Below are 57,671 nucleotides of genomic sequence, written 5' to 3' on the forward strand. Positions count from 1 at the left end.
TTGCCTGGCTCAACAAATTCAAACGTGTTCTCACTCGTTGGGACCGTTGCGCTGATCGATATACAGGCTTTGTTCATCTGGCTTTCTCTATGATTCTACTTCGAAGATATTTATGAAATGAGTTCTAGTACTTAATTCATACTAAATAAATGCGGACTGCCAGCGAGCAACGTCTTAGTTAAACTGTGAAAAGTCCGGCTTACGTTTCTGGAAAAAGGCTGTGAAGGCTTCTTTTGCTTCCGGTGCATTCAACATGGCAGAAAAATGCTGATTCTCTTCCATCATTTTCACTTTGACAGCTTCTGGCTGCGCGGCTTTCATCAACCGCTTGGTGACGCGAATGGACGCTGCAGGCAAAGCGACCAGCTTGGCAGCAACTTGCTGCGCATAAGGTAACAGCTCATCCAATGGTAAAACTTTATTCACAAAGCCCATTTCATAGGCTTCCTGCGCACTGAAAGGCTCGCCCAACATCAGTTTTTCAGCCGCACGCTGATAGCCGACAATTTGCTGAAAGACCATACTGGAGGCAAATTCAGGGCATAAACCAAGCTGTGTAAAAGGCATCGACAATTTGGCATTGTCAGCCAGATAAATCAAATCGCAATGCATCAGCAAGGTCGTACCGATACCAACTGCAGCACCGGATACGGCTGCAATCACTGGCTTGCTCGAGGTACTCAGTGCCTGCATAAATTGATACACCGGAGGCAGTACATCTGGGGATGCGAGACTACGGGCATTCTTCATAAAATCTTCGAGATCATTTCCTGCAGTGAAAATCTCTGGTTTTCCGGTCAACAAAATCGCGCGGACACTGACATCCGTTTCGCCATCGCGCAATGCATCAGCCATGGATTGGTACATTGCAGCAGTAATCGCATTTTTCTTTTCAGGACGATTAAAATTAATCGTCAGAATGCCATTGTCTTTGTGGGTCTGAATATCCATAGTCTTAGTCTCTTATGTTTTAAATGCACTACATGTTGTGCGTGTTAAGTTGATGATTGATGATGAAATATATGCCTGCACAGTTGTTACGGATACTACATGAGCAGTGCCGACTGCGGCGGTGTCTGCTGCACTGACTGATGCTGTGACAACCATTGTAAAGCCTGTTGCCAAAGACTGTCGCGGAACTCGCTACGGAAAAAGCCGAAATGCCCTATCCGTTTCGCATCGACATCCTGAGGACGAATATAACGGCGCTCAACGGGAGCGTGACAGAAATAATCATGCAGGCTGTCGATGTTTTTTCGTCCCATCATTTCATCATCAGTAAAACTCATGCTCAGCACCGGAGCACGCATCTGGTGATGATAGGTCTGCATTGCCTGGCCGGATTTATCGACGAAATAACGATGGTCGCGGCACCAGCGTGCCCATTGATAAATCACGCCCTTCGGCAGGTTACCGACCTTGCGCAGTTTTTTACCGGGAAAGTAACCGCAAATCGATGTGTAAAACGGCACCAGAAAATACCACAATAGCCATACGTAACGCTTCAGTTGCGGCGCGTTATCACGCCAGTAGCCTGTTCCACAGCCAACCGTCAGCAAGCCATCGATCAGGTGATTGTCCGGCGTCAGACCTGCCAGTTGTCCACCCAGTGAATGACCGACTACTAACAGAGGTACGTTCGGTTGCCAGGCACGCGCAGTCAGTAACGCGGCGTTATAGTCGAGTTCTGCCCAGTCGTTCAGTGTTGCCTGAAATCCGCGCAAAGATTTCTGATATTCTGCGGGCAGGGATTCGCCCATCCCACGGTAATCAAAACTCAGTACCGCCATCCCATGCTCGCACAGAAATTCCGCAAACGGCGTATAAAATTGCTGCTTCACCCCCATCGCCGCCGGAATCAACACGACTGCCGTTGCCGCCGTAGCGGGGGTATATTTTTTAGCGGTCAATACTTTCTGATCTGTCGTCAGAATCTGTATCGTCTCCATATGATCTCCTAAAAAAAACCGCACAAATCAGATTTGTGCGGTTTTGCTTTACACCAACTGAATATCACGGAATATCACGGAATATCACGAAACATCAGCTGAATACGACGATCAGCAACGTTCAAAAATACCTGCTGCGCCCATACCGGTACCAACGCACATCGTGACCATACCGTATTTCAGGTTGTTACGATGCAATGCATGGATCGTGGTTGCGGAACGGATTGCACCGGTTGCACCGAGTGGATGACCCAATGCAATCGCGCCGCCCATAGGGTTGACTTTAGCAGGATCAAGGCCAAGGTCTTGCACCACCGCCAACGATTGTGCTGCAAACGCTTCGTTCAGTTCGAACCAGTCGATCTGATCTTGCGTGATGCCAGCGGCGCGGCAAGCAGCCGGGATCGCTTCTTTCGGGCCGATACCCATGATTTCCGGTGGTACGCCACGTACTGCGAAAGACGCAAAACGTGCCAGCGGTGTCAGGTTGAATTGCTTCAGGATTTTTTCACTAACGATCAGTAATGCGCCAGCGCCATCGGAAGTCTGCGAGCTGTTACCGGCAGTCACGCTGCCTTTGGCGGCGAACACAGCTTTCAGTTTTGCCAGACCTTCCATTGATGTATCAGGGCGCGCACCTTCATCGCGTGTCACAGTGCGGGTTTTGAGTTCGATTTCGCCAGTCGCCAGATTCGGCACACGATCAATAATGTCAACGGATGTTGTTTCTGCATCGAAGTAACCCGCGTTCTGTGCAGCGATCGCACGTTGATGCGATTGCAATGCAAACGCATCCTGCGCTTCACGGGAGACTTTCCATTGCTGTGCGACTTTTTCCGCAGTCAGACCCATGCCATAAGCGATACCAGCATTTTCATCTTTCAGGATGGCCATGTTCATGGATGGATTGCTGCCCATCATAGGTACCATGGACATCGATTCGACACCCGCTGCAATCATCACGTCTGCCTGACCAACGCGGATACGATCAGCAGCCATCGCTACTGCGGTAATACCAGATGCGCAGTAACGGTTAATCGTGACGCCACCGATGGTGTTAGGCAAACCTGCCAGCAACACACCCATACGCGCCAGATTCAAGCCCTGCGCACCTTCTGGAAACGAGCAGCCGACAATCGCGTCTTCTACCAGTTTAGGATCCAGATTCGGCACTTGCGCCAATGCTGATTGCATGACTCTTACCAGCAAATCATCTGGACGTGTGTTGCGGAACATACCACGACCAGATTTACCGATTGGGGTACGGGTCGCAGAGACGATGTAAGCGTCTTGAAGTTGTTTAGTCATTTTGAGTACTCCTTTTGAGTAAGATCAATTTGCATCGGGAAGGAGAGCAAGGCGCGCGATCGAAGACAGTACTTTAGTACGGCAAGATCGCGCAACGAAGCTATCGTTCCTGATGCGAGTTGATTAGTTGCGGACTGGTTTGCCAGTTTGCATCATGCCCATGATACGTTCCTGTGTTTTTGGATGATTCAGCAATTCCATAAACGCTTTACGTTCCATGTCGAGCAACCACTGTTCGCTGACCAGACTACCGTTGTCGATATCACCACCGCAGACGATCTCAGCGATCATGCGGCCCAATTTGTAATCATGTGCAGAGATAAAACCACCGTCACGCATATTGATCAATTGTGCAGAGATCGTCGCGATACCATGACGACCTGTTACAGGTACCAGTTTTTTCATTGGTGCACGGTAACCGGCGTCGAACATCGCGCGGGCTTCTACTTTTGCCACATGCAACAATTCGTATGGATTAAAGACGACCACGTCGTTCTCAGACAGGTAACCCATTTTCTTCGCTTCCAGCGCAGATTTGGAGACGGCTGCCGTCGCTGCATTCGTGAAGTAGTTCTTCAGGAATTGCAATAAATCGGTGCCTTTGGCATCTGCGGCAGCACGCACTGCGGCTTCTTTCAGACCACCGCCAGCAGGAATCAAGCCCACCCCAACTTCAACCAACCCGATATACGACTCAATGGAGACAACGCGTTTTGCCGCATGCATCATTAATTCACAACCACCACCCAGCGCCAGACCGGAGACCGCTGCAACGACCGGAATATTGGCGTACTTCAATCCCTGATGTGCCTGTTGCAAACGAGCGATAGCGGGTTCGATTGCTTTGACGCCACCGGACATGAACAATGGCAGCATCGCTTGCAGATCAGCACCAGCAGAGAACGCACCACCGTCAGCTGCATCGGCGCTCCAGATCACCAGACCTTTGAAGTTTTTCTCGGCTTCGGCAATGGCTTTTTCCATACCTTCGATGACGCCTGGGCCAATCACGTGCATCTTGGTTTTGATCGACAGAATCAACACATCGTCACGTTGCGCTTCAGTTCCCTGATGCCAGATACGGACGGACTCGTCTTCAAAGAATGTAGTACCGGCTGTTGCGCCAGTCGCAGCACCAGTGCCGAGTACAGGTGCGCGGAACGCCTGACGGTCATACACAGCCAGTTTGGAACGCGGTACATAAGTGCTGCTTGCTGGCGACCATGAGCCTTCGGCTGTGTGTACGCCAGTGCGGCCATCAAATACCCAGGCTGGCAACGGTGCATTGCACAATGCCTTACCAGCATCGATATCTTCCTTAACCCAGCCAGCCACTTCCTGCCAACCGGATGCCTGCCATGTTTCGAACGGACCCACATTCCAGCCGAATCCCCAGCGCATCGCGAAGTCGATATCACGTGCATTGTCTGCAATCGTTGCGCTATGCACGGCGATGTAGTGGAACGCATCGCGGAAAATCGCCCACAGGAACTGCGCCTGTACGTTGGTCGATTCACGCAGGGTCTTCATTTTCTTGACCGGATCTTTTTCTTTCAGAATACGGGCAACAACGTCGTCAGCTTTCGCACCGCCAGTAACATATTGTGCTGTGGCGAAATCGAGGCGTTGAATGTCTTTACCTACTTTTTTGTAGAAACCAGCGCCGCTCTTGGAACCCAGTGCGCCAGCAGCCACCAGCTTTGCCAGTACCTCCGGCGTTTTATACACTGGGAAGAAAGGATCATCTGCCAGATTATCTTGCATGGTTTTGATGACGTGGCCCATCGTGTCCAGGCCAACCACGTCAGCAGTACGGAATGTGCCAGAAGAAGCGCGACCCAGTTTTTTACCGGTCAGATCATCGACAACATCCACTGTCAGACCAAATTTTTCGGCTTCGTACATCGTCGCCAGCATGCCGAAAATACCGACGCGGTTCGCGATGAAGTTTGGTGTGTCTTTCGCGCGGACAACGCCTTTACCCAACGAAGTCGTCAGGAAGCCTTCGAGTTGATCGATGATTTCTGGGCGTGTCGCCACAGTTGGAATCAACTCAACCAAGTGCATGTAGCGTGGTGGGTTAAAGAAGTGGACGCCGCAGAAGCGTGCTTTCAGTTCTGCCTCAAAGCCTTCGGACAAAGCAGTGATTGACAAGCCTGACGTGTTCGAAGCAAAAATCGCGTTTGGCGCAATGTGTGGAGCAACCTTTTTGTACAGGTCATGTTTCCAGTCCATGCGCTCAGCAATCGCTTCGATGATCAGATCACAGCCAGCCAGCACGTCGAGGTTGTCTTCGTAGTTAGCGACTTCGATCAGAGCAGCATCGTCTTTATTACCAAACGGTGCAGGATTGAGTTTTTTCAGATTCTCGATGGCACGCAGAACGATGCCGTTTTTTGGGCCTTCTTTGGCCGGCAGATCGAATAAGACAACAGGTACTTTGGCATTGATGCAGTGTGCCGCGATTTGGGCACCCATCACGCCAGCGCCGAGAACGGCGACTTTTTTAACGATGAAATTGGTCATTTTTAACCTCGGTTAAATTCTTAAAGCAACGAAAAGCAACGTAGAGCAACGAAAAGCAAATGATCTTCGAACTCCCACTCTCTTGAACAAACATGCAAGAAAGCGGGACGGAGTGATATGCCTGCTGCTGTCATGCCTCTGGTATGCATCCTGTACACCAGGAAAACCAGAAACACTGCGTGAAACTTGACAGCAGCAGTGCGCAAGCGCACCCGAAGACGATTTACATCAGAACAAATCTGCTTCGAGCGACAACAGATTGGCGGAGCCAGAACGTGCCTGACGTGTCAGCATCGCTGTTTCTGGATACAGACGAGCAAAGTAGAAACGGATGGTCGCCAGTTTCGCTTTATAGAAGGTGTCACCGGAGGCTTCTTTTTCCAGTGCGATTTTTGCCATTTGTGCGAAGAAGTAGCTGTACACCATATGACCGACTACGCGCAGGTAAGGTACCGCTGCTGCGCCGACTTCATCTGGATTCTGGAACGCTTTCATGCCGATTTCCATGGTCAGTTTGGTGACTTTATCGCCCAGTTCTGCCAACGGAGTAATGAACTCAGACATCGCTTCATTCGTACCATTCGCTTCTACAAATGCCTGTACTTTAGCGCCGAATTTGCGCAATTTTGCGCCGTTGTCCATCAGCACTTTACGTCCCAGCAAATCAAGTGACTGTACGGTGTTGGTACCTTCATAGATCATGTTGATGCGTGAATCACGAACATACTGCTCCATACCCCATTCTGAGATAAAGCCGTGACCGCCGTAGACCTGCATACATTCAGAGGTGGCTGTCCATGCGTTGTCGGTGATGAAGGACTTGATGATCGGCGTCAGCAGTGCGACTTCGTCAGCGCAATCTTTACGTACTTGTTCATCAGGATGATTCAGTTCTTTATCCAGTTGCAAAGCAACGTAGGAACTGAAAGCGCGCGCGCCTTCAGCGTAAGCTTTTGCGGTCAACAGCATGCGACGTACGTCAGCGTGAACGATGATAGGATCAGCTGCCTTGTCCGGTGCTTTTACGCCGGACAGACTACGCATCTGGATACGGTCTTTTGCATAGACCAGCGCGTTTTGGTAAGCGACTTCGGTCAGACCCAGACCTTGCATGCCCACGCCTAAACGTGCAGCGTTCATGAACACGAACATCGCGTTCAGACCTTTGTGCGGACCACCAATCAACCAGCCAGTCGCGCCATCCAGATTCATCTGGCAAGTGGAGTTCGCGTGGATGCCCATTTTTTCTTCGATCGCGCCGCAGAAAATCGGGTTACGTGCACCGTTGGAACCATCTGCGTTCGGCAGAAACTTCGGAACGATGAACAGGGAAATACCTTTGGAACCTTCAGGTGCGCCTGGCAAACGTGCCAGCACCAGATGAACGATGTTTTTGGACATGTCGTGTTCACCTGCGGAGATGAAAATTTTCGCGCCGCTGATTTTGTAAGAGCCGTCGTCTTGTGGTTCTGCTTTGGAGCGCAGCAGACCCAGATCCGTACCGCAATGCGGCTCAGTCAGACACATAGTGCCTGTCCATTCACCGGAAATCAGCTTAGGCAGATACAGCGCTTTTTGTTCTGCGGTACCGTGTTCATGAATGCACTCGTAAGCACCGTGGGACAGACCCGGATACATGGTCCATGCCTGGTTTGCTGAGTTCAGCATTTCGTAGAAAGAATTGTTGACGACCAGCGGCAAGCCCTGACCACCGTATTCCGGATCGCAGGACAGTGCAGGCCAGCCCGCTGTCACATACTGATCGTAGGCTTCTTTAAAGCCTTTTGGTGTGGTGACAGTATGATTGGTTTTATCGTGGTGGCAGCCTTCGCGATCACCGGAGTGATTCAGCGGGAACAGCACTTCAGAGGTAAATTTGCCGCCCTCTTCCAGAATTTGGTTAATGATGTCAGCATCGACTTCAGCGTGGGCTGGCAATTGCTTGAGCTCGGACTCAACATTCAATAATTCGTGCAACACAAACTGCATATCACGCAATGGAGCGATATATTGACCCATAATTTTCTCCTGACGGCAAAGTTAAAACGTTAGATTTAGAAACAGATACTTCAAACTGACTGCGGGGATGACGTCGGTGCCTTATTCGTATCGGCTACCGGCGCGTAATATTCGATCATTCGTTCAAAACCGACTTCTGCTCTTTCAACACTCCCCGGTTTGCGTAAAAAACGCGCATCGTGGTGCAATGCCAGTATCAAGCCGTACATTTCATACACAATCTGATCTGCGTCGACATCGGATCGCAGATGTCCCAGTTCTATCGCCTGGAGCGCAGCTCTGTGCAACGCTCCCTGCCACGCATGTACCATGCCGACCAGTTCATCCCTGATCAGACCAGGACGGTCATCGTATTCGGCTGCGCCACTGATATAGATACAACCAGAGGCAATCTCCACCGTGACACGCTTGACCCATAACGCAAACATCGACTGCAAACGCGGCAAACCGCGTGCTTCTTTCATGCTGGGATAAAACACTTCCTGCTCAAAGTGATGGTGATACAGTTTCAACACTTCGATCTGTAAATCTTCGCGTGAGCCAAAGTGCGCAAACACGCCGGATTTACTCATGTTCATCTTGTCGGCCAATAAACCGATAGTGAGGCCTTCAATACCGTCGCGGCTGGCGGCATCAAGCGCCACGTCCAGGATGGCAGCGCGGGTGAGTTCCCCTTTACGCATGAATTTCGATGTCATATTCATATTACATTGTTTATATTGAAATGATTCATGTTCACATCAAAGCTTATTTGATACAAACAAGTGAATTAATCGAACGCTCGTACTATTAAGCACAGCGCATGAAAAGTCAAACCAGATTCGGTCTTTAGAGGAGAGTATCTATTTGCAGAACCCTCCTGAATGAGGCCATAAGTGAAGCAGTAACGGTATTTTCATCGGTCGTTTCTTATCCTGATTGAAGGGGCAGTGAACATCATCTGCGCCAGCAGTTTAACCATACAATTGAGTGATTGCTTGGCATCCTCCAACCGGCGCTGACATTCTTATATGCCCGGGACTACCGCAGCCGCCCCCAGCGACGTTTGGCTCTTGGCCACACAAGCCCGCAGCCCATACTGCCTGCGTCTCCGCGCATTGCCATGCCTTGCTGGGACAATTTTGCATCCGTCCTGATTTTGATGTTGTTATATTGCTGGCTGCTCCGTGTTTGTTCGTGTTGATGTTTTCTGCTCTCTGCTGAGGTCTGCTGAACCTGATCGTCTTCATCCGTCTTCATCCGTCTTCATTCGTCTTCATTTAACTACGTGTGAAATCAATCAGGCGACGATCCCGCTTGGTAGGACGACCAGTCAGCTGCGCACTCGGTTCACGATAGTATTTTTTAGACTCTGCAACTTGTTCCCGCAACGCTTTACTTGCGGCAGTTTCTTCGTACATGGTCTGGGCAATACTGGCAGAACCTCGTTTATCAAGAATACGCTGTACGCGTACCGTCCAGACTTGTTCTGCCAGATGCACTTCGATCATGTCACCCGCTTTGACATTGTGTGCCGGTTTAACTCTTTGTTCATTTTGGAGCACACGCCCCAGTTCAATGGCATGCGTTGCCAGGCTGCGGGTTTTAAAAAAACGGGCGGCCCATAACCATTTATCGATCCGTGTACTTTCCATCGTATTGCTGATTGTGTTCATGTTCTGCTTTTTACTGATGACATTACTGATGACATTGCTGATGACTGTGATTCACGGCATCCCACGATTGCCTGCCGATACAGAGCGTCTGTGATACATACCGTTACAAGTTGCGATGCACCTGCCAAAATGCGGCGCAACACAGGGATTTATCACCAGTCGTACTATTTTTAAGCAATGTATTGCAGGAGCATCGCAATGACAAGGCATTTAGTCTGTTTGTGGCAGAGAATGAATGCTGCATTGCGATTGTTGCAGTGCGCATAGACATTAAACTGAACGACCGTACAATTCCACGTCATATTATGTCATCTTGACATCACGATCTGATCGCAGCATGGATGAGAACGGATGGCGACAAATCGGGGCGGACTATATTCAACGGTATCTGACAATATCCAGCGTTATCCGGCAGATGTCATGACCAGAAACCAAGCAGCAAAGCGGGTGGTGCTGATCGTGCAGGTCGGTCTCACTGCTATTCTCAAGCGAATGACTGACTTACCTATATAGGCACTGTATGAGTTCTGTCGATGACCTGAGCGGCAAGAAGCGGGCAATTCTGATTGCAGCAGAAAAATGCTTTGCGTCCCAAAGTTATGAGGGCGTTTCTATCCGGGATATTGCTCACGAGGCCGGGGTGCCTATCGCGCTGATCGGGTATTACTTTGGGGCAAAAAACGAGTTGTATCACGCGATCTTTGAGTATCACAGCAGCTATATTTCTGAACGTCTGGCGGCATTGCGTCAGGCTCGTCAACATAGCGATCCTGCCACCGCATTAAGCAACATCGTTAATGTGTATATCCTGCCAACGCTGAAGCTGAAAGACGATGAAGAAGGGAATTATTTTTCGCGGATGGTGATGCGTGGCGTGATTGATCAGCATGAAGCCAGTGAGCGGATCAGCAAGGAATTTTATGATCCGATGGCAAGGGAGTTCATGGCAGCCCTGCAAGAGGCACTACCGCATGCCAGCCCGGAAAGTATTCACTGGAGCTATCAGTTCGCACTCGGTGCGCTGTTGCATCATGTGCTCGATACACGCACCGAACGCTTGTCGGCAGGTCTGTGTCCGGCACATCAGGGTGATCTTGCGGCACCGTATCTGGTGAACTTCATCATCGCCGGAATACGCTCTGCAACCAGTGGCAATCTCGCATGAAAACGCTCAACAATACGATACTCCCCCCCTTAATTTTATAAAAACCACCGTTACACAGCATAAACAAAGGCGCTCAAAATATACTCCCCTCAGTATTATTTAAGCATGGTACCGACGATCCAGCCCTCAAGGGCGTCAAAGGCGGGCAAACCATACCGCTGATCACGCCGCTGCCAGGCCCACGCCGCCAGCATCATACACAGCACCGCATCCAGCCAATCGCCACTGCCATCGTCCAGCACCGTCTCGCGCCACTCACCAAACGCCACCGGAATTTCCCAGGGAGTCGCTCCGCTTTCCAGTGCTTGCAGGATGCTGCTGCGTGCCTCGCGCCGCTCGGCGGTCTGCCGGGCTTTATCATCGCTTTTGTAGGAAGCACGGGTGATACTGCGCGCCACCATTCCCGGATAGGCTTCCAGCGCAATCCGCTGCGGATCGGCATCATGCATACCGGGAATAGTCACGCCAGCATCCAGCAAACGCGGCATTCCGGCATGTAACATATACGCCACAGGAGGATTTACCCATTTCATGGACGGCGAAGAACCAGCAGGAATATCCGTTGCTCTGTGAGCAAACTTCCCCCCGACAGGACGGGCATCGCAAAAATGGCGGAAATGGTGGCGCAGATCGGCGCGTGACAGGCTTTGCAAATGCCGGATGAGGGCGGGTAACTGCTGTGGCCAGCCCAGCGTTTCTATTAATTCCCGAGGCAGGGAGAAAGGCAGATCAACGCCAGCAATCCACGGGCCATCCTGCATGAGCCATTGCTCAAATGCTGGCAAATCCGGCAAACCCCGCAACTGCCGCAACTGCAGCACACCAGCGCACATCTCACCGCTCGCCACCGTAATCGGCTTGCGGCGGCTGGGGGACGACGTAAAATCGATACCATGCAGCGATGGAAGTGGCAAATCAAATGGCTGATCTGATTGCATAGATTGATACTTATCCGTGATTGATTCGTTGTTGATTCGTGATTGATTCGTGCGTAATCCATTACATTTTGCGCGGAGCGTCTCGCTGCACATACTGCCTGCATGACATCGCCATCAATAACCACCCCAGGTCACGATCCTCATCACAGCGCGATACACCAGATAGGCCGTGCCATACCAGGCGCGTTTGTACCAGGGATGGCGATCCTCATCCTGACTGAAAATCTCGACACCATCCGCCATTCCCTGCTCCAGATGCGTCAGCAAGCGCGATGCAAAGCCAGCGTCCCGTATGACCACATTCGCTTCATGATTCACGAACAGACTCAGCCCATCGCAATTACTGGAGCCAACGGTCGCCCAGTCGGCATCAATCACCGCCACCTTGGCATGCAACTGGGTCTTGCGGTATTCGATAATCCGCACACCTGCCTGCAGCAACTTCGGATAAAACGAGTGCGTGACCGCATCCTGCAATGCAAATTGCCCGACGCCGATGAGGAGGCAGACATCCACGCCACGCGAGGCTGCCGAGATCAACGCGCGCCGGAATTTTCTGCCCGGCGCAAAATAAGGTGTCGCCAGCACCGCACGTTGGCGTGCCACTCCCAACGCTTGCAGATAGGCTTTTTGTATCGTGGCACGATTACGCAAATTATCCCGCACCAGAAAAGCCGCCGCCGTCATCTGCGTTCGCGCTGTTTTGGCATCTGTCTGCAAATGGCGCATGAGGGCAAAACGCGTCAGTAATTTCAGGCGCCCCAGCTTGCGCCATTGCGCCTGTGCTTCCAGATGAATCTGCGCCACCAGCGGCCCGGTCAAACGTACCGCAAAATCCCATCGGGGAAAATGCAACACCTGCCGGCTTCCATCATCAGCGATCAGATCATCATTGATATTCAGGCCGCCAACAAAAGCAATTTGCTGATCGATCACCGCAATTTTTCGGTGCGTACGCGCCAGCCCCCGATGAAACCAGGGATTAAAACAACGACAATCAACACCGGCAGCCACCAACTCCTGCGCCAATGCCTGCGCAGCTTGTCTGCCACTTCCCAGCCAATCAATCACGACCCGTACCACAACGCCGCGGGCAGCAGCCTGCATCAGGGTCGCCGCGACTTCGTCAGCAACACTGTCAGCAGAAAAAATATAGGTTTCGAGATAAATTTCATGCTGTGCCTCATTCACCGCTGTCATCAGCGCCGGAAAATAATCCGTGCCGCCATGCAGCAGTTGCACATCATTGCCTTCAATAAAATCAAGCCTGCTCATGGCTTGTTACAGGTATATCCGTCGATATGGCATCGGGATATTCCAATGTTGCGGTGATCGGTACGTGATCCGATAACTGATTCCACGGGGCGCCGCTCAGCACTTCGGCAGCACTGACGCGGCAGCCGCGCAGGTACACGCGGTCCAGACACAGCCAGGGTAAGCCTGCCGGAAACGTTCTGGCATGACGATTCCGCTTGCCGCTCAATAATTGCTTCATTCCCTTGACCGAAAACCGGGAAGCACCATGGTGGGCATCGACATCAAATGCTTCAAATACGCCAAGTTGCTGATACAGCGTGTGGCTTAATCGCTGGCTCCAGTCGTTAAAATCACCAGCGATAATCAGAGGTGCATCCGGTGGCAAATCACGCTGTATCGTCTGTATCAAGGCCTGTATCTGACGCCGCCGACTCGCAGCAAATAAACCAAGATGAATCACAAAGCAATGCACTTCCTGCGTTCCGGTATGTACTACTGCATGCAAAATACCACGCTGCTCGTAGGCGTGATCGGAAACATCGTGATTCACTGAAGAAGTAATAGGATAGCGACTTAACAAGGCATTGCCGTGATGGCCATGGTCATAAACGGCGTTCATGCCATAAGCAGAATGATGTGATTCTCCTGCCAGAAATTCATGCTGCCCGACTTGCGGCCAATGTGCGTGTTGCTCGGCATGATGATCATGCTGACCTTGTACTTCCTGCAAAAATACCAGATCGGCATCAAGCAGATCTATCGCTTCCTTGATGCCGTGTATCTTCGCCTTACGCCCGAAAGCACTGACACCTTTATGAATATTGTACGTCGCGATACGTAGCTTCATGCCAGCCTTATAACTGAGGGACTTCAGTGGTGGGGAGGGTCTGCAACAAATGAGGTAACTGTAATATTGCTTCGGCATTTGAAGCAGAAAAACAGCGATCAGCGGCAACGCGCCACGGCAGCCATTCATATTGCAGATGTTCACGCGGCGCCAGATGCACACTCGTTCCACGCGGCACGCACAAGCCAAACACATGCTCGGTATTGCGTGTCACTCCGGGTGCGTAGCGATGGCGCCAGACCGGATAAATTTCATAGACATTCGACAATTGCCAGTCGCTCAGACTGACATCATCAGCATCGGCATTGATACCCGTCTCTTCTGCCACTTCGCGAATCGCCGTCGTGATGAGAGGTTCATCAGGCGTATCTTTGGAACCAGTCACAGACTGCCAGAATCCAGGTTTGTCGGCGCGCTCCATCAGTAACACATCGAGTTCAGGCGTATAAATCACCACAAGAACAGATTCGGGAATTTTAAAAGAAGGCATGGTGCTGATGTTGTCCGTACTCAAGTTCATTGAGCTGACTATTCTAACGCGTTTGCCGCCTCACCGCGCACCTGCCTGAAGCGAAGACAGCATGGCATCATGCTTGTACCCCTGCTGAAAACCAGCCATGTCGTGCTTATGCATATCGATGTGTCGTACGTGCATCGTCCATGCTCGCAGATGCTGCGCTGATGCCTCACCTGTATAAAGATGAAGTCTGGTGTATGCATATGCCTGGTGCTATATGCTATATGCTATGTGCCATATGGATATGGAGCAGCCTGCTCCATATCGAATCAATACCTCGCGTACACAATGTTCATGCCACGTTGACGACCCCAGCGATGTTCTGGTGCGCCATCAATATGACATGCATCAATAGCGAAATTGCGTAGATTACTTCTTAAAATACGTTCCCACGCAGACCACCGTATCACCAGCTCCGCGTTCACAGTACGAGCGCTTCAACTCGTACGCCTGCGTCGCCGGGTTATTAAATTTATAGGGACCATACCACCCTTTGGAAGATGTTTTGACCATCTCTATCATGCCTTTAATAAAGGCATTGCCATCAACATCCTTCATCGTAATCAGGTTCTTACCGACCATTTTAGGATTCGCGCCCTGCGCCAGACAGTTACCGTCAAAGTCATACACGAAGACGTACAAATCTTTTTCCTTGAATGCACCATCAGGATGTTCCGTGAACGCCTTATAGGCTTTTTCTACGCCACCGGATTTAATCAGGGCAACGCCCTTTTTTACCATCTCTTGCGCTTCTGCTTCACTACCATGTTCGCCCGCCGCGTGCGCCAACGGAGCCAATGGCAACAGCAATGACAGACTCAGGGCAGTAAAGGATGCCGATGCGAATTTACGACCTGGAAATGTGTTTTTCATATGTTCTCCGCTTCTTTGAATATAGTTGGCAACTACCGCCATTTCAGTATCAGACAAGTACACTTGCACATACTGATCAGCATCAATGCATCAAGAAAACAGCGCAGATACGTCAACACAAGCAGCACACAAGAGGTACACTTCTCATTTATAGCACTGTGGCAACTCCGTAAAACGGCAAGATACAAGAATTCACATTGTCGGTCACAGTCAAAAAAACAATTCTTCGCTGATCGGCGTTCTTCTACTTTCATCAGGCATAAAAAAGGCTTGCCGCAGCAAGCCTTTTTGTTCAACACGATGATTATTCATCGCCAATACATCTACTTTTTGACAGGAACTGCAGGCGGCAATTCTTTACTTTGCAGTTGCTGCACTTGCGTGACCAGCTTGTTATGCGCATCCAGAAATGCCGCCACAATTACTTTTGCTTCATTGGTATTACTCCACCCTGCACCAAAGCCACCACCGTTGGCACCGATACTCAGTCCGCCCATACCAAGATCAGTCGTTTTGGCCGCACCAGTGGATGCAGCAATCTGTTCGGTCGTTTCATTGTCCGTCAATAACAAGGCGACCTGTGCCTCTTTCAGACTGACTTTTTCAGCATAACCCGTGAAGTTTTTTAAGATGGGAATCATCCCCATGATGGCGCTGATGCCACCGCCCGCTTTACTTTCAGAAAAAGTCAGGCTGGGTGTCATGGTGTATTGCGCTTCGTAGCCTTTCCCTTTTTGTACAGTCGTATTTTTGCGGATAATGCCTTGCGACTGTAAATCCTGCTCCTGAATAACCGCCTTCAGACCTGAAGCACGATCCACCACGCGAAAGCACCCGCTTTGCTGTGCCAGCAAACGGATCAATGGTACTGGTGAGCTAGGCAAATTATAGGAGCTTTGCAGCGTGTAACCATTCGGATTTTCGACTAAAGCCAGTGTCGCAACAGGAGCAGCACAACGCACCAGTGTTTTGCTTGCTGCCTTGGCACCCGCAGGACCGGCAGACCCAGTCACCTCCGATGAACCCTGCCCAAGTTCGGTTTTCTTTTCACCGCAAGCACTTAATAATAAGGTGGCAGACGCCGCCATCGCAAACAATAAGGGGCGCGCCAACACTGTCAATTGCGTCAACTGACATGAAGAAAAACGGAAATTTGTGGACAAAGAAGAATCAGACATAGATGAACTATTTGCAATAAAAAATAATTGCAATAATCTACACTATTTCAACAATCTGGATGAAAGAAAGATGTAACCATGGTTACAACTCTGGTGAGACGCATCGCATAGTCGTTATGCGGCGTATTGAAGCTGATTGCTGCTGATTGCTGCGCATCAATGGATTTCAAATCATTTTAATAAAAGTCGCGCAAAATGCGTTCCAGACTGCATGCTGACGAAGGCAGTAGTGCTTTGACGGAACTTGCACAACAAGCAGCGATAAAGCTGCTATGGCGCTGTTGCGTCAATCCTGCTCAAGAAACCATCCGGCGAACATGAAGCGTCATCAGAAATAAAAAACGCGAAGCAAAGCTTCGCGTTTTTCAAATGACTGATTCAGATACTAATTCTGATGATTACGCCTTGATTGCAGGCTCTGTCGCACGCAAACGGATGTGTAATTCGCGCAATTGCTTCTCATCGACTTCCGACGGTGCCTGTGTCAACAGACATTGTGCCCGCTGTGTTTTCGGGAAAGCGATCACATCACGAATCGATTCAGCACCGGTCATCATCGTGACGATACGATCCAGACCGAAAGCCAGACCACCATGCGGAGGCGCGCCGTATTGCAATGCGTCCAGCAGGAAGCCGAATTTCAATTGTGCTTCTGCATCGTCGATCTTCAATGCGCGGAATACTTTGCTTTGTACATCAGCACGGTGAATACGGACTGAGCCACCACCGAGTTCCCAACCGTTCAAGACCATATCGTAGGCTTTAGCGATACATTTGCCCGGATCGGTTTCCATCAGGTCTTCATGGCCGTCTTTTGGCGCAGTGAATGGATGGTGTGTTGCTGTCCAGCGGTCATTTTCTTCGTCATGCTCAAACATCGGGAAATCAATCACCCACAATGGTTTCCAGACATCTTCAAACAAGCCATTAGCTTTACCGAATTCGCTGTGACCGATCTTGACGCGCAAGGCACCGATCGCGTCATTAACAACTTTGGCTTTGTCCGCGCCGAAGAAAATCAGATCGCCGTCCTGTGCGCCAGTACGCGCCAGAATTTCTGTCAATGCTGCATCGTGGATATTTTTGACGATAGGCGATTGCAGACCGTCACGGCCTTTTGCCAGTTCGTTGACCTTGATGTACGCCAGACCTTTAGCACCGTAGATCGCGACAAACTGAGTGTACGCATCAATCTCGGAACGTGGCATATTGGAACCACCTGGCACACGCAGCCCTACTACACGGCCATTGACCATGTTAGCAGCGCCGGAGAACACTTTGAAATCGACATCCTTCATCACGTCAGTCAATTCAGTGAATTGCAGCTTGACGCGCATGTCTGGTTTATCGGAACCGTACAAGCCCATCGCTTCAGCAAAATCCATCACTGGGAATGGATCAGGCAAGTCGATATCCAGCGTGTTTTTAAAGACCAGACGAATCATGCCTTCAAACATGTCACGAATTTCCTGTTCATTCATGAACGATGTTTCGCAATCGATCTGAGTGAATTCTGGCTGACGATCAGCGCGCAGATCTTCATCACGGAAGCATTTGGTGATCTGGTAGTAGCGGTCAAAGTTAGCCACCATCAGCAATTGTTTGAACAACTGCGGCGACTGTGGCAACGCAAAGAAGTTACCCGCATTCACACGAGACGGCACCAGATAGTCGCGCGCGCCTTCCGGTGTGGACTTGGTCAGCATTGGTGTTTCGATATCGATGAAGCCATTGGCATCGAGGAATTTACGCACTTCCATCGCGACTTTGTAACGCAGACGCAGATTGTTTTGCATTTGCGGACGACGCAGATCGAGTACGCGGTGGGTCAGACGTGTGGTTTCAGACAGATTGTCGTCATCCAGCTGGAACGGTGGCGTGACGGAAGCGTTCAGAATTTCTACGTTATGCGCCAACACTTCGATTTTGCCGGACTTCAGGTTCGCATTACCTGTGCCTTCAGGGCGTGCGCGCACCAAACCGGTAATACGCAGGCAGAACTCGTTACGAACGGTTTCTGCAGCAGAAAAAACATCCGCACGGTCAGGATCGCACACAACCTGCACCAGACCTTCACGGTCACGCAGATCGATAAAAATCACACCGCCGTGATCGCGACGACGATGCACCCAGCCGCACAGGCTGACGGTTTGGCCGAGTAATTCCTCAGTAGTGAGGCCGCAGTAATGGGTACGCATGGACATAGTTTCTTACCTGTCTGTATTCAAAAATTAATCATCATGAGATCTGAAAAATCGCTTGTGGCGCTCAGATCGTAATTTCTCTTGCAGATTCAGCGATCTGCAGCCACAGTCAATGCCAGGCTGCAAAACGCAGATTCTGCCTTATTTCTTTTCGGTGGGAAGATGCTCGGGAGCCACCACGCCCATGGATACAATATATTTGAGTGCAGCATCAACACTCATATCCAGTTCAATTGCCTCAGATTTTGGCACCATCAGAAAAAACCCTGAAGTCGGGTTAGGCGTCGTCGGCACATACACGCTGACAAACTCACCTTTAAGATGATTAACAACATCGCCACCCGGAACACCGGTCAGAAAGCCGATACTCCAGCATCCCTGACGAGGATATTCAATCAATACTGCTTTACGAAAAGCATTACCCGAAGACGAAAACAAGGTATCGGAGACTTGCTTCACGCTGGAATAAATCGAATTCACAATAGGAATGCGTTGCAACAATGCTTCCCACAGTCTGACGACGTATTTACCGATAAAATTCTGAGCCAGCAAGCCGGTCACAAAAATAGTCAGCAAAGTCAGTATGGTTCCGATACCCAATACCTGAAAACCAACCAATTTCTCTGGCCGCCATTCAACAGGCAACAGCAGCAGTGACTGATCCAGTGTACTGATGATGGCGTGCAATACCCACAGCGTAATCGCAAGAGGTACCAGAATCAGCAGGCCGGTAATAAAGTATTTACGCATGGTGATCAATTCGTTGGTGAGCAGATCGTCAAAATTCGGAATATGCTGGTTTCAGCTTGCTTTACCAGCGTCAGAAGTTGGAGCTGCTGTTGCGGTTGTTGCAGAAGCTGCAGCGCTTGTCGGCGCTGACTCTGCGGCGGGACTGCCGCCAGCATCTGTTGCCACCGCTGGCGCAGATGTTCCCGCACCACCACCAGAACCCCGGAAATCAGTAACATACCAGCCTGAGCCTTTTAACTGAAAGCCGGCCGCAGTCACCTGCTTTTTAAATGCAGACTTCCCACAGGAAGGACAGTCAGTCAGCGGTGCATCAGACATTTTCTGCAATACATCTTTGGCAAAACCACACTCGTCACAACGGTAAGCGTAAATCGGCATACTCTCGCCCTAAAAAAACTGATAAAACCCTGAATTATAAAGGTTTTCAGCCAAAATTTGCGCATTGCATCAAGAACGGTTCATTCTGCCATGACATGACGATGAATTTGTGGCAACAAAGACCCCATAATCATTCCCACCATACTCATCAGCACACCAACCAGTTGTGGCGGCCATAATCCGTCAGGCGCCCCTATTTCAAACGCTACCCAGGCACCAACACCGGACAAGATGGAGAGTAAGCCCCCCTGCGCAGTAGCTCGCTTCCAGTACAGTCCAAAGGCGAGCGGTACAAAAGCTGCGACCAGCGTTACTTTGTAGGCATTCTCTACCATTTTATAAATGCTGGATTCGGTATTCATGGCAAACATCGTCACAATCGCCGTGAATACCAGTACCACAATACGCATCATCAGCAAAAACTGCTTGTCACTTTGCTGCGGGAAAAACGGCTTCAGAATGTTTTCAGAAAATGTAACTGACGGCGCCAGCAACGTTGCACTGGCACAACTCTTGATTGCCGATAACAAAGCGCCAAAAAACATCACCTGCGCCAGCATCGGTACCTTGGTCATGATCAGTGTCGGCAAGATTAATTGCGAATCCTTGTCAATCAGACTGGCAACCATACCTGGATCAATCAAGGTCGCCGAATAGGCAAGAAACATGGGAATAAAAGCAAAACAAAAATACAGAATCCCGCCAAGAACCGAGGCGCTGCCAGCAATGCGCTCATTCTTTGACGATGCCACACGCTGAAAGACGTCCTGTTGCGGAATTGACCCCAGCATCATCGTGATCCAGGCCGCAAAAAACCAGAGCATCTCCTTTGCGGTCGGCGCGGGCCAGAATTCAAATTTACCGGCATTTGCTGCGTGAGCAATCACCGTTTTGGCACCGCCCACCATATCAGACACTTCCCAGCCGATATACAGCATACCCACCACAATAATGATCATTTGCAGAAAATCCGTAATCGCCACCGACCACATTCCGCCCATCAGGGTATAAATCAACACGCTCGCGGCACCAATGATCATGCCCGTGTCCATAGAAATAAAACCGCCGGACACCACATTAAACACCAGTCCCAGCGCCTTGATCTGCGCCGCTACCCAACCCAGATAGGAAATCACGATACAGACCGTGACCAGCACCTCGACAATACGGCCAAACTTGTTACGGTAATAGTCACCGATAGTCATCAGGTTCATACGATACAAGGGGCGGGCAAAAAACAATCCAACCAGCACCAGACAAAGAGATGAACCAAACGGATCAGCAATCACCCCTTTCAGTCCTTCCTTGACGAACGTCGATGAAATACCGAGCACTGCCTCAGACCCAAACCAGGTAGCAAATACAGTCGCGGTCACCACCGACATCGGCAAAGACCGACCAGCAACCGCATAATCCTTGGAGTTATTCACATACCTGGCAGCATACAAACCGATGCCAACCGAAATGACCCAGTACAAAATGACGAACCAGATAAGAGTATTCATGGAGTTGCGAAAGCGATAATGTCAATAAAAACCGGCAGCTTATTTCTGCGGGCATTATAACGGCAGTTTGTACTGCCTCAGCTCTGCACATGTAGCGAAATGTCTTCACATACTGCTGCATGCCACTAACAAACAACACCAGGAAAGCCGGGCTTTGTACGCTGCCGTTCAACTCAACTTTTTAGGCTTAATCTGATGACGATATCGGGTGAAGCTGTGCGCATAGCGCCGCCGCAAGCGTGCAGGCTACGATCGGGCCTTGTTATGCCTGATTATGATGCCTGATTATGGTGCCTGATTATGGTGCCTGATCTAAAAGCTGATAAAGGCGTGGGGTTCGCTGGCGCCATACTCCAGATGCAAGATCAGCGAAATGCTGACGGCAAAAAATAGATACTGCATAGGCCTTATTACTCGGGTTGGTTTTTTCGATAAGCTTGATGCTTTCCGTTAAGTAGGTTTCGGTCTGCACGAGCTGTTCGCGAAAAGCAGGCTGCTTCTCTGCCATTTGAGCCCAATAGTACTCAGCCCTCTCAATATCGTGCGCCTCCACCGTCTGCCATCGCTTTAGCTGACCAGCCATTTCAACTGCTTGAGCCGGTAAACGTGCCGAACACTCACGCAACAATACCTGAGCCGAAAAAGCGTTGGTTTTCATCATTCCTACCGCCTGACTTGGATTGTCGGCATCTGAGTAAGCCAAAGTCTGTGCAAGTACTTGCACAGGAATCTGTGTCGCAAAAACAAAGACTGCGATTCGAATAAGCTGCATGCGTTCTCCAGATAACTGAGCAGGTGCGATATTGAATAAAAGATCAACAATAACGGCATCATTATATTGGTACTTACGCAACACATATAAAAATAGAAAAATGTCCGAGTTACTGACACAAGTAATGTGTCAGAAAACCTCATTTCCTACGCCAGGGAATTTAGTTTTTCCCGGCTCAAAATCGCAGCGATATATACGAACGCAGCACCATCGCTAAACATAAATATCCAAACGTACTCCCAATGTCAGATTCGCAGCCGTTGGTCGTGAGTGCTGATTCGGCAGCACAGTATTAGCCTCTGATGCATTCACGATGTTAGCTTGGTTGACTCCGGTCACCTGGACTGACCCAGCCGTTGCCAGCGTTGCATTAACTCTATTGAGATCATTGGTCGGGTTATTACTATCGACAGCGAACTCGCTCTGTATACCGTCTGCACTTGTTGACGTTGACGACGAACCAGGTGTTGCTTTATCTGTCTGTGCGATGTTGTCACGAATCGCTGCAATTTTGCTGCTGATGGCCTGAATCTGATTTTTGCCTTCCAGCGTCTTCGCAGAATCACAATTGATGCACTCGGACAACTGACGTTGATATTGCGCCAGTTGCGCCTCAAGGCTGGCTTTGGCTGATGGCGATCGTGAAGGAGATGCTGATAAGGCTGTATTTATTGCAGTACGCGAAATTGTATGTTGAATAGCAGACACCATATGCTTCACCTGAAAAGTTGATCACCATTGCCCACACACATCAAATCTGCAATCGATACCGCGGCAAATCATCAGTGAACAGATATCAGCTTAGTCAGTAAAATCGGCCATACCTTACAGATCACATGAATTCTTATAGAACTGACTTAAAATCGCCCCAACGGCATTATGGCGCCTAGTTTTACAAGCGCCGAAGCCGTTACTGTCTTTCACGCAATGCTTTGCCGGGATAACGTTGCGTCATTCAGGCTTATATTTCAGCTTATATTCCGGCTTACAGATTCCTGTTGATATCAATACAATTCGGGCATAGTGAGTCTGTTACAGTGACAGTAGACTCCTACGGGAACGTCACTTCGTTCTTATTTTCATTTGCATCAAAGGTTTCCCTTGCGCTTCATACATACTTCCGACTGGCACCTCGGCCAGACTCTGCATCAGTTTGACCGCAGCGTTGAACATCAGGCTTTTCTCGACTGGCTGAGCGACACGCTGGTCAGCGAGCAGGCCGATGCTTTGCTGATTTCCGGCGATATTTTTGATACCGCCAATCCGTCGGCGGCTGCACAAAAGCAGTTTTACCGTTTTCTGCAACAGAGCAAAGCGCGCCTGCCGCAATTGCAGATCGTCATTATTGCGGGCAACCATGACTCGCCGGGACGTCTTGAAGCACCGGCACCTTTGCTCGATGAACTGAATATCCGTGTCACCGGTTTCGTGCCGCGTCTTGCCGATAGCAGCATCGATGTCGCCTCGTTGCTGATGCCGCTGAAAAATGCACACGGCGATATTGCCGCGTGGTGTATGGCGATACCCTTCCTGCGCCCGGGTGATGTGCCGCGCGCAGAAAACGCGAATGATCCGTACATGGAAGGCATAGCGCTGCTGTATCGTCAGGTCTTGCAACACGCCATCAACATACGCGAACCGCAACAAGCCATCATCGCGCTGGGGCATTGCCATATGGTGGGCGGTGAAATTTCTGAAGAGTCGGAACGCCGTATCGTCATCGGCGGTACCGAAGCTTTATCGGCAAATATTTTTGACGGCAACGTCGCTTACGCTGCGCTCGGGCATCTGCATCTGGCACAAAAAGTCGGCAAGCAGGAACACCTGCGTTATTGCGGCAGCCCGCTGCCCTTGTCTTTCGCCGAAGTCGGATACCACCATCAGGTAGTCCGCGTTGATCTGCAGGACAATCAGGTCAGAGCGATCACGCCACTGTATGTGCCGCGTGCAGTCGCCTTATTGCGCGTACCGGAAAAACCAGCTCCGCTGGCACAGGTGCTGGTGGCACTGACGGCACTCGATATTCCACACGACACTCCAGCCGAACGCATGCCGTTTCTGGAAGTGCGCGTACGCCTGAATGCGCCGGAACCCGGCTTGCGCGCAGCGATAGAACAGGCGCTTGAAGGCAAGCCAGTGCGGCTCGCAAAAATAGAAACCAGTTTTGCACAAAAAGAATCATCCATTACAAATCGCGTCGAGTTGGATGAACTGGAAAGACTGCATCCGGATCAGATCTTTGATCGTCTGTATCAAAGTAAATTCGGCGACGAAAATCAACATGGCACACCGCCGGAAATCAGCACTGCGTTTGCCGAATTATTGCTGGCAACGCCGGAGGTGCAGGCATGAAAATTCTGGCACTCCGCGGTAAAAATCTGGCCTCACTGGCGGGTGAGTTTGTCGTCGATTTTGAACAGGAACCCTTGCGTTCCGCTGGCTTATTCGCCATCAGCGGCGCCACTGGTGCGGGTAAAAGCACGCTGCTCGATGCACTCTGCATGGCCTTGTATGAAAATACACCGCGTCTGGTGAAAGCCGGTGGCAATAAAACCCTGCCGGATGGCAAAGAACTGATCTCGCAACAAGACACCGGCAACCTGCTGCGCCGTGGCACCGGCGAAGGCTATGCCGAAGTGGATTTCACCGGCAATGATGGCATCAGTTATCGTGCGCGCTGGAGCGTGCGCCGCTCGCGCAACAAGGCTAATGGCAGCTTGCAACCGACCACGATGACGCTGCATCAATTGCCGGAAATGCTGGCCATCGGCGGCAAAAAAACCGAAGTCAAAGACGAAATCGTCAAACGCATAGGACTTAAATTTGAACAATTCACGCGCGCTGTTTTGCTCGCACAAAATGAATTTTCCAGCTTCCTGAAAGCCGACGATAACGAACGTGGCGAATTACTTGAAACACTCACCGGCAGCGACATTTATTCTGTCCTGTCGAAACGTGCTTTTCAGCGCGCCAAAGACGAGCGCGAAGCACTGGAACGTTTTCACAGTCGTCTGGCCGACAATCAGCCATTGAGCAATGAAGAACGCGCGTCACTGGAGCAGCAGATCGCCGCCGCACAAACGACGCTGGAAAAACTGAATGCCCACAGCGCCGCAATTGAACTGCATCTGCGCTGGCATCAGGATGCTGAAAAATTCACGCAAAGCGAGCAGGCCGCGCTATCCGATTTGCAGGAGCGTGAGCAGGATTCTGCCGCCAGCATCCCGCGCCAGCGCTTGCTGGAACAACTTGATCAGGTGCAAAGCGCCCGCCCTTTGTTCGCCGACATCACCCGCCTGCAACGCGAGATTGTGCAAGATCAGGCGACGATAGAAGCTGCGCAGCATCAGCTGCTGCAAGCGCAACAGGCGCAACAACAAGCGCAGGCGGCATTCCTTCTCGCGCAAAACGAATTGCAAAGCAGAGAACAGGAGCAAGCGGCCGCTGCCGTCTTGCTCGATCAGGCAAAAGCACTGGATGCCAGCATAGAAATTATGCTGCCTGCGCATCAGGCTTTACAGCAAAGTAAAGAGCAAGCCGATCTTGCATGCGGTGACGCCAACACGACATGTCTAAGCAAGCAAAACGAACTCGGCCAGTTGCAAAAGCGTATGGCGAACTCGGCGCAATGGTTGCAACAACACGCCTCGCTACGTGTGCTCGCTGAACATTGGGATAAATGGGATACCTTGTTATCCCAAGCCGCCGTTGCCCGCGCCGACCACGAACGCCATCAGACCAATATCCTCGCACTGGATGCAAAACAGGTGACGCAGCAAGCGCAGGCAGCGCAGCATGCAGCCAACCTAAACACTGCGGAAGAAGCACTGGTTGCCGCCGATCAGCAACGCCAGCAAACCGCGCAGGCATTCGCCGTGATGGATTTCGACACACTCCGTCGCAACAAACAAAGCGCTGAAGAAAAACGTGAACAACTCAGCAGCGGTATGCAATTATTGGGGCAGTTACAAAACCTCGATACGCGTCTGCGTAGCGTGCATTCACAAGCAGATCAGGCGCGACTGGCGGTCACTGCCGCACAAGCCGCCAGCGTGCACGCGAGCACGACCTTGCCAGCATTAAGCGCTGCGTTGCAGCAAGCAGAACGCGCACTCAGAAGCGCAGAAGCAGCCTGCGCCGACAATGTAGAAAATCTGCGTGCGCAATTACAGGATGAAGCGCCCTGCCCTGTGTGCGGCGCGACGGTGCATCCGTATGCGCAGGCCGACAGCAATCCGCAATTGCATGCGTTGCTCACGCAACTGCAAGCGCAGGTGCAGGATTGCCGTCAACAAGAACAGCTCGCCCGCGAACAAGCCAGCCACCACCACACACTGACCACACAACACGGCCAGCAGCTTGCACAACTGGAGCAGGAACTCAGTACCCTGCACGAACAGATCGCAAGCCAACAGGCGCAGTGGCAACAACACGCCATGTTTGCGTTCGCCGCATCTGATGAATTACCTTATCAGCAAACACGGCAATCACTGGAACAACAGCAGCAAGCGCTTCACATCCATTTTGCAGAAATGCAAAAAAGTGAGGCCGTTTATTATCAAGCCCTGCAGGCCAAAGATGCCGCACAAGCCGCATGGGATAAGGGGCATCAGTTATATATCAGTTCAAAAGAAGCACACAGCGTTGCATTGAACGCGCTGGCAAACACCGTCGCAGAGCGTGCGACTAACGCGGAACAGGCGATACACAGCCGCACCCGGCTTGACGACATATTGAATGAACTCGATGCCGCTTTTGCCGTCACAGATGTCGTTGACGATGACAGCAACAATGCACAAGCTTCCTGGCGCGATCACTGGCATGCATCCGCGATCGCCTTCCAGCAGCAATGCAAACAAAATGCCCTCGCCTGGCAACAGCAGCAGCAAACGCATCAGCAAGCTGAACTCGGTATTGCAACGCTGAATATCAGTCTGGAAGGCAGCCGCATTCAGCAGCAAAAGGCGAACGACGATCAGCAAGGTATTGCGCTGGCACTCAGCAACAGCGAGCGTGCGCTCAGCGAAAAACAACAGCAACGCCGCACGCTGTTTCAGGGCGAAGCCGTTTCGGTGATCAGCGAGCGTTTCGCCAATGCGATACAAGCAGCAAAAGACCAGTTGGCGCAACATACGATCGCCGCCAGCGCCAGCCAGCAACAACTCAGCCGCAGCACCGAAGCACTCGCCCAGGCACAAGCGCGGCGCAGCTTGCATCAGCAAGAAGCGATTAACGCACAAACGCAACTGACTGCTTGGTTAGCGCACTACAACGCTCAGGCTGCCAATGCTAAATACAGCGAGGCTGAAAGTGATCATGGCGATGAGGATGCTGCATCGATTGGCAGCATCCTCACCGAAGCGCAGTTGCGCACGCTGCTGGAGCATGACAATACATGGATCAGCGCCGAACGCAGCGCACTGCAAGCGATTGCCAATGCGCGTCAGCAGGCAGCGACGGTATTGCAGGAACGCCGCCAGCAAAGCAGTGCCCATCAATTACAGCGACCACCAGCGTTACCACAGACAGATGTTGCTGACGCCGAAGATAGCGACAACACCACAGCAACCAGCAACAGCGTTGACGACAACGCTCCGTTGGCAGAACAAGCCGCAGAAGAAGATAGCAGCAATGCGGCACACGTCACCCGTTTGCAACAACGCCTGCACACCCTGCATAGCGAGCGTCAGCAAGCGCAACAGCATCTGGGCCAGCATCAGCTTGCCAAAGCGCAGGACGATGCGCGGCGCCTTCAGTCTGCAGACCTGCTGCAGGAAATGCAGCAGCAACAACACCGCCAGCGCATCTGGGCGCAACTCAATGATCTGATTGGTTCGCAGGACGGTAAAAAATTCCGCAATTATGCGCAGCAATACACACTCGATGTGTTGCTCGCTTATGCCAATCAACATCTGCATCAGCTGGCGCGGCGTTACCGTCTGCAACGCATACGCGACAGCTTAGGTCTGATGGTGATTGATCAGGATATGGGCGATGAAAACCGCTCTGTGCATTCGCTGTCCGGTGGCGAATCTTTCCTCGTTTCACTCGCCCTCGCGCTCGGTCTGGCATCGCTGTCGAGCAATCGCGTAAAGGTCGAATCGCTGTTCATCGACGAAGGCTTCGGCAGCCTCGACGCCGATACTCTCAGAGTCGCCATGGATGCCTTAGACAGCCTGCAAGCCCAAGGCCGCAAAGTGGGCGTGATCTCACACGTACAGGAAATGACCGAACGCATCGCAACGAAAATCATGGTGCAAAGAACAGCGGGAGGACGGAGTTTGGTGGGGGTTTTATAAACGTTTATATTTCTTGTCATGTTCAATAATCAGATGTAATTGAACAAGATATGAATATGACTTTAGAATGCTGTTTTTTGATTGCATGACGATATTGTCACTCGCAATTCGTTTAGATAATCAGTTCATTGATAGTAAAGGAAACCCCATGCAATTTAGTGAAATTCTAGCCACCTTACCAGCCATTGATCACGTCGCCGCGCTGGAATTATTTGACGGTGATTTGCTCGTCGCCCGGCTGGAAAACAAGCCCGGCACGGCGGGCAGCGTGCGTGTCTATCATGCGTTGATGCAGGAGTTTGGCGAGATCAATACTGCAGCGGCAACGCAAGGGCTGAGTTTGTATGCGGAGCACACTGCGGATGCCAAAGCGTTTCCGGGCAAGCATCCGAATATCGACCGCTTGCTGACGTTGATCAACAATGCCGCTGAACATACTGGCGCTCAATCTCTCGCCGTCAAACTGATGGCGCAATAAGACACAGAGTGTGGAGATGTGCGGCGCTGATGTACAGTACTAATGCGCCGCACGTGCTGCTCAGATGAGTGTAAAAAAGTAAGGCTGCTACTATTTACGAGGCGAGTACTACGCCATCATCGACGCACTTTTTGGGTGACGCAGCAGATCAGTCAATACTTCCCAGCGTAAATCCTGATTTGTTTTTCCAGCGCGTTTTTCTATGTACGCCTGCACGACATCCTGTCCAAGGTTGTAGTTAATCACATAGGATCGCAGTTGCTCGATAAAGCGTATGCGCTGCGCTGAACGGTCTGCATCTGAGAGGCTGTATTTCATTAACATGGCAATCGCAGCATCACGATCTATTTCACCATCAAGGTATTGCTTCGCGACCATATTGCCCGCATACGACAATTTTTGCAGTACAGCTTGTATCTGGTAATAGCGTTCGGCTTTGGCGGGATCAATACCGGCTAATGGAAACAAAACGTCCTTCTCAAACTGCATACGTTCAGTATGTGGGAAGGCGACGTCGATACCATAATTCGCACTACCTTCAGCCAGAAATGACATCGGTGAATACAGTGGATATATCGCGTACTCTATCCAGCCTTTTTCTTTGACCAGTTCATTTTCGATCAACACATTAAAGACATGGTGTCCCGGGTAGGCTTCGTGGCTGGCGAGGTCAATCGCGCGGCTGATAAACATCGGAAAATCAGTGTTGACTTCGATCAGACTATGGCTATTTCCTTTGTACCAGTTATAGGCACTCCAGACTTTATTGCTGACGTAGGAAACCTGAAAACTTTCATGTTCAGGCAAGGTGATATAGCGTCTGGTGCGGGCGCGGGCTTCGTTGATGGCGGCAGTAAAAACGGCATCGAGTTTATCGCGAGGAATTTCAAATGCTTTGTTGTAAGCAGACAAGCGCACATTCAGATCGCTGCCTTGAATTTCCGCAGGCAATAGTGCCGCCAGTTCTGCCAACGTGATATCGAGATCTGCCGGGGTCAATGGCGGAGATACTGCATCGTACAAGGCCCTTGATTCATCATCGAAGGACAGTTTGCTGCCATTGAGTTGAGCAATAAAAGTCCGCACAGCATGTAACTGCAGAACTAAAAATTGCTGGCGTTCCAGCTGATCGTCAGGAGGTGCAGACAAACTGCGTGCGTGCTGCAATAAAGTATCGGCTTGTGCCAGTAATGTTGGCAACGGCGTTGCCGACGATTGCTGCGCTTCCGTCTGCCAGGATGATGGGCCGATATACGCATCGACATAGCCAGCATCATGCTGCCCGACAGCGAGTACCAGTTTGACGTAATGTTCTGCGATGTGATTGATGTTCATCATGTTGATCTATAAGCGAGAGTAGTTGTCCAGTATAACAATCTGAGGATGAGGCAAGACAATTGCTGTATTCTGCCGTTTGTATCGCCATTCACATCAGCCACGTCATGATGTGATGTGATGTGATGTGGATCATAGTGCCTGTGCATGAACGGTGTGCAGGGTTATTTGAGATCGTTGGAGAAAAGAACATATGATAGATGCATTAATTGCCGGACGTCTGTACGGCAGTGCGGAAGAACGGACAGGGCAGGCCGGCTCGGTGTATGTAACCTGTAAAGTAAAAGTCATGACGGAAGATGGGGATACGATTTTGTGCAATGTCATTGCGTTTCAGGATCATGTTCGCAACCATCTGCTGCAGTTGAATGATGGCGAGAGTCTGTCTTTATCCGGTGCACTGACGCCTAAAGTCTGGACAGACAAACAGGGCAAAACCAGACCGGCGATTGATCTGATCGCACATGCAATGCTGACGGTGCATCAGGCGCCCGTAGTATGATGCGATGAAGACTGCCAGCGCTCTGTTTCCTACCGCATGTAGCACTCCTTTTTGCCCTGTTCGAGTGCAGGGATAAAAGAATGATGGTCTGTTACCACATACCACTTGAAAATAAGGACTGTGAGTTGCATTTCTGTCTTGAATCGTCCAACATTTGAACAGGGAAATGTGTTCATCATGTATCGCCTGGCGATTCATGGCTCTTAGCAGACAGGACGAGTATGGTTTTTTTGTGGCGTTTCATGTGGTTGCCTGGCATGCTTGCCGCTTTATTGGCAAGTCAGGCGCATGCGATCGAATTGCGTATTCACGTGTCACCTCTGCCACCGTATGTGATGAACAATCCACAACAGGGTATCGTCAGTGAACTGATACAGAAGGCGTTAGCAACACAGGGAATCAAAACCGTTTTTATTCTGTCGAATAACAAGCGCATGGAATCTGAAGTAGCTGCTGGCACAACCGATGCGGGCTTTGCTGGCATTCCGGTTGACCATCCAGGTATTTATTTTTCTGATCCACTCATAGAATACGAAAATATCGTCGTCTCACTGAGTAGCAGTCGATTAAAAATTAATCAGATTGCTGATCTTTCTCACAAAAAAATCATCACTTTTCGTAATGCTAAAAAGATATTAGGCAAAGAATTTGCCAGCATCACAGAAAACAATCCCGGTTATTTCGAAGTCGGTGAACAGCGTTCACAGTTACCGATGCTGGATGCAGGACGGGGTGACGTGATCTTACTGGATAAGCGTGCGTTCCTGTATTTTGCACGGTCACTCCACGGCAGCAATGACATACGCCAACGTTATACCCAACATGCCTTGTTTAAACCTATTTCTCATGCACTTGGCTTTTATCGTCAGCAAAATCGCGATATCTTTAATCTGGGCCTGAAAGTCATCCGCCAGAATGGCGAATATGCTGAAGTGTTGCGACGCTATATTGGTGAATAAGTGAGAAACTTTGTCCCCCTCTACTGCAGGCAGGAAAAATACTCGTATCAAACAGCACTGGGAATATCCTGGCCATGATCTCTGCAATAGCGTTCAACACGCTATGCTCAAGCAACCAACCGCATAGCAAAAGATAATCAATTGCTATGAACCAGACTCTGCTGCATTTTTGACGTATCACCACGGCAACATTTATCTATTTTAAAAATATTAAATCAAAGAATATTCTGCAATTCTTGTATCCTTTTGATTTTTCTTACTATAAATTAAGGCTAAGCGCTGTATTGCGAGGGATGTTCCACTTTCTCTTTGGCTGACCTCATGGACTGGATGTTCAACATTGATTTATTCGTCTTACGCCGTTCAATGCGCTGGCTGGCATTGGCTTTAGTTTGCCTGTTCGCTATAGGAACCAGTACGCTCACAATCGCTCAGGAATTACAGATTTACACCGAAGACTGGCCGCCAGTAAGCTTTGGGAATGGCAACAAAGTCGATGGAATGGCGGTAGAGATGGTGCAAGCGTTACAAGTTCGCATTAACAACACGCAAGCCATACAACTGGTGCCGTGGGCCAGAGGCTATAAGGCCTTGCTGGAAGAGCCAAATGTATTGCTGTTTACCGTGGGTCGCTCGGAAGAGCGTGAAAAACTCATGGTCTTACTCGGGCCACTCGCCATCTCCACTACCGCTTTGTATACACGCAAAGGTAACGCCGCGAATTTACAACTACTGGGGGACGATATACAAAAATTAACTGTGGGCGCTTATCGTTCCAGTATTTTTGCTGATACCGCCAGAAAAAAAGGGTTTACTCGTATTGAGCAGGCAGGCTCTCCGCAAGTGATTGCCACGATGTTGATGGCTAAGCGTTTCGATTTATGGGTGGAAGGCAGTCTCGTAGTCGCCTCAGTCATGAAGGATATCGGGCACTCTGTCGATGAAATTGAGAAAGTGAAAGTTCTCGACAGCCTGGAACTGTATCTGGCATTTTCGACACCGACTTCAGCAGCGACAATTAAACTCTGGGAAGATGCTTTGCGGGCGATGAAAAAGGATGGCAGTTTCGCCAGAATTCATCAAAAATGGCTACCGCACGAAACACCCCCGCTACAAGTTATCCGACTGAATCCTCCCGGTAAATTCTGAACGTTGAATTTCAACATCGTGCATCAACCACACTCATCGCTACAGAACGCGATACGCCAGACGATCCAGCCTGACGCGACTTAATCTGCTCAGTAATTTGCGGACAGCCCCTGGGTAATCTTCCAGTTTATCTAATGCATGAAAACTGCTGATGCGAGTAGTATGCTGCATGATGCTTTCCAGCTCTGCCTGCCATTGTTCGCTGAGTTCTTGCTGCGGATCATGGATCAGCAAGGCATTTTCCAGATCAAGGCGAAAGGCACGGGGATTCAGGTTGTTACCCGTCATTAAAGCATAGCGCTGATCTATCCACATGCCTTTCAGATGGTAAGTATTGTCAGCATCTTTCCAGCAATGCAGATTCAGTTGTCCATGCCGGATTTCAGCCTGATGGGATTTGGCAAAGCGCCTTAAATTGACTTCATACAAATACGGTAAAGCAGCAATCACCTTAAACGGCTGCTCTGGCGGGATGAAAAAATCGTTGGCCGTTTTGTCGCCGACAATAATATCAATCTTCACACCACGCTTTAAAGCACGATTAATTTCCCTTGTCAGAACCAGCGGAAAATTAAAATAAGGGGTACAAATGGTGATCTGTGTTTTGCTTGCCGCAATCAACTGGCAAATCACACGATTGAGCGGATTGCTTTTTCCCACACCAACTAAGGGTGTGATCATCAGGCGTTGCTGCTGATCGGCAGACTGCGGAACGGTAAGGTGATAACGCGCTTTTTTCAGCTTTTCACGAAAATGATGAATGTCATTGCGAATATGACGTGTCAACGGTATCTCTGGCTTATCCAGTCTGTGCACAGCCGCCGCACACAATACATATTCACGGATAAAGTCGGTCATGCAATTGGCCAACAATTTATTCTGTATCAGCCAATAACGATCATGTCGGTATTTATCAAATTGATGTAAATACACATTATTCAGACTAGCACCGCTGTAAATGACCAGATCATCAATCACATAACCTTTCAAATGCAAAACACCAAATAATTCTCTGGTTTGCACAGGCACACCGTAGATCGGCACGCTGTCTGCATGACTATGACTCTGAGCCTGAGCTTGATACCAGGCAGCATTACCGACGACTTTGCCTGGCTGTCTGGCTTCACCAATCAGACCACGCTGAGCACGGTGCCAATCGACTAACACGACAATGTCCAGCGAAGGGCGTGCTGCTTTCGCCGCATATAAAGCAGCCAAAATGGCCGCACCTGCTTCATCCTGTTGCAGATATAAACTGCAAAGATAAATACGGTGCCGGGCACTGGCGATTTTTTGTAATAACTCAATACGATATTCTGCAGCACTGTGCAGTATGCGTATGGAATCTGGCAGCAAAGGAATGGCAGACAACTGCGTTAATGCTTGGTGGGATTTGAATAGGCGCATGTCAAAGCAATGCAGTTAACAACAGCGCAGATGGTAACACTCCGTACGGCCAGAAAACAGCCTGCGAAGCTCCATCAACTCACTTATCACGCAAACGTCACGGACATGTCATATTGCCGTCGTTAAAGCGTGTCATCTGAGCGTCGCCGCCAAATTTTCCAGCATTCGCGGCCAGCAAAGACAGGTATGGAATCCGTCACATCACGCTCTTCCAGCAACTCAAACATGGGTGTCATCAACAACTGAAATTGCTGACGTGTGATCGCAAACGGAGGTCCTTTAGGATTGTCAGCCGCTGTCTCATCATAGAAAAAATAGCCCGCCAGCAAAGCACCGGGAGACAACAATTCTGCCCATCGTTTTACCACTGATTGACGTAATGACGCCGGTAATGCGCAGAAAAAAGCTCGTTCATAAATCAGGTTTGTTGTCTGAGTGGGAACATAAGTGAAAAAATCTGCCTCAATGACATAGCGTCCCCATTCACCGATAGTGGCTTTGGCACTGGCCACGGCTGCCGGAGAAAAATCAATCGCGGTGACATTCCATCCTGCCTGTGCCAGATAAGCCACCTCGTAGCCGTTACCACACCCAGGAATCAATACCGTCAATGGTGTTGCCGTCGCCTGCACAAACTCTTGCAAGGCAAGCGGCACATCGCCTTTGTCCCACGGCGTGAATTCTTTTATAAAACGCTCATCCCAGAACCCGGGGCTCTGCGGATCTCTGGATAAAAAATCAGCCATGCTGTTTCATCTTCACAGATCAATATCACAACAAACCGAGCAAGGTAGAAGCGACATCACTCACTCGACAAAATAAAAATGCAGTAATAACTGCGCGACCAGTATTCCGGCAAATAAACCGCCACCAAAATAGACGATCGTACGTAACAAGGCATTAGTACTGCGCTGCTCCTTCAACAAAGCCAGCAACATCTCATTGCTGTATTGTGGTTCGGCAGCACGCGTCAGTGCCTGATGCGCGAGGCGAGGCAATTGTGGAAAAATATGACTGTATCTTGGTGCTTCGGCTTTGAGTTTATCGAGCAGTCCATGAAATCCGACTTGCTGCCCCATCCAACGCTCAAGATAAGGCTTGGCGGTTTTCCATAAATCCAGCTCAGGATCAAGCTGACGTCCAAGCCCCTCAATATTCAGCAGTGTTTTTTGCAGTAACACCAGTTGCGGTTGCACCTCAACATTAAAGCGACGTGAAGTCTGAAACAAACGCAACAACACTTGTCCGAACGAAATATCCTTCAGCGGGCGATCAAAAATAGGTTCGCAACAAGCCCTGACGGCGGCTTCCAGTTCGTCAATACGGGTTTCCTTTGGCGCCCATCCTGATTCGATGTGCGCTTCTGCAACACGTTTATAATCGCGCCGGAAAAAAGCCAGGAAATTTTGTGAAAGATAGTCTTTATCGAAATCATTGAGCGTGCCAACAATCCCGAAATCCAGAGCAATATAACGACCAAACGTTGCTGCATCAGTTGATACCAGAATGTTACCCGGATGCATATCAGCATGAAAAAAACCATCACGGAATACTTGTGTGAAAAAAATCGTCACACCATCACGTGATAGTTTTTGAAGATCAACACCAGCGTCGCGCAAACGATCAAGTTGTGAAATAGGAATACCATTCATGCGCTCCATCACAATCACCGATGGCGAACAATAATCCCAGTGCATTTCAGGCACCAGCAATAAATCTGAATCAGCAAAATTGCGGCGTAGCTGACTGCCATTCGCCGCTTCACGCATGAGATCGAGTTCATCATGCAGATACTTATCAAACTCCGCCACCACTTCACGCGGTTTCAGGCGTTTGCCATCTGCCCACAGAGACTCCAGCCAGCTGGCGGCAATCTGCATCAGCGCCACATCCTTGTCGATCGTATCTTTCATGCCGGGGCGCAACACTTTGACCGCGACATTGCGACCATCTTTTAACACCGCAAAATGTACCTGTGCAATGGAAGCGGACGCGACAGGAATCCGATCAAAACTGGCAAATAACTGATCCGGATGCGCTCCCAGCGAACGGGTAATCTGTGCTATCGCCAAATCACTGTCAAATGAAGGAACACGATCCTGCAATTTTGCCAGCTCATCGGCAATATCTGGCGGCATCAGATCACGGCGCGTGGACAGTACTTGTCCGAATTTGACGAAAATCGGTCCCAGGTCTTCCAGCGCCTTGCGCAAGCGCTCCCCACGAGGGGCAGACAGATCGCGCCAGAACAGCAAGGCTTCGATCAGGCGGGCGGTACGGGGCACTGCCAGACCAGAAATAGCAATCTCGTCTATGCCATAACGAATAGCAATACGGATGATTTTAAGCAGCCGCAAAAATTTCAATATCATCCCTGCGACCTTTCGAGTTTTTCGAGGCGCTTGATGAGGCGTTCGACGTCATCTCGCGTTTTATTGACTGCACTTCCAAACCCGGCAACCGCAGACGGTCTGACCAGCATCGGGTTTTCTTCCAAAAAATATTCAGCCAGATTCTCCTGTATTTTCTGATGCGTCTGCTGCGCTGTCCGGAATAAGGTATCGGCAACAGACACCATGCGTACAGCGGCGACCTCACCAAATAACTTACTGAGGTCCGATTCTGCTTCCCAGCGCACATTCTGACTCAGATGAGAAATCGTATTGGCAAAATCCGCATCGCCTTCGATCTTGACATAAGAAAACGCACGTTCGCGATGTTGTGCAATCAAGGGCAGATCACCGGGTTTGACACGTATCGTCACATTCGCCGGTACTTCAGCACTCACAGTCTCGACCAGACCGTCTGCGCCTACTTTCAGTCGCAATTGGAATGCCTGTACATCAATGCAGGCGACTTTACCGTGGTGAGCAAGTAATTTGTTTCTGGCCCAGGGTTCCTGTGCCAGCAGATGATTGATGAAAGGTGCGATGGAAATCATGTCGGTATAAAAAAACCGCCCGGCTGAATTGCGGGCGGTCTTAAGTTTAACAGCTTATTTCAATGAGGCGATTCGATCTGTATCAAAGTTGCTGAATACCAGCCAATACCCAACCACCCTGGCCGTTGACTGGCTTAGACAAATTCCAGACTTCAGCGAACGCTTCTGCCGGTGCATTTGGTGCTTCCTTGATCATGCCGGTAAATTTAACGCTGGCAAGATGATCATTACCCGTGTTTTCCAGTCCCAGCAATTCTGCATCAATCGACACCACATCGGTTACATTCGGTGTTGCTCCACGCTCCTGGATTTCCAGTTTCAGTTCAGCATACATTTCTGGTGTGGTGAACTCGCGCAGATCATTGATATCTGCCTTGTCACCAGCTGCCTGCAAACGGATAAAGTAGGTCTTGGCATTACGCAAAAAACCAGGTACGTCAAAGTCCGCTGGTACGCCCCACGGTGCAGCGTTGTTAGCAGCAGATGCTGCTGAACCATTGCTCTGAAACGCTTGCGGCTCAAGACGGGAACCTATTTCCGGCGTAGATGACGCAGGAACACCTGCATAGGCTGGCTGGGAAAATGCCGATGGAGCCGTGCTGCCACTATTACCTGTACGGCGGAACAAACGGATCAGGAAGAAAATAGCAAAACCGATCAAAGCGAATGTCAGCAAAGAACCCAGCATACTGGCAACAGCGCCGCCCAGACCGAAGTGTGACAAGGCTGCGCCAAGTAATGCGCCACCAATCAGACCGCCGACAATGCCTTTCCATGGGCTGGCTGGCTTAGGTGGAATCGCCGCTGCCGGAGCCGCCGCCGGAGCTGCTGGTCTGGCCTGATTCATGTTGCTCGTATTGGCTGGAGGAGTCGCCTGGCGTGACACGTTGCTGGACTGGCGGCCAATAGAACCACCGCCACCGAGTCGCTTCGCCTCAGCATCACCGATCGTGATTGATAAGGCGCTGACTACCATCATCATTGCCATGAGAAATTTTTTCATCAGTGGAACTCCTTCTTTTGTTTCAAAGTTTGATACCAGTGTGTAATGCGGCCACACCTGCCGTCAAATTGAAATACTGTACGCGATCCAAACCAGCTGCTTCCAGCATCGTTTTCAAGGTTTCCTGATCCGGATGCATGCGTATCGATTCTGCCAGATATTGATAACTTTCTGCATCTCCCGCAATTTTTTGCCCCATCCAGGGTAAAACTTTGAAGGAATATACATCATACGGTTTCTGCAATATTTCCGGCACCTTAGAAAATTCCAGCACCAGCAATTTTCCTCCGGGTTTCAGCACGCGTTGCATTTCTGCCAGCGCCTGATCTTTATGCGTCATATTACGCAAACCAAATGCGACAGTAACACGATCGAAATAGTTATCCTGAAACGGCAGTTTCTCTGCGTCACACAGTAAAGTGGGGGTAATCAGGCCTTTATTCAAGAGACGATCACGCCCCACTCTGAGCATGGATTCATTAATATCGGTATGCCAGACTTCGCCTGTCTTTCCTGCCTGTTTGACAAACTCCTTCGTCAAGTCGCCTGTTCCACCAGCGATATCCAGTACTTTAAAACCAGGGCGGACGCCAGCCTGGGCAATCGTAAAAATCTTCCAGATTCGATGCAAACCAGCAGACATCACGTCATTCATGACATCGTATTTGGCGGCAACTGAATGAAATACTTCAGCGACTTTATGAACTTTTTGGTCTTCTTCTACGGTGCGATAACCGAAATGGGTGGTGTTGCTCATATGCTTACCCTCAATATTGCGGAATGGATCTGCTGCGGATTGTAGCTTAAGTGATGGCAGATACTGCACATCACAGAAAAATTCTGGCTAAAAATCAATGGCAGCAGAGTATGCCCCCTCCTGATCATAAACAAACAGGGCGAATAACGATTCGCCCTGTTTGTTTATGATGTCGAACTGACCTATCCGGGTTTAATGATGATGTCCACAGGCTCCGCCTGATTTCGCCAGCATCGGTGCATCACGTCCGGTGTCTCCGGGATGGCCAGCTTGCTGCAACTTTGCCAGATAATCACCCCAGAGCACTTCCTGGTTGTCTCCCAGCCAGTACAAATATTCCCAGGTGAATATTCCAGAACTGTGTTCGTCGGAAAAAATCGGTTTCACGGCATAATTGCCGACAGGCTCAATACCGACCAGACCGACATCCCGTTTACCTGTTTGCAAAACCTCTTGCCCGGGGCCGTGGCCTTTTACTTCAGCAGAAGGTGAGTACACACGTAATAGCTCGAACGGCAAAGAAAACTGTCTGCCATCGTCAAAGGAAATCTCCAACAGTCGGGATTGTGTGCGTGCGTTCAGTGCCGTTGGTTGTGGTTTATTCGCGCTCATCGTTTCAGACTAAGAAAGCCGGGCTTGTATCGCCAGCCGTAATTGTGGAAGCAAAGCAACGCGCGTTGCATATTGAGTCAGACGCGCAGCTTCATCAGGAGTGGCAAGTGGCACCGCCCATATCGGATTGGGGAAATGCGTATCATCTGTATAACGAGGAATCAGATGCCAGTGGAGATGCGGAACCATATTACCAAAACTGGCAAGATTGATTTTATGCGGCTGCATCACATCACGTATTGCCAGCTCTACCTGCCAGACTACCTGCATCAGGCTGTCTCTGTCAGCAGCAGATAAATCCGTCATCTCTTTAACGTGGGCATTCCAGATGACCCGGCAAAAACCCGGATAGTTTGCATCATCTACCAAAATCACGCGCCACAACTCAGAGGCGACGATCACATCGCCTCTGCTGTTGTCGCATAATTCGCAAACAGATGCCGACTGCATCACACCAGAACCCGCTCGATACCGCCGTTATTGGCTTTGGCAACATAGTCCGGCAACCAGTTCTCACCCAGTACGTGCCTTGCCATTTCAATCACGATGTAATCAGCAGTGGTGCTACTGTCCTCGTTATAGCGCGTCAGCCCTTGCAAACAGGCAGGGCATGACGTCAAAATTTTGACATCCCCAGTAAATCCGTCTGCACGAAGTTTATCTGCCCCTTTGACCATTTCCTCTTCTTTACGGAAACGTATCTGCGTAGAAATATCAGGACGACTGACCGCCAGAGTCCCCGCTTCGCCGCAACAGCGATCATTTTTCTCGATTTTGACATGATCGCTCGTGGTAATCAGCGCATTCACAGTTTTCAGCGGATCCTGCAATTTCATCGGCGTATGGCAAGGGTCGTGGTACATGTAACGCGTGCCGCTGACACCTTCGAGTTTCATTCCTTTTTCCAGCAAATACTCATGAATGTCGACAATACGGCAACCCGGGAAAATTTTATCAAATTGATATGTCGCTAATTGATCGTAACAAGTACCGCAAGAAACAACGACTGTTTTGATATCCAGATAATTGAGCGTATTGGCCATGCGGTGAAACAGCACACGATTATCCGTAATCATCTTCTCAGCCTTGTCGTACTGACCAGCACTGCGTTGCGGATAACCGCAGCATAAGTAACCCGGCGGCAATACCGTCTGAACACCGGCGTTCCACAACATTGCCTGCGTTGCCAGCCCTACTTGCGAGAACAGCCGCTCCGAGCCACAACCTGGAAAGTAAAATACCGCTTCGGTGTCTGCTGTCGTTGTTTGTGGATTACGAATAATCGGTACGATCTTGTCATCTTCAATATCGAGCAAGGCTCGTGCCGTTTTCTTCGGTAAATTACCCGGCATTTTTTTATTGATGAAATGAATGACCTGCTCCTTGATCGCAGGTTTGCCAATCGATGCCGGAGGTGCCTTGGTTTGTTTTTTCGCCAGCTTATGCAAGATCGTGTTACCCAGTCGCTGTGCCGCAACGCCCCAGCCAAAAATCACCTGACGCGCGGCCTTGATGGTCGCCGGGTCTTTGGCATTCAGGAAAAACATGGCTGATGCGGTACCGGGATTGAACGACTTTTTATCCATTTTGCGCAACAGATTGCGCATATTCATCGATACATCGCCAAAATCAATATCAACCGGGCAAGGCGTCACGCACTTGTGACAGACGGTGCAATGATCTGCCACATCTTCGAATTCTTCCCAATGCTTGATCGAGATACCGCGACGGGTCTGCTCCTCATACAGGAAGGCTTCCACCAGCAACGACGTTGCGAGAATCTTGTTACGTGGCGAATACAGCAAATTGGCGCGTGGCACATGGGTCGCGCAAACAGGCTTGCACTTACCACAACGCAGACAGTCCTTCACGCTGTTAGCGATCGCGCCGATATCACTTTGCTGCATGATCAGGGATTCATGCCCCATCAGCCCGAACGATGGCGTGTAAGCGTTGCGCAGATCGGCGGCAAATTCCGGCAAATTCAGTAATTTACCTTTATTAAAACGACCTTCCGGATCAATCCTTTGTTTGTAATCACGGAACTCCTGAATTTCATCTTCAGTCAAAAATTCGAGTTTAGTGATACCAATACCGTGCTCGCCAGAAATCACGCCATTTAATGAGCGCGCCAACACCATGATACGGGCGACGGCATGATGCGCCACCTGCAACATGTCGTAGTCATCGGAATTCACTGGCAAGTTCGTATGCACGTTGCCGTCGCCAGCATGCATATGCAAGGCAACAAAGACACGGCTGCGCAAGACTTTTTTATGAATCGCCGTACATTCGTCCAGAATCAGTTTGAATGCGCTGCCTGTGAATATCTGACGCAGGTGAGCACGCAACTCCTGTTTCCAGGAAACACGTATTGTACGATCCTGAACAACGCTGAACACGCTGGCATCAGGCTGCCGCTGCAAACGTTCATCAAACACTGTGCTCAGTTTATCCAGTCCAAGAGCCAGCAATTCTTCTCTCGCTACCGACAACGGCTTATCCAGCTGTGTCAGCAAATATGTCCAGCGCGCATGCGTGTCTGCCAGCAAAGCTGTTGCCTGGGCAACACGGTCTTCGAGCAATTCATTAGCAGAAATATCATCGCCATCCGCATCTTCACTCTTACCGAGTGGCAGATTGCCTTTGGCAAAAAAATCCTGCAACTGCGCCAACATGGCTAATTTATTCTGTATCGATAACTCAATGTTGATGCGCTCGATACCATCCGTGTATTCGCCCATGCGATCCAGCGGAATCACGACGTCTTCATTGATCTTGAACGCATTCGTATGCTTGGAAATTGCCGCTGTTTTAGCGCGATCCAGCCAGAATTTTTTTCGCGCTTCGGGACTAACGGCAACAAAGCCTTCACCTACGCGCGTGTTTGCTAAACGAATGACTTCAGAGGCAGCTTGCGCCACTGCGTTTTCATCATCGCCAACGATATCACCGAATAAGGCCATTTTTGGCAAAATACCGCGTTTGGATTTGGTGGTATAGCCAACAGCGCGTAAATAGCGCTCATCCAGATGTTCCAGTCCCGCAAGGATAGCGCCACCCTTTTTGGTTTCGCTATCAAGGTAGTCCTTGATTTCCACAATGCTCGGAATCGCATCACGTGCCTGACCAAAAAATTCCAGGCAGACGGTACGCGTGTATTTCGGCATTTTGTGCAAAATCCAGCGTGCTGACGTAATCAGTCCATCGCAGCCTTCTTTTTGCACACCTGGCAAACCTGCCAGGAATTTATCCGTCACATCTTTGCCCAAGCCTTCTTTGCGGAAAACCCGGCCTTTGATGTCTAACTGCTCAGTCTTGAATGGCTGCTTCTCGCCCGGATGTGTCCATTCCAGTTTAAATTTAGCCACTTCAACATCATGGATCTTGCCCAGATTGTGTTCCAGACGCGTGACTTCCAGCCAGTCACCGTTAGGATCAACCATCTTCCACGAGGCCAGATTATCAAGCGCCGTTCCCCACAAGACCGCCTTCTTACCGCCCGCGTTCATCGCGACGTTACCGCCGACACAAGAAGCTTCTGCCGAAGTCGGATCAACAGCAAATACAAAACCCGCACGTTCGGCCGCATCTGAGACGCGTTTCGTCACCACACCGGCACCGGAGTAGATCACTGCATAATCGCGATCCACACCAGGCAAACGTGTCATTTCAACAGCGCCTAACTGCTCCAGTTTTTCGGTATTAATCACCGCAGACAAAGGCGTCAGGGGAATCGCACCACCGGTATAACCAGTGCCGCCTCCGCGTGGAATAATGGTCAGACCAAGTTCGAAGCAGGTTTTTACCAGCCCGGCCATTTCATCTTCGGTATCCGGCGTCAATACGACGAACGGATATTCAACGCGCCAGTCGGTGGCATCGGTTACATGAGAAACACGGCTCAGACCATCGAATTTAATATTATCTCTGGCGGTATGACGAGCGAGCAGACGACTGGCTTTTTTGCGCAGGTCGTACGTGTTACGGAATTCCTGAGAAAAATCAGCAACGGCCTTGCGGGCAGCCTGCACGAGTGTCTCAACGCTGTTGCTGCGTTCAGCATCATCGTCATTGGCGGTATTAAGGCGACGCTTTTCAACCTCGGCCAGCCTGTGATTCAATGCATCAATCAAAGCCTGACGACGTTTGGGATTATCCAGCATGTCGTCCTGTAAATACGGATTGCGCCGTACTACCCAGATATCACCCAACACTTCATACAACATGCGGGCGGAGCGACCGGTCTGGCGCTTGCCACGGAGCTTGTCAAGCAGAGCCCAGGCATCTTCGCCAAGTAAGCGGATCACAATTTCTCTATCCGAGAACGACGTGTAGTTGTACGGAATTTCCCGAACGCGGTTCGGTGCTGCACCTTGAGGCATATCTGCTAGCAAGGCCTGGATTTGGGCTGGAGCATTCATCTGAGACGTGGTTAGACGGATTTTTAAAGACTCATTTTAGCGTATTGCGATGCACCACGCTCCAACAGCCTTGAAGTTTGTATGGCTATCGTTGGCATTTGTAGCAATTTCCCAAACGTAATTTGGAACAAAGAGTCTTTTTCTGAGGTTTTATGCCGGTCGAAAAATAAAAGTTCACTGCGCTGCGCTAAAGAAAACGCCGATGATTGACACCGGCGTTTTTTAACAGGAGCACAGCGCTCTGAACAACCAGATTCAGGCGACAGCGGATCGCCTATTCATCAGGTTATTAACCCAGTAATGCAGGCGCTGTTTTTCCGTATTTCAGCGTTGTTTCGACTGGCAACCAATTACCTGTCGATTCCTGACGACCTTGCAAGGCAAAGCGTGGATGCGGATTCTGGATCGCGTCGGCAGCAGCTTTCGACAATTCGCCGATTTTGCCTTTTTTCAGGCGATTCACGATCAGGCCGACTTCCGTTTCCGGGAAGTCGCGCAGCATGTCGTAATCACCATCGCTGTCACCGGCAACAAATACAGGGCCATAACCTTTTTTCGCCACTAACTCTTTACGAATGACTTCGGATTTTCCAGGTCCCCAGTTCAGTGGCCAGTTTTTACGGTAAGCATTTTTAAATATCTCACCATCCCGCTCCAGACGCAAACCCAGTACATTTTCGCGCTTGACGTGATAACCGTACTTAGGATTAGTGGCAAATACGGCAACCACATCTTCCAAGGAAGCAGTGCTGACATACACATCAAAGCCGTTGTTGCGGAAGGTATCCATCAACGTCGCGATTTCGGTGCACAGACGGATGCCGTGGAAGTGCGCAGTCGTGATCACGCCTGCTTTGCCCGGCAAGCTGGATGGGCTGGTGTATTTGGTTTTAGTCAGTCCCATCCCCAGATTGGCGTCGTTGGAAGCCTCTGCCAGTTGGCTGACTTCACTCACGGTCATGTTGGCAAAGAAGTAAATCACCCACGGATAACCGACATTCACGCCGTGAGTGTCGTTCACTGCTTCGTATAGGAAATACAACTTGGCACGGAAATCCTGGAATTGCTCGGTTGCAATGATCTCTTCCAGACTGCGGCTACCCGCCAGCCCTTTGTAATTGGCATGCAGGAAAGCGTAGTCGCTATCCAGATCAGCGCAGATACTGTCGAGGTCAACAATCTTACCTGCAGCATTTTTGTAGTCAGGCGCAAAATTCCCTGCAGGTACATTCTGGCGAATAATTGCTGAGAATTCGGATGGTGTCAGTTTGAACGCCAACTGATTAATCTGATGCATCAGCAAGGCTTCTTCGCAATCATTCATGATGCTGGTGTTATCCCAGTCGAAGACAGCATAAGGACGGCGCTTGGCGCTATAAGACTTGCTGGATTGTCCGTGACGTGCAATCAGTTCAGCCACCAGTTGACGATTACGTGGCGACCACTTAGCGGCATCCAGCGTCACCGCCGACGCTGAGGAAGCTGAAGGTGCTGTGATGGCGGGCTTGGCAAGTGCGGGTAATGCCAGTGCGCTACCGGCAGCAGTCGCGATCATCCCCTGAAGGAAACCACGGCGTGGAGTATTGTTATTTTGCATTTGAATTATCCTCTGCTGAAGAAAAATAAAAACGGGTTACCTACTGCCACTCGGCATACCGGTACCCCGTGTATTTTTTCTGCATTCGCCTGACGATGTATCGTTTGCACATTATGTTGGCACATCGCATTCGAAGATCGAAGCGACGATCAGGCGAAAACAGTAATCGGCTGAGTATAAAGAGCAATTACTACAGGATAACGACAGGATCGATAGGGGAAAATGACGCAATCACCGTTCCACTCCCCAGCTATCAGCAACACATATCGGCAACAAAGCCGGTTCAGGCCAACAACGTGGCCAGGCGATGCCAGAAACCATCTGGCAATTTGAGTAATAACAAGCTGATGGTCAGATAACGCAGGAATTTACCAATCGCCATGTAATACACACTGGGCCAGAATGGTAATTTCAACCAACCTGCCAGCGTGCAAATAGGGTCGCCTATGACTGGAAGCCAGGACAGCAACATGGTTTTCGCACCAAACCGCTCCAGCCAGCGAAACCAGAAACTGCTGCGTTCATGATGAAAAGCGCGTTGAGCTGCATACCCCATCGCATAGTCCACAACACCGCCCAGGGTATTACCTAGCGTCGCCACCATCAGTACAGGCCAGAACAACTCCGGATTCGCCTTAATGACTGCAAATACCGCAGGTTCAGACCCCATGGGTATCAGCGTAGCAGAGATAAAACTGATCAGAAAAACCGAGGTCAAACCGACTTCCGGCACCGCTAATACGCTTAGCAGCCACTGCATTCCAGCTTCTATCATGGGTGTTCGGAGTCAGGTGAAAGGGCATACATTATAATAGAGACACTTTTGTATGATTGCGCCATCCCGTCTTTTAACCAACTTCTGAAGCTTATGAGCACCGATTATCTGAAAAAAATCCTGACTGCGCGCGTCTATGACGTTGCCTTTGAGACGCCACTGGAATTTGCGCCCAGCTTATCTGCGCGCATGGGTAACCGGATTCACTTTAAACGTGAAGATATGCAAAGCGTGTTCAGTTTCAAGCTACGCGGCGCGTATAACAAAATTGCGCATCTGACTCCGGAACAGTTAAAACGCGGCGTCATCTGCGCCTCGGCCGGCAATCACGCACAAGGTGTGGCGTTGAGCGCGGCTCGCGTGGGCTGCAAGGCAGTGATTGTGATGCCAACAACTACGCCACCGGTCAAAATCGATGCCGTCCGTTCTTTCGGTGGTGATAACGTCGAGATTGTATTGTCCGGTGATTCATACACCGACGCCTACAACTACTCACTTGAACTGGAAAAAAAGCGCAAGCTGACCTTTGTGCATCCCTTTGATGACCCCTATGTCATTGCCGGTCAGGGCACGATAGGCATGGAAATCCTGCGCCAGCACTCAGATCCGATTCACGCGATTTTTGTTGCTATTGGCGGCGGTGGACTGATTGCAGGCGTGGCAACCTACGTCAAAGCCATTCGTCCCGATATCAAAATTATCGGTGTGCAAACCACCGATTCAGACGCCATGGCACGCAGCCTGAAAGCTGGCAAGCGTGTTGCATTGCCGGATGTAGGCTTGTTCTCTGATGGCACCGCAGTCAAGTTGGTTGGTGAAGAAACCTTCCGCCTGGCAAAAATGTATGTCGATGAAATTATCACTGTCGATACTGATGCCGTGTGCGCTGCCATTAAGGATGTGTTTCAGGATACCCGCAGCATTCTGGAGCCTGCTGGCGCGCTGGCGATTGCCGGCTGCAAAGCCTACATAGAAAGAGCAAAAGCCAATAAAAAGCCATTGAAAAATGAGTCACTGGTGACGATTGCCTGCGGTGCCAACATGAACTTCGACCGACTGCGTTTTGTGGCAGAACGCGCTGAAGTCGGTGAAGCGCGGGAAGCCGTTTTTGCGGTGACTATTCCTGAAGAGCGTGGCAGTTTCCGGAACTTCTGTGAACTTGTCGGCGAACGTAATGTCACAGAATTTAATTACCGTATCAGCGACGAAAAGGCGGCGCATATTTTTGTCGGCATTCAAGTCAGCAACCGTGACGAATCAGGCAAAATCGCCAAGAATTTTGAAAAACATGGTTTCCCTACCCTTGATCTCACACATGACGAGCTGGCGAAGCTGCATATCCGCCATCTGGTCGGCGGAAAAAGCTCGCTGGCAGATAACGAATTACTGTATCGCTTTGAATTTCCAGAACGCCCGGGCGCGCTGATGCGTTTCCTTAACAGCATGGCGCCAAACTGGAATATCAGTCTGTTCCACTACCGCAATCATGGTGCCGACTACGGCAGAACGTTAGTTGGCTTGCAAGTGCCGAAAAAAGAAATGAAAGCCTTCCGCGAGTTTTTATCCACACTCGGCTATCGCTATTGGGATGAAAGCAAAAATCCTGTATATCAATTATTTTTGGGCTGAATCGGCTCGGTGTGACAGCAATGAATGAATTTACTTCGACGAATTTGCCCGAACAATCTCTGCTCGGCAAAACCACGTCTTACAAGGCAGAATATGACGCAACGCTATTGTTTCCGATTCCCCGCGCAGGTAAGCGTGAGGAAATCGGCATCAGTAACACATTGCCTTTTTTTGGTGTCGATATCTGGAATGCTTACGAAGTATCGTGGCTGAACCTGCGCGGAAAACCACAAGTAGCGATCGCCACAGTGACCGCGCCGGCAGATTCACCCAATATCGTAGAATCAAAGTCGTTCAAGCTGTATCTAAACTCCTTCAACCAAACGCGTTTGGCGGGGCCAGAAGCATTGATCAGCTTGCTGCAGACTGATTTATCAGCAGGTTTCGGTGCGCCTGTTTACGTGAGCCTGACCATGCAGGATCAGTTCACACAGTTGCGGATGCAAGAGCTTGACGGTGTGCTGCTGGACAGGCTTGATATCGACGTAGAGTCTTACACTCCGGATCCTGCATTACTACATGCAGATCACGAGGCGGCGCCGGTAGAAGAGACACTGGTTTCTCACCTGCTCAAATCAAATTGTCTGGTTACGGGTCAACCCGATTGGGGCAGTGTGCAAATTCGTTATGTCGGTGCGGCGATCGATCAGGAAGCATTACTGCGTTATCTGATCGGTTTTCGCAACCACAATGAATTTCATGAGCAATGCGTTGAACGGATTTTTGTCGATATCATGCAGCAATGCAAACCGCAGAAACTCTCGGTGTATGCACGCTACACACGGCGCGGTGGACTCGATATCAATCCTTGGCGCAGTAATTTTTCTACTGGCCAAAAACCGGATAATGCGCGGAATGCAAGACAATAGCCGCAGAACCACATGACCGGTTATTCGCAGGTGCTGATAAGCGTTTCAGATGTTGCCGATGTCAGCCCGGATCATAGCAGTGGCGCCAAAGAGATTCATCAGCAGCAACAGGGTCAGGCAGAACAGCTTTACAGGATTGGCGCAAAACAGCCCTAGCAGCGTGATCGCGGCTTGTTGTAGAAATTGGCACTACCTCGCCATGGTCTAGCCGGAGTTTGAGATAGCTTGAGACAACAAGCTGCCTGCTGGCGAGATGAACATCACTTGCAAGTGATGTTTTCAAAACACAGGAAACTTGTCTGGCCTTGCCGGGTAATGTTGCGCTGTGTTCTGTTCTGCTGCGTCGTGTTGAGTCGTGTTGCGACGAACCTATTTTATTTACTCTCTTTTATACTTATCATTTTTTCACTCTTTTATCATGTCGAAATTTAAGTCTTTTTTCCAGCGAGGATGCTTGGTTTTGTCCATTCTCGTCAGCAGTGCTGCCTGTCAGGCAGAAAGTATTTCCAGCGATGCTGCGGAACTCTGGGATAGCGCAAAAGCCAAAACCATGAACATTCTTGATAACGGTGAATTATCGCTGATGTTATCGGGTTATGCCCATCACGGTCGCGGTACCTATACAGCAGAACGGATCGCTGAACTGAACGAAAAAGCATGGGGACTGGGCTTTGCTAAAACTATCCGCAATGCCAAAGATAATGAAGAATTATTGTATGGCATGATCATTTCCGACTCGCATTTCAAACCACAACCAATGGCTGGATATGCCTATCAATGGATGAAGCCGCTGGGTGCCAATATTGAAGTCGGTGCAGGATTAACTGGCCTGTTGATCAGCCGCACCGATTACTTTTCAGGCTTCCCTTTTCCTGCTGTATTGCCCGTCGCATCGATTGGCACCCGCAGCAGCAAACTGATGGCAGCGTATGTCCCTCGTTTTTCCAAGAACAAAGGGAATGGCGATGTCATGCTGCTATTTGTCCGTTTTGATTTGAACTGACTTGATTCAACTGATCAGTCGAGCATTCACTCAGGAAAATCTGGACTAGCGTGCGGACATTGCACTGCACCAATCATCATTCCGGATTTTCACTCTGTGACTGACATTCCAGAGGCCATACTCTGAAAATCCACTCCAACACATTTCTGCATTGTCGTCAGAGGGCGCTTGAGGTAAAGTAAGTGATTCAACTATCTCTTTAGATTGTCGTCGTGATATCGTCCATTCAGCTTTCGAGTACCAGCATACAGGAACGCGGAGTCAGTCCAGACTGGCATTCAGCATTGCTGAAACAGCATCCCGACGCTATTTATGTCCTCACAGAAGATATGGTCAGCTATGTCAATACGGCTGGACTGGAGTTACTCAAAGCTTCCGCGGAACATCAGGTCATTGGCCTGAAACCGGAAGCTTTTTTACATGGTGCGCAACAAGAAACTGCCCGCACGTTCCTGCAAAAATTACGACTGGAGAGTAACCAGGGAACGCATCAGTGCCAGTGTATACGGCTCGATGGCACGATACTCGACATTGACATCCGGGCAGCACAGCTCGTACATGAAGGGCAAACGGCAACGCTATTAACGCTCAGAAAACGTACATTTACACCTCGCTTACCTGGGACATTACCGGTACTGTCGCTGGTAGAACAAGGCTTTTACAAGCCAAACCGGGTGCACGAAGCGATTCATCACGAGAAAGAAATTCTCGAAATGATCGCACTCGATAAACCCCTGACGCATATTCTTGAAGACGTATGCGACCGCATGGAACGCCTGCTGGATAATGGCGGTTTATGCGGCATCACACTATATGATGCCGCCACAGAACAACTGACACTGAGTGCAGCGCCCTCGCTCCCGGAAGAATTCTGCCTGCTACTGAATCATCTGGAACCTGGCATGGGGACAGGTTCTGCTGCGGCCGCCATTCATCTGAACCGACTGACGATCATTGATGATATCGAACGCAGTACCATGCTTGGCGCTATGCAAGCATCTGCCTTGTCATTTGGATTACGTGCCTGCTGGTCATTGCCGATCACAACGGCATTCAATCAGGTACTGGGTACGGTCGACGTGTATTACCGCCGGACGCATACGCCCAGCGAAGATGAACAAGCCATGATGATGGATGCCAGCGGTCTGATCGCGCTGGCCATCGATAAAAAGAACATGGAGCAAAAACTGGAGGAAAGCGAAGAACGCTATCGCTCCGTCGTCACCAATCTGACTGAAGGCATCATGGTGATCGGTCCAGCAGGGCAAATTCTGACCAGCAATCCCAGTGGGCAACGCATCTTAAAAATTCTGGATATCACGAAAGTTGGTCGTCGACATCGCTATTTCAAAAAACTTTTAAAAGAAGATGGCGAAGCGATGAAACTTGGTGATGATCCGGCATCCGTTGTTTTTCGCACCAACAAACCCATCTTGAATCTTTCAACAGGTGTTGAATTAAAAGATGGTTCTATCGTCTGGTTACTGCTCAATGCATTGCCTATTTGCAAAAAAAACAGTTCCACTGTCTCAGCCGTACTGATTTCATTTACTGACACGACTGAAGTACGCGATACACAGCGCCAACTCAGTTACATGGCATCGTATGATGCGCTGACAGGTCTGCCAAACAGGCATCAGCTCAATCAGCGTCTGCACAAAGCACTCTCCAGCGCACAACGTCACCACGACCGGGTTGCCGTTCTGTTTCTTGACCTCGACCGCTTTAAAAATGTTAACGATACCGCCGGTCATGCCGCTGGCGACACGCTGCTGCGCAATGTGTCATCGCGTCTGAGTTCATGCATACGCACGACGGATATGCTGGCGCGTCTGGGCGGTGATGAATTCGTGATTGTGGTCGAAGATTTTGATGATGCGGTACACCTGAAAGAACTGGCAGAAAGAGTGCTGGTCTGTATGCGTGAACCGTTTGTCATTGAGGGCAATGAATACCATCTCGGCACCTCGATTGGCGTCAGTGTTTTTCCGCACGATGCCTCAGACGCGCCGACGCTGTTGCGCTGTGCGGATTCTGCGATGTACTACGCCAAAGAATCCGGCCGTAATAACTATCAGTTTTTCACCACAGAGCTGAACGTACGGGCGCAGCACCGCTACGCTTTGGAAACCAATTTGCGACGTGCGCTGAGCGAGCAGGAATTTTTGGTCTATTACCAGCCAAAAATCTGCCTCAGTACATCGCGCATCGTTGGTGCAGAAGCGCTGATACGTTGGCAAATGCCGGATGTGGGTCTGGTATCGCCAAATGAATTCATCTCCATATCAGAAGAAATCGGCCTGATTCTGCCTATCGGTCGCTGGGTTCTACAACAAGCTTGTAGACAAACTCAGCTCTGGCGTGAAAGTTTTGCGCCAGATCTGGTCATCAGCGTCAATATTTCACCGAAACAATTTCAGGATCCGGGTCTTTGTAAGTTTATTGAGCAGCAACTGATTGAAACAGGACTGGCCCCATCGGCACTGCAACTTGAAATTACCGAAGGGCTGCTCATGGGCGATATGGATATGTTGCTGCCAGTATTTGCTGCGATTAAACGACTGGGCGTCAGCATTTCACTGGATGATTTTGGGACGGGATTTTCGTCTTTATCCTATCTGCAACGCTTCCCGATTGATAACCTGAAAATTGATCGCTCATTCATTCAGAAAATCCCGGCCAACCAGGATTCTGTCGTGCTGACGCATGCCATTATTGCGATGGCTAGTGCGCTGGGTATGAGTGTGACTGCTGAAGGCGTAGAAAATGTTGAGCAAATGTTCTTCCTTGCAGACTCTGGCTGCCAGGAAATGCAGGGTTTTTATTTTAGTCAACCTTTGTCTGCAACTCAGTTCGAAAATTTACTGAAGAACAACAGTCCATCAAAGCTGGCAGATGAAATACACAGTTACACAAAAAGAAGCCTATAATTTGGCAAATATCCCTATTGTGCGCCGCACCATTTCGCTGTAAGACGATCTTGCATCATGACGAACATTGCAAAAATACTGCCTCTCGCCAACGTACTTCTGGATCTCGAAATTTCCAGTAAAAAAAGAGCATTTGAACAGGCGGGTCTCCTATTTGAGAATAATTGCAGCATTGCCCGCTCTACGGTATCTGAAAATCTGTTTGCCCGCGAAAGACTGGGGTCAACAGGATTAGGACATGGTGTTGCCATTCCACATGGTCGCATCAAAGGCCTGAAAGCACCGATTGCTGCCCTGGTCAGACTCAAGGAAGCTATTCCCTTTGAATCGCCCGATGGCCAGCCCGTCAGTCTGCTGATCTTTTTGCTGATGCCAGATAACGTGACACAACAGCATCTGGAAATTCTGTCTGAAATTGCAGAAATGCTGTCCAACGAACAGTTCCGGAATGAATTAAATTCTGAAGCCAGTGCCGCTATCGTATTCGAAAAAATTCTTGCCTGGCGCCCGCATCTGCCGTCGGAGTCCTGATTCTCTGCGTCGCTGTCGTTATTGTTATCGTCTGATTTTTACCTGATCACTATGCCCTTACTGACCGAACTCACGATACAAAGAATTTACGACGACAATCGCGACATTATGCAATTGGGCTGGTTTGCCGGTTTTTCCGGTGCGGACAAGCAAATTACGGGTGACGCTGCGTCGTCCGCTGATCAGGTTGGTCATTTGAATCTGATTCACCCCGGCCGGATACAAATACTCGGTCATCAGGAACTCGAATATTACAATCGCCTGTCCGCCGCCTCACGCGCCAATCTGATGCGCGAACTGGTGGCCGGCGCACCACCGGCGCTGATTGTGGCGCAAGGACTGGATTCTCCGCCAGCGTTTCTGACCACCTGTGACGATAACAATATTCCGCTGTTTTCCACACCGTATCCAGCGGCACAAGTCATTGATTATCTGCGTGTTTATTTGTCAAAAAAGCTGGCACAAAGTATTACCATGCATGGCGTGTTTATGGACGTGCTGGGTGTGGGTGTACTCATCACCGGTGAATCTGGCCTGGGCAAAAGTGAACTCGGTCTGGAATTGATTTCACGTAGTCATGGACTGGTGGCCGATGATGCGGTCGAATTCTCGCGCATCGCGCCCAACATGATAGAAGGTCGCTGTCCGGAACTGCTGCAAAACCTGCTGGAAGTACGCGGGCTGGGCCTGCTTGATATCAAGACCATCTTTGGCGAAACCGCCGTTCGTCGCAAAATGCGCCTGAAGCTGATTGTGCATCTGGTGCGCCGTAGTACGCTGGAAGAAAATTACGAACGTCTGCCCATTGATTCCCAATCAGAAGAAGTCCTGGGATTACCAATACGCAAGGTCGTGATACCGGTCGCCGCCGGACGCAATATCGCGGTGTTGCTGGAAGCAGCGGTGCGCAATACGATTCTGCAACTGCGCGGCATCAACACGCTGGAAGATTTTATGGAAAGACAGCGGCGCGCGATGGAAAGCGGAGATTAACATGCAGATTCTGCTGATTTCCGGTATTTCAGGTTCGGGCAAATCAGTCGCCCTGAATGTCATCGAAGATGCAGGATATTACTGCGTCGACAATCTTCCCCCTAGTTTGCTGCCGCAACTGGTCAATACATTGATGGAGGAAAACATTCCCTCCGTGGCAATTGCCATTGATTCCCGCAGCGCACATCTGCTGACTGGCCTGCCTGAAACCATACAAGCCCTGCGCCAGGCGCAGCACGATGTCAAAATTTTGTTTCTGACTGCCAGTACCGAATCGCTGGTCGCCCGCTTTTCAGAAACCCGGCGCAGCCACCCTTTATCTCACCGACTCCAGCAAGACGAGCAATGTCAGCCAAACCAGCAGAACAACCTGAGCCTGACAGAATGCATAGAAGAAGAACGCGAAATTCTGGCTGCCATACAACCACTTGCTCATGTAATTGATACCAGCGATCTCAGCGCCAATAAGTTACGTGCCTGGGTCAAGGATGTGATTGCAATTGTGCATGTACCTCTGACGCTGATGTTTGAATCATTTGCATTCAAGCGCGGCGTGCCGTTGGATGCTGACTTTGTATTTGATGTACGAATGCTGCCGAACCCACATTACGATCCGGCGATGCGTGCGCTCACAGGGCGGGATCAGCCAGTGATCGACTACCTGAGTGAGCAGGCAATGGTCAGCGACATGTTTGAGGATATTCGCCAGTTTTTATCCAAATGGCTGCCCGCGTTCAAACGGGACAACCGCAGTTATCTGACGGTGGCAGTCGGCTGCACCGGTGGTCAGCATCGCTCTGTGTACATGGTCGAACAACTCGCCGCGCATTTCAGGCAACATGAGCGGGTTCTGGTACGCCATCGCCGTCTGGACTGACTATATACTCCCCCCAGATATTTATAACTGCGCCTTGCCAATTCAAGTAAAAAACCCATTTTAAAATTGAATTATGGGGGAGTATATTACCGACCTACTGACAAATGCGTCCCCCTTGATCAATGATTCATGATCCACAATCACCAGAACGACTGATGACGATTTCCGCAATCATCCATCGTGCCTACCTCTAATTGGGCATGACAGAGAAGCAGCAAACTCTGGATGAACAATTTACCGCTTCTCATCAATCCACAAACCGATCTTTGTTTCTATGATTTGTACGGCATGTACAGATCATCATTCCGGCTCAATCGCTATGTCAACGCGATTAATTGCACCAGAAAATTGATCACCAAAATAATTTTCCACATTCGTTCTGACTGGTGGGTTAGACGGATTCTCCTTTTTATCGCTGAGTGCAACAGACAGCGTACCCGTCAACTCTGCCACTCCTGGGACACCCTTATTAGTATTGACATGTGCATTTCCTACAAAGGCAATCCATTTTCCATCGTTTTCGCGGTTTTTAATTTTTTCTGCTGCCAGATAATTCATCACCTCCAGGCGCGTCTTTGATTCTTCTTTCGCGGCTTCTGAGTCATCATCAGTTCCACTATAAACACCGTAGCTGACACGACAATCGATTGGTACGATCTTAAGTCCAGCTTCTTTTACCGCTTCAACCAGGGTAAGAAAGTTGTATTGTTTGTCCCAGCATCCGTGTCCATTTTTTTGCTTTTCGAGATATTGATGTAATTTGTCTGGCATTGCACTGCCCGGCGCGGATCCGAGATACTGATCAAGATCATCCTGATGATCATCCGATAAAACATGCTCTAAAAATAGCGTTTGCACGCCACTATTTTTTAATGTTTGCAAATTATCGATCACGAACTGCTTGCTGGAAGCATCTGAATGGAATTCACCAATAACGATCCCCTCATACTCTTCCAAAACGGTTTTAATGACTGTTTGGTGAGATGCATCTTTTGCTAATTCTGGAATAGGTCGCGGCGGAAAGGAATTGTGTGCTGTCAGATACGTTTTAGCGTCTTGCTTTAATCGCGCCTCATATTCTGCATACTGACCATCTACATATAAACCCACCTTGCTCGGGAAAATCATCACTTCATCACTACCTTTTAGTTTTTGAATGCCAGAGTCACTTAACACCACATCCCTAGTTGAATCTTCTCCTGCTGCTGTAGCAAACAAGTAATCCTTGCCAAATGCCAATCCCTTACTTTCAAGAAATTCAATCTCCTTCTGTTCAGAATTCGGTTCGTCAATACTCTGAATATAGATACTATAGGGATGTGTAACATCATAATTTGATCGCAATTCTTGCCGTCTGAGTGCCTTCGCTAACACCTCCGGATCAAGAGGAGGGGAAGCTGGAGGGCTTGTTGAATGATCTTGCAGGCTATTTTCACGGTTATGGGAAAGCCTTCTTAAGAGCGCATCTGCCGTTGGGGAAGGGAAGCGCACGGCACTTAACTTGCTATCACTTGACTGACCTCCTGCCGGAGCCATAGCGGGAGTGCGCGACGTCTGTACGTTCGGTTCGATAACATCAACGCTGCTTTGCGAACGACAAAACATAAAAATATTAGATGGACTCATTGTTCATCACTTTCATAGCCAATTCGATAATTTGATGTATTGCTTTGATAGCCAGCATTTTCAGGCACTGACACAAGCAGGATTTTGTGGAATAAGGGGTAAGATACAGAGCTAAGTGCTCTATATTGCATCAACCGATGAGATGCCTCTTACGCCTGCTAATGTAGGTGGTGAGGATAAAAGAATAGTTCCATCCTCCCGAATGATGTGGAATCAGCTACGGCTCTGAGCCTGTCGGCAGCTTTGTTTATTTCAGACTCGTGATTGCGGCTCGATTACTATATCGACATGCTTAATTTTATCGGCATAGTTTTTCACATTTGTTCTTACTGATGGATTTGACGGGTTTTCCTTTGTATCACTGACCACAACAGACAATGTGTCAGTCAACTCCGCCACTCCAGGAACATCCATATGGGTATTGGCATGTGCGCTCCCTACAAAGGCAATCCATTTACCGTCATTTTCTCGGTTTTTAATTTTTTCTACCGCCAGATAATTCATTACTTCAATACGCGACCTGGTGTCCTCCGTCACTACATAAGCCCCGCTTTCATAAGCAAAATAGCTTGCATAACAATCTATTGGGACAATCTTGAGTCCTGCTTCTTTTGCTGCTTCAACCAAAGTGAAAAAATTGTATTGCTCGCCATTGCACAGATGTCCGCGATTTTGATCTTCAAGATAGTGACGTAATTTATCTGGCATTGCGCTCCCTGATTCAAAACCCAAATATTGTTCCAATGCATCCCGATGCATATCCGACAAAAGATGTTCCAAAAACAGCGTCTGTACACCGCGATCTTTTAACGTTTGCAGATTGTCAATCACAAACTGCTTGCTGGTCGCATGCTGATGACCTTCACCAATAACAATGCCTTCATACTTTTCCAAAACGGTTTTGATGACTGTTTCATGCGAAGCATCGTTGGCCAACTCTGGAATGGGGCGATCTGGAAAAGAATGATGCTGTAACATGTACTGCGCAGCATTCCCTTTCAAGCGTTCTATACATGCATCAAGGTCACTTGAATTATCGAATTTAAAGGTTCTTTCGCGTAAAACTGCTCTAACAGAGTGCTTCACAATAACAGTCTGAAACCCGAATAAGGGGTCAGTAGAAAAAGAATAATC

The 57,671-nt window shown here is 49.7% G+C and carries 49 protein-coding genes (1 of these 49 running past the window's edge); 16 read left to right on the forward strand and 33 right to left on the reverse strand.

The features are described from left to right. Positions 1-174: 174 nt before the first annotated feature. The 7 genes from ACO0LB_RS10215 to ACO0LB_RS10245 form a co-directional block, all read right to left on the reverse strand. Positions 175-951, reverse strand: a complete 777-nt coding sequence (locus ACO0LB_RS10215; RefSeq protein WP_423049001.1) for an enoyl-CoA hydratase — start codon at positions 949-951, stop codon at positions 175-177. A gap of 95 nt (positions 952-1,046) precedes the next feature. Continuing rightward, on the reverse strand, positions 1,047-1,949 hold the full coding sequence (locus ACO0LB_RS10220) for an alpha/beta fold hydrolase (RefSeq protein WP_423049002.1): 903 nt from the start codon (positions 1,947-1,949) through the stop codon (positions 1,047-1,049). Positions 1,950-2,060: 111 nt separating this feature from the next. Further along, positions 2,061-3,257 carry an acetyl-CoA C-acyltransferase gene (locus tag ACO0LB_RS10225; RefSeq protein ID WP_423049003.1) on the reverse strand — a complete coding sequence of 399 codons (1,197 nt, stop codon included), beginning with the start codon at positions 3,255-3,257 and terminating at the stop codon, positions 2,061-2,063. 123 nt (positions 3,258-3,380) lie between these two features. After that, positions 3,381-5,783: a 3-hydroxyacyl-CoA dehydrogenase/enoyl-CoA hydratase family protein gene (locus ACO0LB_RS10230; protein ID WP_423049004.1), complete on the reverse strand. Its 2,403-nt coding sequence runs from the start codon at positions 5,781-5,783 to the stop codon at positions 3,381-3,383. A gap of 228 nt (positions 5,784-6,011) precedes the next feature. Beyond that, positions 6,012-7,802: an acyl-CoA dehydrogenase C-terminal domain-containing protein gene (locus ACO0LB_RS10235; RefSeq protein WP_423049005.1), complete on the reverse strand. Its 1,791-nt coding sequence runs from the start codon at positions 7,800-7,802 to the stop codon at positions 6,012-6,014. A gap of 50 nt (positions 7,803-7,852) precedes the next feature. After that, positions 7,853-8,485 (reverse strand): TetR/AcrR family transcriptional regulator, encoded by a 633-nt coding sequence (locus tag ACO0LB_RS10240; RefSeq protein ID WP_423049133.1) that lies wholly within the window; start codon positions 8,483-8,485, stop codon positions 7,853-7,855. 576 nt (positions 8,486-9,061) lie between these two features. Then, on the reverse strand, positions 9,062-9,457 hold the full coding sequence (locus tag ACO0LB_RS10245) for an RNA-binding S4 domain-containing protein (RefSeq protein ID WP_423049006.1): 396 nt from the start codon (positions 9,455-9,457) through the stop codon (positions 9,062-9,064). A gap of 351 nt (positions 9,458-9,808) precedes the next feature. On the opposite strand from ACO0LB_RS10245, the gene ACO0LB_RS10250 reads away from it, so the two are divergent. Both ACO0LB_RS10250 and ACO0LB_RS10255 read left to right on the forward strand, forming a co-directional pair. Next, complete coding sequence (locus tag ACO0LB_RS10250; protein WP_423049007.1) at positions 9,809-9,970, forward strand: hypothetical protein; 162 nt, start codon at positions 9,809-9,811, stop codon at positions 9,968-9,970. Between the two features lie 7 nt (positions 9,971-9,977). Further along, complete coding sequence (locus ACO0LB_RS10255; RefSeq protein WP_423049008.1) at positions 9,978-10,622, forward strand: TetR/AcrR family transcriptional regulator; 645 nt, start codon at positions 9,978-9,980, stop codon at positions 10,620-10,622. A gap of 95 nt (positions 10,623-10,717) precedes the next feature. Here the strand turns inward: ACO0LB_RS10255 and ACO0LB_RS10260 are convergent, their stop codons facing one another. The 12 genes from ACO0LB_RS10260 to ACO0LB_RS10315 all read right to left on the reverse strand — a co-directional run bounded on the left by ACO0LB_RS10260 (position 10,718) and on the right by ACO0LB_RS10315 (position 22,552). Then, positions 10,718-11,560 carry a DUF429 domain-containing protein gene (locus ACO0LB_RS10260; protein WP_423049009.1) on the reverse strand — a complete coding sequence of 281 codons (843 nt, stop codon included), beginning with the start codon at positions 11,558-11,560 and terminating at the stop codon, positions 10,718-10,720. Between the two features lie 114 nt (positions 11,561-11,674). After that, on the reverse strand, positions 11,675-12,835 hold the full coding sequence (clsB, locus tag ACO0LB_RS10265; protein ID WP_423049010.1) for a cardiolipin synthase ClsB: 1,161 nt from the start codon (positions 12,833-12,835) through the stop codon (positions 11,675-11,677). Further along, entirely contained in the window at positions 12,822-13,664 is an 843-nt protein-coding gene (locus ACO0LB_RS10270) for an endonuclease/exonuclease/phosphatase family protein (protein ID WP_423049011.1), read from the reverse strand. The genes clsB and ACO0LB_RS10270 overlap by 14 nt, the downstream gene beginning before the upstream one ends. A gap of 7 nt (positions 13,665-13,671) precedes the next feature. After that, positions 13,672-14,154: a dihydroneopterin triphosphate diphosphatase gene (gene nudB / locus ACO0LB_RS10275; RefSeq protein WP_423049012.1), complete on the reverse strand. Its 483-nt coding sequence runs from the start codon at positions 14,152-14,154 to the stop codon at positions 13,672-13,674. 396 nt (positions 14,155-14,550) lie between these two features. Then, positions 14,551-15,054 carry a cache domain-containing protein gene (locus ACO0LB_RS10280; RefSeq protein WP_423049013.1) on the reverse strand — a complete coding sequence of 168 codons (504 nt, stop codon included), beginning with the start codon at positions 15,052-15,054 and terminating at the stop codon, positions 14,551-14,553. Positions 15,055-15,377: 323 nt separating this feature from the next. Beyond that, on the reverse strand, positions 15,378-16,142 hold the full coding sequence (locus ACO0LB_RS10285; protein ID WP_423049134.1) for a CsgG/HfaB family protein: 765 nt from the start codon (positions 16,140-16,142) through the stop codon (positions 15,378-15,380). A 488-nt stretch (positions 16,143-16,630) separates the two neighbouring features. Beyond that, positions 16,631-18,436: an aspartate--tRNA ligase gene (gene aspS, locus ACO0LB_RS10290; RefSeq protein ID WP_423049014.1), complete on the reverse strand. Its 1,806-nt coding sequence runs from the start codon at positions 18,434-18,436 to the stop codon at positions 16,631-16,633. Between the two features lie 141 nt (positions 18,437-18,577). After that, the gene (locus ACO0LB_RS10295; protein WP_423049015.1) at positions 18,578-19,186 is read right to left on the reverse strand and encodes a DUF502 domain-containing protein; all 609 of its coding nucleotides are present in this window, start codon (positions 19,184-19,186) and stop codon (positions 18,578-18,580) included. Positions 19,187-19,237: 51 nt separating this feature from the next. Next, positions 19,238-19,564, reverse strand: coding sequence for an FmdB family zinc ribbon protein (locus ACO0LB_RS10300; protein ID WP_423049016.1), 327 nt, complete (start codon positions 19,562-19,564; stop codon positions 19,238-19,240). 80 nt (positions 19,565-19,644) lie between these two features. Beyond that, complete coding sequence (locus tag ACO0LB_RS10305; RefSeq protein WP_423049017.1) at positions 19,645-21,069, reverse strand: sodium:solute symporter family protein; 1,425 nt, start codon at positions 21,067-21,069, stop codon at positions 19,645-19,647. 298 nt (positions 21,070-21,367) lie between these two features. Then, complete coding sequence (locus ACO0LB_RS10310) at positions 21,368-21,922, reverse strand: hypothetical protein (RefSeq protein WP_423049018.1); 555 nt, start codon at positions 21,920-21,922, stop codon at positions 21,368-21,370. Between the two features lie 132 nt (positions 21,923-22,054). Then, complete coding sequence (locus ACO0LB_RS10315) at positions 22,055-22,552, reverse strand: hypothetical protein (protein WP_423049019.1); 498 nt, start codon at positions 22,550-22,552, stop codon at positions 22,055-22,057. Positions 22,553-22,942: 390 nt separating this feature from the next. Between ACO0LB_RS10315 and ACO0LB_RS10320 the strand changes: the two genes are divergently transcribed. From ACO0LB_RS10320 to ACO0LB_RS10330, 3 genes are all read left to right on the forward strand, one after another. Beyond that, positions 22,943-24,193, forward strand: a complete 1,251-nt coding sequence (locus ACO0LB_RS10320; RefSeq protein ID WP_423049020.1) for an exonuclease SbcCD subunit D C-terminal domain-containing protein — start codon at positions 22,943-22,945, stop codon at positions 24,191-24,193. Then, positions 24,190-28,140, forward strand: coding sequence for an AAA family ATPase (locus ACO0LB_RS10325; RefSeq protein WP_423049021.1), 3,951 nt, complete (start codon positions 24,190-24,192; stop codon positions 28,138-28,140). Before ACO0LB_RS10320 ends, ACO0LB_RS10325 begins: the two co-directional genes overlap by 4 nt. Before the next feature lie 148 nt (positions 28,141-28,288). Then, positions 28,289-28,618, forward strand: a complete 330-nt coding sequence (locus ACO0LB_RS10330) for a DUF2322 family protein (RefSeq protein ID WP_423049022.1) — start codon at positions 28,289-28,291, stop codon at positions 28,616-28,618. A gap of 108 nt (positions 28,619-28,726) precedes the next feature. Here ACO0LB_RS10330 and ACO0LB_RS10335 read toward each other — a convergent pair whose 3' ends face one another. Then, positions 28,727-29,956, reverse strand: coding sequence for a hypothetical protein (locus ACO0LB_RS10335; protein WP_423049023.1), 1,230 nt, complete (start codon positions 29,954-29,956; stop codon positions 28,727-28,729). A 190-nt stretch (positions 29,957-30,146) separates the two neighbouring features. Here ACO0LB_RS10335 and ACO0LB_RS10340 point away from each other — a divergent pair, with 190 nt between their 5' ends. The 3 genes from ACO0LB_RS10340 (at position 30,147) to ACO0LB_RS10350 (ending at position 32,563) form a co-directional block, all read left to right on the forward strand. Then, positions 30,147-30,455 (forward strand): single-stranded DNA-binding protein, encoded by a 309-nt coding sequence (locus tag ACO0LB_RS10340; protein ID WP_423049024.1) that lies wholly within the window; start codon positions 30,147-30,149, stop codon positions 30,453-30,455. A 221-nt stretch (positions 30,456-30,676) separates the two neighbouring features. Then, the gene (locus ACO0LB_RS10345; protein ID WP_423049025.1) at positions 30,677-31,414 is read left to right on the forward strand and encodes a substrate-binding periplasmic protein; all 738 of its coding nucleotides are present in this window, start codon (positions 30,677-30,679) and stop codon (positions 31,412-31,414) included. A gap of 321 nt (positions 31,415-31,735) precedes the next feature. After that, complete coding sequence (locus tag ACO0LB_RS10350; RefSeq protein ID WP_423049026.1) at positions 31,736-32,563, forward strand: substrate-binding periplasmic protein; 828 nt, start codon at positions 31,736-31,738, stop codon at positions 32,561-32,563. A 39-nt stretch (positions 32,564-32,602) separates the two neighbouring features. Here ACO0LB_RS10350 and pssA read toward each other — a convergent pair whose 3' ends face one another. The 11 genes from pssA to ACO0LB_RS10405 form a co-directional block, all read right to left on the reverse strand. Further along, entirely contained in the window at positions 32,603-33,970 is a 1,368-nt protein-coding gene (pssA, locus tag ACO0LB_RS10355) for a CDP-diacylglycerol--serine O-phosphatidyltransferase (protein WP_423049027.1), read from the reverse strand. A 122-nt stretch (positions 33,971-34,092) separates the two neighbouring features. Beyond that, a complete protein-coding gene (locus ACO0LB_RS10360; protein WP_423049028.1) occupies positions 34,093-34,716 on the reverse strand; it encodes a methyltransferase in 624 nt (207 codons plus the stop codon). Positions 34,717-34,776: 60 nt separating this feature from the next. Next, positions 34,777-36,342 (reverse strand): ubiquinone biosynthesis regulatory protein kinase UbiB, encoded by a 1,566-nt coding sequence (ubiB, locus tag ACO0LB_RS10365; RefSeq protein WP_423049029.1) that lies wholly within the window; start codon positions 36,340-36,342, stop codon positions 34,777-34,779. Further along, a complete protein-coding gene (locus tag ACO0LB_RS10370) occupies positions 36,339-36,911 on the reverse strand; it encodes a ubiquinone biosynthesis accessory factor UbiJ (RefSeq protein WP_423049030.1) in 573 nt (190 codons plus the stop codon). Before ACO0LB_RS10370 ends, ubiB begins: the two co-directional genes overlap by 4 nt. An 82-nt stretch (positions 36,912-36,993) precedes the next feature. Continuing rightward, on the reverse strand, positions 36,994-37,914 hold the full coding sequence (locus tag ACO0LB_RS10375; RefSeq protein ID WP_423049031.1) for a Tim44 domain-containing protein: 921 nt from the start codon (positions 37,912-37,914) through the stop codon (positions 36,994-36,996). A gap of 22 nt (positions 37,915-37,936) precedes the next feature. Continuing rightward, positions 37,937-38,671, reverse strand: a complete 735-nt coding sequence (gene ubiE, locus ACO0LB_RS10380) for a bifunctional demethylmenaquinone methyltransferase/2-methoxy-6-polyprenyl-1,4-benzoquinol methylase UbiE (RefSeq protein WP_423049032.1) — start codon at positions 38,669-38,671, stop codon at positions 37,937-37,939. A 192-nt stretch (positions 38,672-38,863) separates the two neighbouring features. Then, the gene (locus tag ACO0LB_RS10385; RefSeq protein ID WP_423049033.1) at positions 38,864-39,283 is read right to left on the reverse strand and encodes a gamma-butyrobetaine hydroxylase-like domain-containing protein; all 420 of its coding nucleotides are present in this window, start codon (positions 39,281-39,283) and stop codon (positions 38,864-38,866) included. Positions 39,284-39,292: 9 nt separating this feature from the next. Beyond that, positions 39,293-39,733, reverse strand: a complete 441-nt coding sequence (locus ACO0LB_RS10390) for an HIT family protein (RefSeq protein WP_423049135.1) — start codon at positions 39,731-39,733, stop codon at positions 39,293-39,295. Continuing rightward, complete coding sequence (locus tag ACO0LB_RS10395; protein ID WP_423049034.1) at positions 39,733-43,707, reverse strand: DUF3683 domain-containing protein; 3,975 nt, start codon at positions 43,705-43,707, stop codon at positions 39,733-39,735. Before ACO0LB_RS10395 ends, ACO0LB_RS10390 begins: the two co-directional genes overlap by 1 nt. A gap of 289 nt (positions 43,708-43,996) precedes the next feature. After that, positions 43,997-45,304 (reverse strand): haloacid dehalogenase-like hydrolase, encoded by a 1,308-nt coding sequence (locus ACO0LB_RS10400; RefSeq protein WP_423049035.1) that lies wholly within the window; start codon positions 45,302-45,304, stop codon positions 43,997-43,999. Positions 45,305-45,587: 283 nt separating this feature from the next. Further along, complete coding sequence (locus ACO0LB_RS10405; protein WP_423049036.1) at positions 45,588-46,079, reverse strand: YqaA family protein; 492 nt, start codon at positions 46,077-46,079, stop codon at positions 45,588-45,590. Positions 46,080-46,172: 93 nt separating this feature from the next. On the opposite strand from ACO0LB_RS10405, the gene ilvA reads away from it, so the two are divergent. The 8 genes from ilvA to rapZ all read left to right on the forward strand — a co-directional run bounded on the left by ilvA (position 46,173) and on the right by rapZ (position 54,911). After that, on the forward strand, positions 46,173-47,708 hold the full coding sequence (gene ilvA / locus ACO0LB_RS10410) for a threonine ammonia-lyase, biosynthetic (RefSeq protein WP_423049037.1): 1,536 nt from the start codon (positions 46,173-46,175) through the stop codon (positions 47,706-47,708). Between the two features lie 20 nt (positions 47,709-47,728). Beyond that, positions 47,729-48,577: an NADPH-dependent 7-cyano-7-deazaguanine reductase QueF gene (gene queF, locus ACO0LB_RS10415; protein WP_423049038.1), complete on the forward strand. Its 849-nt coding sequence runs from the start codon at positions 47,729-47,731 to the stop codon at positions 48,575-48,577. A gap of 12 nt (positions 48,578-48,589) precedes the next feature. Further along, positions 48,590-48,733: a hypothetical protein gene (locus ACO0LB_RS10420; protein ID WP_423049039.1), complete on the forward strand. Its 144-nt coding sequence runs from the start codon at positions 48,590-48,592 to the stop codon at positions 48,731-48,733. Between the two features lie 304 nt (positions 48,734-49,037). After that, complete coding sequence (locus tag ACO0LB_RS10425) at positions 49,038-49,580, forward strand: hypothetical protein (protein WP_423049040.1); 543 nt, start codon at positions 49,038-49,040, stop codon at positions 49,578-49,580. A gap of 212 nt (positions 49,581-49,792) precedes the next feature. After that, positions 49,793-52,510 carry an EAL domain-containing protein gene (locus tag ACO0LB_RS10430; protein WP_423049041.1) on the forward strand — a complete coding sequence of 906 codons (2,718 nt, stop codon included), beginning with the start codon at positions 49,793-49,795 and terminating at the stop codon, positions 52,508-52,510. A gap of 57 nt (positions 52,511-52,567) precedes the next feature. Next, positions 52,568-53,041 (forward strand): PTS sugar transporter subunit IIA, encoded by a 474-nt coding sequence (locus ACO0LB_RS10435; protein ID WP_423049042.1) that lies wholly within the window; start codon positions 52,568-52,570, stop codon positions 53,039-53,041. A gap of 51 nt (positions 53,042-53,092) precedes the next feature. Continuing rightward, positions 53,093-54,034: an HPr(Ser) kinase/phosphatase gene (hprK, locus tag ACO0LB_RS10440; RefSeq protein WP_423049043.1), complete on the forward strand. Its 942-nt coding sequence runs from the start codon at positions 53,093-53,095 to the stop codon at positions 54,032-54,034. A 1-nt stretch (position 54,035) separates the two neighbouring features. After that, on the forward strand, positions 54,036-54,911 hold the full coding sequence (gene rapZ / locus ACO0LB_RS10445; protein ID WP_423049044.1) for an RNase adapter RapZ: 876 nt from the start codon (positions 54,036-54,038) through the stop codon (positions 54,909-54,911). A gap of 300 nt (positions 54,912-55,211) precedes the next feature. Here the strand turns inward: rapZ and ACO0LB_RS10450 are convergent, their stop codons facing one another. Both ACO0LB_RS10450 and ACO0LB_RS10455 read right to left on the reverse strand, forming a co-directional pair. Then, positions 55,212-56,537, reverse strand: coding sequence for a membrane-targeted effector domain-containing toxin (locus ACO0LB_RS10450; RefSeq protein WP_423049045.1), 1,326 nt, complete (start codon positions 56,535-56,537; stop codon positions 55,212-55,214). A gap of 252 nt (positions 56,538-56,789) precedes the next feature. Then, positions 56,790-57,671, reverse strand: the 3' portion of a protein-coding gene (locus ACO0LB_RS10455) for a membrane-targeted effector domain-containing toxin (RefSeq protein ID WP_423049046.1). 414 nt of this gene lie beyond the right edge of the window; the window shows 882 of its 1,296 coding nt (coding positions 415-1,296); the start codon falls outside the window, past its right edge; it ends in the stop codon at positions 56,790-56,792.

This window comes from Undibacterium sp. SXout7W, assembly GCF_049339385.1.
Taxonomy (GTDB): domain Bacteria; phylum Pseudomonadota; class Gammaproteobacteria; order Burkholderiales; family Burkholderiaceae_D; genus Undibacterium.

Bases quoted from the DNA above. Each gene is read 5' to 3' on its own strand.
- ACO0LB_RS10215 (WP_423049001.1), bottom strand. From the start codon at position 951: ATGGATATTCAGACCCACAAAGACAATGGCATTCTGACGATTAATTTT.
- ACO0LB_RS10220 (WP_423049002.1), bottom strand. From the start codon at position 1,949: ATGGAGACGATACAGATTCTGACGACAGATCAGAAAGTATTGACCGCT.
- ACO0LB_RS10225 (WP_423049003.1), bottom strand. From the start codon at position 3,257: ATGACTAAACAACTTCAAGACGCTTACATCGTCTCTGCGACCCGTACC.
- ACO0LB_RS10230 (WP_423049004.1), bottom strand. From the start codon at position 5,783: ATGACCAATTTCATCGTTAAAAAAGTCGCCGTTCTCGGCGCTGGCGTG.
- ACO0LB_RS10235 (WP_423049005.1), bottom strand. From the start codon at position 7,802: ATGGGTCAATATATCGCTCCATTGCGTGATATGCAGTTTGTGTTGCAC.
- ACO0LB_RS10240 (WP_423049133.1), bottom strand. From the start codon at position 8,485: ATGCGTAAAGGGGAACTCACCCGCGCTGCCATCCTGGACGTGGCGCTT.
- ACO0LB_RS10245 (WP_423049006.1), bottom strand. From the start codon at position 9,457: ATGAACACAATCAGCAATACGATGGAAAGTACACGGATCGATAAATGG.
- ACO0LB_RS10250 (WP_423049007.1), top strand. From the start codon at position 9,809: ATGGCGACAAATCGGGGCGGACTATATTCAACGGTATCTGACAATATC.
- ACO0LB_RS10255 (WP_423049008.1), top strand. From the start codon at position 9,978: ATGAGTTCTGTCGATGACCTGAGCGGCAAGAAGCGGGCAATTCTGATT.
- ACO0LB_RS10260 (WP_423049009.1), bottom strand. From the start codon at position 11,560: ATGCAATCAGATCAGCCATTTGATTTGCCACTTCCATCGCTGCATGGT.
- clsB (WP_423049010.1), bottom strand. From the start codon at position 12,835: ATGAGCAGGCTTGATTTTATTGAAGGCAATGATGTGCAACTGCTGCAT.
- ACO0LB_RS10270 (WP_423049011.1), bottom strand. From the start codon at position 13,664: ATGAAGCTACGTATCGCGACGTACAATATTCATAAAGGTGTCAGTGCT.
- nudB (WP_423049012.1), bottom strand. From the start codon at position 14,154: ATGCCTTCTTTTAAAATTCCCGAATCTGTTCTTGTGGTGATTTATACG.
- ACO0LB_RS10280 (WP_423049013.1), bottom strand. From the start codon at position 15,054: ATGAAAAACACATTTCCAGGTCGTAAATTCGCATCGGCATCCTTTACT.
- ACO0LB_RS10285 (WP_423049134.1), bottom strand. From the start codon at position 16,142: ATGGCGGCGTCTGCCACCTTATTATTAAGTGCTTGCGGTGAAAAGAAA.
- aspS (WP_423049014.1), bottom strand. From the start codon at position 18,436: ATGTCCATGCGTACCCATTACTGCGGCCTCACTACTGAGGAATTACTC.
- ACO0LB_RS10295 (WP_423049015.1), bottom strand. From the start codon at position 19,186: ATGCGTAAATACTTTATTACCGGCCTGCTGATTCTGGTACCTCTTGCG.
- ACO0LB_RS10300 (WP_423049016.1), bottom strand. From the start codon at position 19,564: ATGCCGATTTACGCTTACCGTTGTGACGAGTGTGGTTTTGCCAAAGAT.
- ACO0LB_RS10305 (WP_423049017.1), bottom strand. From the start codon at position 21,069: ATGAATACTCTTATCTGGTTCGTCATTTTGTACTGGGTCATTTCGGTT.
- ACO0LB_RS10315 (WP_423049019.1), bottom strand. From the start codon at position 22,552: ATGGTGTCTGCTATTCAACATACAATTTCGCGTACTGCAATAAATACA.
- ACO0LB_RS10325 (WP_423049021.1), top strand. From the start codon at position 24,190: ATGAAAATTCTGGCACTCCGCGGTAAAAATCTGGCCTCACTGGCGGGT.
- ACO0LB_RS10330 (WP_423049022.1), top strand. From the start codon at position 28,289: ATGCAATTTAGTGAAATTCTAGCCACCTTACCAGCCATTGATCACGTC.
- ACO0LB_RS10335 (WP_423049023.1), bottom strand. From the start codon at position 29,956: ATGATGAACATCAATCACATCGCAGAACATTACGTCAAACTGGTACTC.
- ACO0LB_RS10340 (WP_423049024.1), top strand. From the start codon at position 30,147: ATGATAGATGCATTAATTGCCGGACGTCTGTACGGCAGTGCGGAAGAA.
- ACO0LB_RS10345 (WP_423049025.1), top strand. From the start codon at position 30,677: ATGGTTTTTTTGTGGCGTTTCATGTGGTTGCCTGGCATGCTTGCCGCT.
- ACO0LB_RS10350 (WP_423049026.1), top strand. From the start codon at position 31,736: ATGGACTGGATGTTCAACATTGATTTATTCGTCTTACGCCGTTCAATG.
- pssA (WP_423049027.1), bottom strand. From the start codon at position 33,970: ATGCGCCTATTCAAATCCCACCAAGCATTAACGCAGTTGTCTGCCATT.
- ACO0LB_RS10360 (WP_423049028.1), bottom strand. From the start codon at position 34,716: ATGGCTGATTTTTTATCCAGAGATCCGCAGAGCCCCGGGTTCTGGGAT.
- ubiB (WP_423049029.1), bottom strand. From the start codon at position 36,342: ATGATATTGAAATTTTTGCGGCTGCTTAAAATCATCCGTATTGCTATT.
- ACO0LB_RS10370 (WP_423049030.1), bottom strand. From the start codon at position 36,911: ATGATTTCCATCGCACCTTTCATCAATCATCTGCTGGCACAGGAACCC.
- ACO0LB_RS10375 (WP_423049031.1), bottom strand. From the start codon at position 37,914: ATGAAAAAATTTCTCATGGCAATGATGATGGTAGTCAGCGCCTTATCA.
- ubiE (WP_423049032.1), bottom strand. From the start codon at position 38,671: ATGAGCAACACCACCCATTTCGGTTATCGCACCGTAGAAGAAGACCAA.
- ACO0LB_RS10385 (WP_423049033.1), bottom strand. From the start codon at position 39,283: ATGAGCGCGAATAAACCACAACCAACGGCACTGAACGCACGCACACAA.
- ACO0LB_RS10390 (WP_423049135.1), bottom strand. From the start codon at position 39,733: ATGCAGTCGGCATCTGTTTGCGAATTATGCGACAACAGCAGAGGCGAT.
- ACO0LB_RS10395 (WP_423049034.1), bottom strand. From the start codon at position 43,707: ATGAATGCTCCAGCCCAAATCCAGGCCTTGCTAGCAGATATGCCTCAA.
- ACO0LB_RS10400 (WP_423049035.1), bottom strand. From the start codon at position 45,304: ATGCAAAATAACAATACTCCACGCCGTGGTTTCCTTCAGGGGATGATC.
- ACO0LB_RS10405 (WP_423049036.1), bottom strand. From the start codon at position 46,079: ATGATAGAAGCTGGAATGCAGTGGCTGCTAAGCGTATTAGCGGTGCCG.
- ilvA (WP_423049037.1), top strand. From the start codon at position 46,173: ATGAGCACCGATTATCTGAAAAAAATCCTGACTGCGCGCGTCTATGAC.
- queF (WP_423049038.1), top strand. From the start codon at position 47,729: ATGAATGAATTTACTTCGACGAATTTGCCCGAACAATCTCTGCTCGGC.
- ACO0LB_RS10420 (WP_423049039.1), top strand. From the start codon at position 48,590: ATGACCGGTTATTCGCAGGTGCTGATAAGCGTTTCAGATGTTGCCGAT.
- ACO0LB_RS10435 (WP_423049042.1), top strand. From the start codon at position 52,568: ATGACGAACATTGCAAAAATACTGCCTCTCGCCAACGTACTTCTGGAT.
- hprK (WP_423049043.1), top strand. From the start codon at position 53,093: ATGCCCTTACTGACCGAACTCACGATACAAAGAATTTACGACGACAAT.
- rapZ (WP_423049044.1), top strand. From the start codon at position 54,036: ATGCAGATTCTGCTGATTTCCGGTATTTCAGGTTCGGGCAAATCAGTC.
- ACO0LB_RS10450 (WP_423049045.1), bottom strand. From the start codon at position 56,537: ATGAGTCCATCTAATATTTTTATGTTTTGTCGTTCGCAAAGCAGCGTT.